Source organism: Clostridium cavendishii DSM 21758, assembly GCF_900141845.1.
Taxonomy (GTDB): Bacteria; Bacillota; Clostridia; order Clostridiales; family Clostridiaceae; genus Clostridium_AG; species Clostridium_AG cavendishii.
Window position 1 is genome coordinate 115,344 of sequence record NZ_FQZB01000014.1, and the last position, 57,671, is coordinate 173,014.

The 57,671-nt window shown below is 27.1% G+C and carries 56 protein-coding genes (2 of these 56 cut by a window edge); 2 read left to right on the forward strand and 54 right to left on the reverse strand.

From position 1 onward, the window contains the following. From rfbB to BUB01_RS16570, 16 genes are all read right to left on the reverse strand, one after another. A protein-coding gene (rfbB, locus tag BUB01_RS16495; protein ID WP_072990509.1) for a dTDP-glucose 4,6-dehydratase crosses the window boundary here: on the reverse strand, positions 1 to 723 show its 5' portion. Its footprint begins 327 nt before the window's first position; the window shows 723 of its 1,050 coding nt (coding positions 1-723); the start codon lies at positions 721 to 723; the stop codon falls past the left edge of the window. Between the two features lie 14 nt (positions 724 to 737). After that, positions 738 to 1,634 carry a dTDP-4-dehydrorhamnose reductase gene (gene rfbD, locus BUB01_RS16500; RefSeq protein WP_072990513.1) on the reverse strand — a complete coding sequence of 299 codons (897 nt, stop codon included), beginning with the start codon at positions 1,632 to 1,634 and terminating at the stop codon, positions 738 to 740. 81 nt (positions 1,635 to 1,715) lie between these two features. Then, the gene (gene rfbC, locus BUB01_RS16505; RefSeq protein ID WP_072990516.1) at positions 1,716 to 2,279 is read right to left on the reverse strand and encodes a dTDP-4-dehydrorhamnose 3,5-epimerase; all 564 of its coding nucleotides are present in this window, start codon (positions 2,277 to 2,279) and stop codon (positions 1,716 to 1,718) included. Positions 2,280 to 2,292: 13 nt separating this feature from the next. Then, on the reverse strand, positions 2,293 to 3,159 hold the full coding sequence (rfbA, locus tag BUB01_RS16510; protein WP_072990519.1) for a glucose-1-phosphate thymidylyltransferase RfbA: 867 nt from the start codon (positions 3,157 to 3,159) through the stop codon (positions 2,293 to 2,295). A 332-nt stretch (positions 3,160 to 3,491) separates the two neighbouring features. Continuing rightward, positions 3,492 to 4,499, reverse strand: coding sequence for an LCP family protein (locus BUB01_RS16515; protein ID WP_072990522.1), 1,008 nt, complete (start codon positions 4,497 to 4,499; stop codon positions 3,492 to 3,494). Between the two features lie 290 nt (positions 4,500 to 4,789). Then, entirely contained in the window at positions 4,790 to 5,215 is a 426-nt protein-coding gene (locus BUB01_RS16520) for an FAD synthase family protein (RefSeq protein ID WP_072990525.1), read from the reverse strand. Between the two features lie 50 nt (positions 5,216 to 5,265). Beyond that, positions 5,266 to 7,086 (reverse strand): asparagine synthase (glutamine-hydrolyzing), encoded by a 1,821-nt coding sequence (gene asnB / locus BUB01_RS16525; RefSeq protein ID WP_072990528.1) that lies wholly within the window; start codon positions 7,084 to 7,086, stop codon positions 5,266 to 5,268. Between the two features lie 236 nt (positions 7,087 to 7,322). After that, entirely contained in the window at positions 7,323 to 8,540 is a 1,218-nt protein-coding gene (locus tag BUB01_RS16530) for a CDP-glycerol glycerophosphotransferase family protein (RefSeq protein ID WP_072990531.1), read from the reverse strand. After that, positions 8,512 to 9,792 carry an oligosaccharide flippase family protein gene (locus BUB01_RS16535; protein WP_072990534.1) on the reverse strand — a complete coding sequence of 427 codons (1,281 nt, stop codon included), beginning with the start codon at positions 9,790 to 9,792 and terminating at the stop codon, positions 8,512 to 8,514. The genes BUB01_RS16530 and BUB01_RS16535 overlap by 29 nt, the downstream gene beginning before the upstream one ends. A gap of 41 nt (positions 9,793 to 9,833) precedes the next feature. Further along, positions 9,834 to 11,033, reverse strand: coding sequence for an O-antigen ligase family protein (locus tag BUB01_RS16540; protein WP_072990537.1), 1,200 nt, complete (start codon positions 11,031 to 11,033; stop codon positions 9,834 to 9,836). Positions 11,034 to 11,751: 718 nt separating this feature from the next. Further along, a complete protein-coding gene (locus BUB01_RS16545) occupies positions 11,752 to 12,732 on the reverse strand; it encodes a glycosyltransferase family 2 protein (RefSeq protein WP_072990541.1) in 981 nt (326 codons plus the stop codon). A gap of 46 nt (positions 12,733 to 12,778) precedes the next feature. Further along, positions 12,779 to 13,717 carry a glycosyltransferase gene (locus BUB01_RS16550; RefSeq protein ID WP_072990544.1) on the reverse strand — a complete coding sequence of 313 codons (939 nt, stop codon included), beginning with the start codon at positions 13,715 to 13,717 and terminating at the stop codon, positions 12,779 to 12,781. A 26-nt stretch (positions 13,718 to 13,743) separates the two neighbouring features. Next, the gene (locus BUB01_RS16555; protein WP_072990547.1) at positions 13,744 to 14,277 is read right to left on the reverse strand and encodes an acyltransferase; all 534 of its coding nucleotides are present in this window, start codon (positions 14,275 to 14,277) and stop codon (positions 13,744 to 13,746) included. A gap of 27 nt (positions 14,278 to 14,304) precedes the next feature. Then, positions 14,305 to 15,354, reverse strand: coding sequence for a glycosyltransferase family 2 protein (locus BUB01_RS16560; RefSeq protein WP_072990550.1), 1,050 nt, complete (start codon positions 15,352 to 15,354; stop codon positions 14,305 to 14,307). A 459-nt stretch (positions 15,355 to 15,813) separates the two neighbouring features. Then, positions 15,814 to 17,007: a DegT/DnrJ/EryC1/StrS family aminotransferase gene (locus tag BUB01_RS16565; protein WP_072990554.1), complete on the reverse strand. Its 1,194-nt coding sequence runs from the start codon at positions 17,005 to 17,007 to the stop codon at positions 15,814 to 15,816. 47 nt (positions 17,008 to 17,054) lie between these two features. Then, positions 17,055 to 18,911: a polysaccharide biosynthesis protein gene (locus BUB01_RS16570; protein ID WP_072990558.1), complete on the reverse strand. Its 1,857-nt coding sequence runs from the start codon at positions 18,909 to 18,911 to the stop codon at positions 17,055 to 17,057. Positions 18,912 to 19,628: 717 nt separating this feature from the next. Between BUB01_RS16570 and BUB01_RS16575 the strand changes: the two genes are divergently transcribed. Then, entirely contained in the window at positions 19,629 to 20,225 is a 597-nt protein-coding gene (locus BUB01_RS16575; RefSeq protein WP_072990562.1) for an AAA family ATPase, read from the forward strand. 43 nt (positions 20,226 to 20,268) lie between these two features. On the opposite strand, the gene BUB01_RS16580 is transcribed toward BUB01_RS16575, so the two are convergent. The 7 genes from BUB01_RS16580 to BUB01_RS16610 all read right to left on the reverse strand — a co-directional run bounded on the left by BUB01_RS16580 (position 20,269) and on the right by BUB01_RS16610 (position 30,460). Then, positions 20,269 to 20,586 (reverse strand): PTS lactose/cellobiose transporter subunit IIA, encoded by a 318-nt coding sequence (locus BUB01_RS16580; protein WP_072990565.1) that lies wholly within the window; start codon positions 20,584 to 20,586, stop codon positions 20,269 to 20,271. 24 nt (positions 20,587 to 20,610) lie between these two features. Continuing rightward, entirely contained in the window at positions 20,611 to 21,900 is a 1,290-nt protein-coding gene (locus BUB01_RS16585) for a PTS sugar transporter subunit IIC (RefSeq protein WP_072990569.1), read from the reverse strand. 85 nt (positions 21,901 to 21,985) lie between these two features. Then, the gene (locus BUB01_RS16590) at positions 21,986 to 22,312 is read right to left on the reverse strand and encodes a PTS sugar transporter subunit IIB (protein WP_072990572.1); all 327 of its coding nucleotides are present in this window, start codon (positions 22,310 to 22,312) and stop codon (positions 21,986 to 21,988) included. An 84-nt stretch (positions 22,313 to 22,396) separates the two neighbouring features. Continuing rightward, complete coding sequence (locus BUB01_RS16595; protein WP_072990575.1) at positions 22,397 to 23,026, reverse strand: hypothetical protein; 630 nt, start codon at positions 23,024 to 23,026, stop codon at positions 22,397 to 22,399. A 247-nt stretch (positions 23,027 to 23,273) separates the two neighbouring features. Beyond that, complete coding sequence (locus BUB01_RS16600) at positions 23,274 to 25,853, reverse strand: sigma 54-interacting transcriptional regulator (protein ID WP_242958424.1); 2,580 nt, start codon at positions 25,851 to 25,853, stop codon at positions 23,274 to 23,276. A gap of 190 nt (positions 25,854 to 26,043) precedes the next feature. Beyond that, on the reverse strand, positions 26,044 to 26,853 hold the full coding sequence (gene yidA / locus BUB01_RS16605) for a sugar-phosphatase (RefSeq protein ID WP_072990581.1): 810 nt from the start codon (positions 26,851 to 26,853) through the stop codon (positions 26,044 to 26,046). A 298-nt stretch (positions 26,854 to 27,151) separates the two neighbouring features. Continuing rightward, the gene (locus BUB01_RS16610; RefSeq protein WP_072990584.1) at positions 27,152 to 30,460 is read right to left on the reverse strand and encodes a collagenase; all 3,309 of its coding nucleotides are present in this window, start codon (positions 30,458 to 30,460) and stop codon (positions 27,152 to 27,154) included. A 472-nt stretch (positions 30,461 to 30,932) separates the two neighbouring features. Between BUB01_RS16610 and BUB01_RS16615 the strand changes: the two genes are divergently transcribed. Next, positions 30,933 to 32,531: a peptide chain release factor 3 gene (locus BUB01_RS16615; protein WP_072990587.1), complete on the forward strand. Its 1,599-nt coding sequence runs from the start codon at positions 30,933 to 30,935 to the stop codon at positions 32,529 to 32,531. 53 nt (positions 32,532 to 32,584) lie between these two features. On the opposite strand, the gene BUB01_RS23290 is transcribed toward BUB01_RS16615, so the two are convergent. The 31 genes from BUB01_RS23290 to BUB01_RS16760 all read right to left on the reverse strand — a co-directional run. Beyond that, entirely contained in the window at positions 32,585 to 32,728 is a 144-nt protein-coding gene (locus BUB01_RS23290) for a hypothetical protein (RefSeq protein WP_159433270.1), read from the reverse strand. 106 nt (positions 32,729 to 32,834) lie between these two features. Then, a complete protein-coding gene (locus BUB01_RS16620) occupies positions 32,835 to 33,266 on the reverse strand; it encodes an Imm70 family immunity protein (protein WP_072990591.1) in 432 nt (143 codons plus the stop codon). Between the two features lie 330 nt (positions 33,267 to 33,596). Beyond that, positions 33,597 to 33,980, reverse strand: a complete 384-nt coding sequence (locus BUB01_RS16625; protein ID WP_072990594.1) for a DUF6960 family protein — start codon at positions 33,978 to 33,980, stop codon at positions 33,597 to 33,599. 307 nt (positions 33,981 to 34,287) lie between these two features. Next, complete coding sequence (locus BUB01_RS16630) at positions 34,288 to 34,893, reverse strand: hypothetical protein (protein WP_072990596.1); 606 nt, start codon at positions 34,891 to 34,893, stop codon at positions 34,288 to 34,290. Positions 34,894 to 35,053: 160 nt separating this feature from the next. Beyond that, positions 35,054 to 35,212, reverse strand: a complete 159-nt coding sequence (locus BUB01_RS23510; RefSeq protein ID WP_200802898.1) for a TNT domain-containing protein — start codon at positions 35,210 to 35,212, stop codon at positions 35,054 to 35,056. 264 nt (positions 35,213 to 35,476) lie between these two features. After that, complete coding sequence (locus tag BUB01_RS16640; protein ID WP_072990599.1) at positions 35,477 to 35,725, reverse strand: hypothetical protein; 249 nt, start codon at positions 35,723 to 35,725, stop codon at positions 35,477 to 35,479. After that, positions 35,718 to 35,852, reverse strand: coding sequence for a hypothetical protein (locus BUB01_RS23850; RefSeq protein ID WP_278337149.1), 135 nt, complete (start codon positions 35,850 to 35,852; stop codon positions 35,718 to 35,720). Before BUB01_RS23850 ends, BUB01_RS16640 begins: the two co-directional genes overlap by 8 nt. A 171-nt stretch (positions 35,853 to 36,023) precedes the next feature. Then, positions 36,024 to 36,395 carry a hypothetical protein gene (locus BUB01_RS16645; RefSeq protein WP_084108905.1) on the reverse strand — a complete coding sequence of 124 codons (372 nt, stop codon included), beginning with the start codon at positions 36,393 to 36,395 and terminating at the stop codon, positions 36,024 to 36,026. Between the two features lie 13 nt (positions 36,396 to 36,408). Further along, on the reverse strand, positions 36,409 to 37,116 hold the full coding sequence (locus tag BUB01_RS16650) for a hypothetical protein (protein WP_072990602.1): 708 nt from the start codon (positions 37,114 to 37,116) through the stop codon (positions 36,409 to 36,411). Positions 37,117 to 37,257: 141 nt separating this feature from the next. Then, positions 37,258 to 37,767, reverse strand: a complete 510-nt coding sequence (locus BUB01_RS16655; protein ID WP_072990605.1) for an A24 family peptidase — start codon at positions 37,765 to 37,767, stop codon at positions 37,258 to 37,260. 15 nt (positions 37,768 to 37,782) lie between these two features. Further along, positions 37,783 to 38,388, reverse strand: a complete 606-nt coding sequence (locus BUB01_RS16660) for a prepilin peptidase (protein ID WP_072990608.1) — start codon at positions 38,386 to 38,388, stop codon at positions 37,783 to 37,785. Positions 38,389 to 38,863: 475 nt separating this feature from the next. Beyond that, the gene (locus BUB01_RS16665; protein WP_072990611.1) at positions 38,864 to 39,172 is read right to left on the reverse strand and encodes a hypothetical protein; all 309 of its coding nucleotides are present in this window, start codon (positions 39,170 to 39,172) and stop codon (positions 38,864 to 38,866) included. 13 nt (positions 39,173 to 39,185) lie between these two features. Beyond that, complete coding sequence (locus tag BUB01_RS16670) at positions 39,186 to 40,538, reverse strand: TadE/TadG family type IV pilus assembly protein (protein ID WP_072990614.1); 1,353 nt, start codon at positions 40,536 to 40,538, stop codon at positions 39,186 to 39,188. 545 nt (positions 40,539 to 41,083) lie between these two features. After that, entirely contained in the window at positions 41,084 to 41,791 is a 708-nt protein-coding gene (locus BUB01_RS16675; protein WP_072990617.1) for a hypothetical protein, read from the reverse strand. A 9-nt stretch (positions 41,792 to 41,800) separates the two neighbouring features. Next, a complete protein-coding gene (locus tag BUB01_RS16680; RefSeq protein WP_072990764.1) occupies positions 41,801 to 42,076 on the reverse strand; it encodes a DUF5702 domain-containing protein in 276 nt (91 codons plus the stop codon). Positions 42,077 to 42,212: 136 nt separating this feature from the next. Further along, positions 42,213 to 42,914, reverse strand: a complete 702-nt coding sequence (locus BUB01_RS16685; RefSeq protein ID WP_072990619.1) for a hypothetical protein — start codon at positions 42,912 to 42,914, stop codon at positions 42,213 to 42,215. A 9-nt stretch (positions 42,915 to 42,923) separates the two neighbouring features. Beyond that, entirely contained in the window at positions 42,924 to 45,116 is a 2,193-nt protein-coding gene (locus BUB01_RS16690) for a DUF5702 domain-containing protein (protein WP_072990622.1), read from the reverse strand. A gap of 28 nt (positions 45,117 to 45,144) precedes the next feature. Next, positions 45,145 to 45,774 (reverse strand): TadE family protein, encoded by a 630-nt coding sequence (locus BUB01_RS16695; RefSeq protein WP_072990625.1) that lies wholly within the window; start codon positions 45,772 to 45,774, stop codon positions 45,145 to 45,147. 9 nt (positions 45,775 to 45,783) lie between these two features. Further along, entirely contained in the window at positions 45,784 to 45,951 is a 168-nt protein-coding gene (locus BUB01_RS16700; protein WP_072990628.1) for a Flp1 family type IVb pilin, read from the reverse strand. A gap of 23 nt (positions 45,952 to 45,974) precedes the next feature. Further along, entirely contained in the window at positions 45,975 to 46,844 is an 870-nt protein-coding gene (locus BUB01_RS16705) for a type II secretion system F family protein (RefSeq protein ID WP_072990631.1), read from the reverse strand. 2 nt (positions 46,845 to 46,846) lie between these two features. Continuing rightward, complete coding sequence (locus BUB01_RS16710) at positions 46,847 to 47,809, reverse strand: type II secretion system F family protein (RefSeq protein WP_242958425.1); 963 nt, start codon at positions 47,807 to 47,809, stop codon at positions 46,847 to 46,849. A gap of 12 nt (positions 47,810 to 47,821) precedes the next feature. Continuing rightward, on the reverse strand, positions 47,822 to 49,060 hold the full coding sequence (locus BUB01_RS16715) for a TadA family conjugal transfer-associated ATPase (RefSeq protein WP_072990634.1): 1,239 nt from the start codon (positions 49,058 to 49,060) through the stop codon (positions 47,822 to 47,824). Between the two features lie 9 nt (positions 49,061 to 49,069). Continuing rightward, on the reverse strand, positions 49,070 to 50,155 hold the full coding sequence (locus BUB01_RS16720; RefSeq protein WP_072990637.1) for an AAA family ATPase: 1,086 nt from the start codon (positions 50,153 to 50,155) through the stop codon (positions 49,070 to 49,072). Next, positions 50,155 to 50,982 (reverse strand): PP2C family protein-serine/threonine phosphatase, encoded by an 828-nt coding sequence (locus tag BUB01_RS16725; protein WP_072990640.1) that lies wholly within the window; start codon positions 50,980 to 50,982, stop codon positions 50,155 to 50,157. Before BUB01_RS16725 ends, BUB01_RS16720 begins: the two co-directional genes overlap by 1 nt. A gap of 12 nt (positions 50,983 to 50,994) precedes the next feature. Next, the gene (locus BUB01_RS16730; RefSeq protein WP_072990644.1) at positions 50,995 to 52,569 is read right to left on the reverse strand and encodes a DUF6382 domain-containing protein; all 1,575 of its coding nucleotides are present in this window, start codon (positions 52,567 to 52,569) and stop codon (positions 50,995 to 50,997) included. 206 nt (positions 52,570 to 52,775) lie between these two features. Continuing rightward, entirely contained in the window at positions 52,776 to 53,537 is a 762-nt protein-coding gene (locus BUB01_RS16735) for a hypothetical protein (protein ID WP_072990649.1), read from the reverse strand. Between the two features lie 3 nt (positions 53,538 to 53,540). Continuing rightward, the gene (locus tag BUB01_RS16740; protein ID WP_084108914.1) at positions 53,541 to 55,991 is read right to left on the reverse strand and encodes a glutathionylspermidine synthase family protein; all 2,451 of its coding nucleotides are present in this window, start codon (positions 55,989 to 55,991) and stop codon (positions 53,541 to 53,543) included. Positions 55,992 to 56,126: 135 nt separating this feature from the next. Next, a complete protein-coding gene (locus tag BUB01_RS16745; RefSeq protein ID WP_143152522.1) occupies positions 56,127 to 56,477 on the reverse strand; it encodes a hypothetical protein in 351 nt (116 codons plus the stop codon). 15 nt (positions 56,478 to 56,492) lie between these two features. Then, positions 56,493 to 57,134 carry a hypothetical protein gene (locus BUB01_RS16750; protein ID WP_072990657.1) on the reverse strand — a complete coding sequence of 214 codons (642 nt, stop codon included), beginning with the start codon at positions 57,132 to 57,134 and terminating at the stop codon, positions 56,493 to 56,495. A 9-nt stretch (positions 57,135 to 57,143) separates the two neighbouring features. Next, on the reverse strand, positions 57,144 to 57,326 hold the full coding sequence (locus BUB01_RS16755) for a hypothetical protein (RefSeq protein WP_072990661.1): 183 nt from the start codon (positions 57,324 to 57,326) through the stop codon (positions 57,144 to 57,146). 161 nt (positions 57,327 to 57,487) lie between these two features. Then, positions 57,488 to 57,671 carry the 3' end of a Cof-type HAD-IIB family hydrolase gene (locus BUB01_RS16760; RefSeq protein WP_072990663.1) on the reverse strand. The gene runs 665 nt beyond the window's last position, so the window shows 184 of its 849 coding nt (coding positions 666-849); the start codon falls outside the window, past its right edge; it ends in the stop codon at positions 57,488 to 57,490.

Here is a 57,671-nt window from a genome sequence, read left to right on the forward strand (position 1 = left end):
ACTATTTATAACCATCTCTATAGCTTTAGCATGATCTTCAACATATAACCAATCTCTTATATTAAGTCCATCTCCATATACTGGCAAATCCTTATGACTTAAACAGTTATTTATTAAAAGTGGTATAAGTTTTTCCGGAAATTGATATGGACCATAATTATTGGAACATCTTGTTATGTTAATAGGCATTTTATAAGTATCAGAATAAGCTTTAACCATTAAATCTGATCCTGCTTTACTTGATGAGTATGGGCTATGTGGATCTAGTGGTGTAGTTTCCATAAAATATCCTGTTTCCCCTAGTGACCCATAAACCTCATCTGTTGATATGTGAAGGAACTTAACTTCTTCTTTCCATCCATCTCCTGTTTCCCATGCATTCTTTGCACAATTTAAAAGATTAACTGTTCCAAGTACATTTGTCTTAACAAATACTTCTGGTTCTCTTATACTTCTATCAACATGTGATTCTGCTGCAAAATGTACTACATAATCTATTGCATATTTTTCAAAAAGACTTGTTACTAATTCATTATTACAAATATCCCCTTGAATAAAAATATATCTTTCATCGCTTTCTATTGATTTTAAATTCTCTAAATTTCCTGCATAAGTTAACTTATCTAAATTTATTATCTTTATATCTTCATATTTATTAAGCATATACAAAATAAAATTTGAACCTATAAATCCAGCCCCACCTGTTACTAAATAAGTTTTCATTTATCTCCCCCTAGCTATTTTATAACATTATTTATAAAATTCTCCAACGCCAACTCCCATCGTCTCATTTCATCACCAATAGTACATCTTAGCATCATATTATCAAGAGACGAATACTCTGGTCTTCTAGCTGTTTTTTTAGAAGCTAACCTTGAAAATTCTTCAGATGTACATGGCAACACTTCACAATCTATATTTGAAAGTTTCATTATCTTATTAGCAAAATCATACCATGTACATTCTCCCTTGCCTGTACAATGATAAGTTCCATATTCTTCTGTTAATATTACCTTTAATATCTCATAGGATAAATCATTTGCTGATGTAGGATTCCCTAGCTGATCGTTAACTACCTTTAATTCATCTCTAGTTTTGCCTAACTTCATCATAGTATAAACAAAGTTATTTCCTATATATCCATAAAGCCAAGCAGTTCTAACTATAAAATATTTATTAGAAAATTCTTTAACAAAATTCTCTCCTTGTAGTTTAGACTTACCATATACACTACAAGGTACTGTAGCATCGTACTCTTTTAATAATCTTTTATCCTCCCCACTAAATACATAATCAGTAGATATTTGTACAAGTTTTGCACCTATAGCTTCACAACCTATAGCCAAATTTCTAGGTCCTATAGCATTTACCTTAAAAGCTATATCTTCATTTTCTTCACAAACATCTACCTTTGTATAAGCTGCACAATTTATAACAACATCTGCTTTTATCTCATCTAGAGTTTCCTTAACCTGTTTAAAATTTGTTATATCTAATTCTTCTCTATCTAATGGAATAACTTCTGATTCTTTATATACTTCACTTATAGTTCCTATTTCAGCGAACCCAGCTTTAATAACTCTTCTTATTTCATTACCAAGTTGTCCTTTGGAACCTGTTATTACTATTTTCAAACTACACACCTACCTTAGTTCGAAAATTGACAATTAAGAATTAGTAATTTACAATTGTTAATTTTCATATTTGCTCCAAGTTTAATATATAAATGAAATATCTAACTCTTTAAGTGTCTTTTGTTTTTTATCCTTTTCTGATAGTAAAACTTCTTCCACTTTTCCCAAAGGCCACTTTATTCCTAAATCTGAATCATTCCATAAAATCCCCTGCTCATACTCTGGCGCATAAAAATTTGTACATTTATAATTAAACACAACTTCATCCGATAAAACTAAAAATCCATGAGCAAAACCTTCTGGTATATAAAACTGTTTCCCATTTTCTCCTGTAAGTATTATTCCTTCCCATTCACCAAATGTTGGTGAGTGTTTTCTTAAATCAACAGCTACATCAAAAACCTCTCCATTTATAACTCTAACAAGCTTTCCTTGGGTATGTTTTATCTGAAAATGAAGTCCTCTTAACACACCTTTCTTAGATTTTGATTCATTGTCCTGTACAAATTTCATAATAAGACCAGCTTCAAAAAACTGCTTTTTATTATAACATTCCATGAAATACCCTCTATTATCTACAAACACCTTAGTCTCTATTATATATAATCCTTTTATCCTGGTTTCTATAAACTTAAAATTACTCATATCTCCATTTTCACTACCCCTGTATTATTTCCATTAAATATCTTCCATATTTTGTTTTCTTTAATGGTTTTGCTAATTCTTTAACCTGCTCTTTAGATATTAATCCTTGCTTATAAGCTATTTCTTCTAAACAAGCAATATATGTTCCCTGTGTATTTTGTATAGCCTCAACAAAATTAGATGCTTGAAGCATTGAAGCATGTGTACCTGTATCAAGCCAAGCCATACCTCGCCCTAATAATGTAACCTTTAAAGCCCCCTCTTTCATATAAAGCTTATTTAAATCAGTTATTTCAAGTTCACCTCTTGCTGAAAACTCTAATCCTTTAGCCTTTTCTACAACTGTATTATCATAAAAATAAAGTCCTGGCACTGCATACTTTGACTTTGGCTTCTTAGGTTTTTCTTCTAAAGATAAAACCTTTCCCTCCTCATCAAACTCTACTACTCCAAAAGCCTTTGGCTTTTGTACATAATATCCAAATATCATTGCTCCACTATCTAAGGAAGCTGCTTTTTTTAAATATGAGGTGAAATTTTGACCATAAAAAATATTATCACCTAAAACCATCGCCACATTATCAGTTTCTATAAACTTTTCTCCTATTATAAAAGCTTCCGCTAATCCATTTGGTACTTCTTGAACTTCATATTCTATTCTTAAACCTAAATTTGAACCATCTCTAAACAATTCCTTAAAACTCGGTAAATCTCTTTTTGTAGATATTATAAGTATTTCATTTATCCCTGCTAACATTAAAACAGACATCGGATAATATATCATCGGCTTATCATATATTGGAACCATTTGCTTTGACATAGCTTTTGTTACTGGATATAACCTTGTTCCTGAACCACCTGCTAATATTATTCCTTTCATATTTTTATACCTCAATAATCTAATTCTGATTTCAAATAAAAAAAGTTTATACATATAATAATTTTTTATATGTATAAACCTAGTTTAAATATATGCTCTAAATTAAATTTTATGTTTTAAAACAAAAAATAAAAAAAGTACCCTATAAAATAGACGATTAGAAAAGTCTATTTTATAAGGTATATTTTAAATCTCTATTTAATTTATTTTTATATTTATTAATCTATTTTAAATTTTATTTATTAATTATTAAGAACATTCGATGATTTTTACTTTTATAATTTTTACTACATTATCAACTTATTAATTCTTAATAAAAACTCAACTTAAAATTATCGCTTATCATTATAGATGTACTCTTGTACTTCTTTCTTTAGCTTTTCCTTATCAACAACCATATGATACTCATTAGTTACAACATGCTGAGCTTCTTCAGACTTAGGAAAATAATTGCTCTCAAAAGTATGTATCTTATTTAAAACCACCCATTGTCCTATATCAGAAATTTCGCCAATACTTAAAGTTGTTGTAACATCTGGTAATATATCATTAGCATACTTTAGTCCATCAACATAGCCAGCTTTTGATATTTTATCTAAAACCGCTTGTAAAACAATTCTTTGCCTATTAGTTCTATCAAAGTCATTACCTGTTGTTCTATTTCTACTATATCCTAATGCTTGCATACCGTTTAATGTATTAACACCAGCTTTTTTAATAAATATAGGTTCTATTTTAAGTTCCCCTTTACACAAATTATCAATAATAGTATTAGTAGATTGTAACTCATCTTGTTTTATATCTATATCTACTCCTCCAAGCTTGTCTATAATCTTGATAAAACTCCCAAAATCCACCTTAACATAATCTGTTATATCGAGACCAAAATTGTAATTCATAGTTTTGACAAGAAGTTCTGATCCACCAAAAGCATAGGCATTATTCAAATTCTTTTCACCAATTCCTGGTAATGTAAGTAGCATATCCCTCATAAAAGAAGTAGTTTTTATTTTTTTATTTTTTCTATCTACAGAAATAACTATCATACTATCTGATCTCCCATGATCATCAACAGTTCCTTCATCTGATCCTATAAGCAAAATGTTCTTAACTTTATTTTCTTTAGCTAGTTTTTCTGCCTCATCACTAATTTGAAGATTCTTCTTATCATCATTAATGCTAACTCTATTCGCTCTACTATAGAGCTTATAGATTGAAGTAGCACCAGCTACTAAAATAATTAATAATACTACTATTATACTAATAATTATTTTAAATTTTTTTGACTTCCTCTTTTTTGTAGTTTTATTTTTTTCTTGCATTTGTGTATGAATACTCATAAATAAACCTTCCTTTTTAGTTATTATATATTTTTCTACATTTAAAGTTACTTCAATATATAGACTTATTTGAAAAAATTAGAATATCAAATATTTTATATTAAAATGCCTCCATTCTGCAAATCTAACATTTTCTGAAATATTTGCTTATGGAGGTAATTTATAAACTATAATAACTAACTATTACTTTTCATTTATTTTATATTATTGATCAATACTTTATTAATTTTAATAAAGCTTTCTTAAACTAAACTTATATTATAAAACTAAGTCATTTTACTGCTGTTAACTTATGCTTGTCTATTTTCTCTTAAATTTAATAAAGTTTCATTTATTAAAGTTGATGATGTACCCTTATAATAAGGAAAATATATTATTTTAACCCCTACTTCTTTAAATTGTTCTTCATATTTATTCCATTTATCCGAGTTATACCAATCATCTCCTACAAATACTATATCAAATTTCAACTTTTCCCAAGCCTCAAATTTATTCATGCTTTCTTGTGGAATAACAGCATCAACAAATTTAATATTTCTTACTATCTCTAATCTTTCTTCAAAAGGAATAACAGCTTTTTTATTTTTATATGCTACTAATTCATCTGTTGTTACACCAACAATTAATTTATCACACATACTTTTTGCATTCTTTAACATATTTAAATGTCCAATATGAAATAAATCAAAAACCCCAGTTGTATATCCAATTACCATTATAATTTCTCTCCTTTTAATTGCACTTAATTTTATTTAAAAATAAACTTTTAATATATCCATTCTTTAAGAAAATATTTTTTCCTAAAAAGTTCTATATTGATGAACATCCAAATTATTTGTCCAGCTCTAGAATTATTTTTACTTTCTTCAATTAACTCATTAATTTTTTCAAACTTTAACCAATATGCATCTGTTAATATTTCTTTTGCTTCTAACTCTAACAATTCCATCCACTCATTTAATGGTACTGGAAACCCTACTTTTTTTCTTTCAATAATTTCTTTTGGCAAATACTTATATCCAATTTTTTTAAGTAAATACTTTGGAATATCATTTACTTCACTATATATATTAGAAGAAACTTTTCTTGATTCTTTTTTTAATTTTTCATCCTTCCATTTAAGTTTAAGTTCGTAAGGAATATTTTTATATGAGTATTCAATAAGTTCATAATCTAAAAATGGTACACGCGCTTCAACACCAGCTAACATAGTTGTTATGTCTACTCTATGTAATAATCCCTTTACATGATATTTATGAAAAAATCTAAATACATTTTCCTCATTTAATTTATTTTTAAATTCTTCACCTAACTTTTCATCAAATTGGTTACGTAATTTTGTTGAAGTTCTAAGATACTTATCTCGTAAGTTTCTAGGAACATACTCATATTTATTAATAAAATAATCATAAAAACTTTTATCTTCATTGTCTAAATTTTGATAATCAAAAGGAGATCTGAATATTTTCCCATACCCTCCCATTAACTCATCTGCACCTTCTCCAGATAAAACAACAGTAATTTTTTCTTTTAATATTTTTGACATTACAGCAAGTGGTATCTCATTTGGAACACCTAGTGGTGCATCTTTATATGAAATTACTTCATTCATTGTATTAAAATAATTATCTGTATTTATCTGTATTTCATGATGTATAGTGTTATATTTTTCTGAAACTAATTTGGCATAGCCAAACTCATTCATTTCTGGGAATCCTATTGTATATGTATTTATTTGTGTTTTCAATGTTTCCGTTGTTATAGCCGTAATTAAACTGGAATCAACTCCTCCACTTAAATATGTTCCCAATGGCACATCTGAGATTAATCTTCGCTTAATTGCATCAATAATTTTGTTGTTAAACTCTTCTGTAATTTTATCTTCATCATAATTACAATCCATATTAAATTCATCAGGTAAATTCCAAAATCTCTTTTTACAAAAATTCAATTCACTATCAATAGAGACAAAAGTTCCTGATTCTAATTGATAAATTTCCTTAAAAAAGGTATACGGCTCTCTAACATACCTATATCCTAAATATTCATCAATTGCATCTTCATTAAATTTTGCTTCAACAAGACCACTATTTAATATTCCTTTAATTTCTGAAGAAAACACAATCCTATCATTATCCATGAAAAAAAATAATGGTTTTACTCCCATACGATCCCTAGCCAAGAATATTTTATCATTTTTCAAATCATAAAGAGCTATTGCAAACATTCCATTAGCATTTTTTAAGAATTCTTCAAATCCAAACTTTTCAACATATGCTAGTATTACTTCTGTATCTGAAGATGTTTTAAAATCATATCTTACTCTCTTTTTAAGCTCTAAATAATTATATATCTCACCATTAAAAACAATTATCCATCTACCTGAATTAGAAATCATAGGTTGATTAGCTCGTGAATTTGTATCAATAATTGATAATCTTCTATGTCCCAAAGCAATTCTTTTATCAAACAGCCTATAATTTCCATCATCTGGTCCTCTATGAGCAATACTATTATTCATTTTTTCTATTCTATAACCAATATCATTAATTATACTTTTGGAAAATATTCCATTTATTCCGCACATGTTCACCACTCCTCAAATCCTAAAAATTTCACTTTCTTAAATGCATTTTTTGTTTTATATATGTTGTAATATGCTTTTTAGAATCTAATTCGCAAATTACCTTTAAATTGCCTGTAAATTATCTTTAACAATTATTTCATTTATTACTTTTTACAAACTGAATCTTTTTATAGCTTGATAATCTCTAATCATGGACTTGCATCTTTTTATCTAAAATTAATTTTTCATTCGAATAATTATCCATTGCAGATAACCTTATTTATCCAATTAATAACCTCCAATGTTGCTACTCCCCGTTCCTTGTTACCTAAATACTCAAGAAATTTTTCACTTCTTTTTATCATCTCTTCTTCATTCATACTTTTTATTCCCTCTAATAATTCACTAGATGATTTTACAATATATAATGGAATGTCATTAATATCTAAATAAACACCTCGTTCTTCTTTATATTCATCATAGTCTTGCATAAACAAAAATATAGGCCTCTTTAATAATGAAAAATCGAAAAATGCAGATGAATAATCAGTAATTAGTACATCCGATATACTTAACAGTTCTTGCATATCAGGATATTCAGATACATTTAAAATTTTATTTCCGTACCTACATTCCAATTCTTGCAAATTTATTTTATTTGCTACATTAGGATGAAATCTTACTAATAAAATACAGTCATTAAGATAATATTTCTCAAATTCAATTAAAAGTGATTTTATATTAAGTTCTTCAAGTTGATTTAATCCATTTTTTTCAATATCATTCCTAAATGTAGGTGCAAAAAATATAATTTTTTCATTTTTTAATCCTAATATATTTTTAACTTTTTTATTAATAATATTATAGTCATCATAAAATATATCATTTCTAGGCATACCTGATTCTAATATTTTTCCATCATACCAAAAACAATTCTTTAATATTCTTGTTGAATATTCATTTCCTGATAATAACAAATTAATATTTTTAGAATCATATATTGAATTTTTGTGATAATTATCTGTTAATTTTTTTCCTGCATCCTTCTCTATTTTTTTCAATGGTGTACCATGCCATGTTTGAATATAATATTGTTTCGCTCTCTTCCTTACATAATATTCCTTCCTCGCATTATCAATCCAGATACCTGCTGTAACCATTTCGTAAATTGCTCTTAAAGATCCATATTTAACTATTCGTATTTCTTTTGGAATATCATTATCATTAATTAATTCTTTTCTCAATAACCAAACCATATCATATTTCAATTTTTGATTTATAATTTCTTGAGCTATGTATTTGGCATTATCAGAATATCCATTTCCATAATAACTACAAAATACAATTTTCTCAGATTTTATTCTGAAAATTCTTAATAAATAATATAAAAAGGTTATAAATTTATGATAAATATTTGATAACATTGTATATAATAAATTATTGTTATTAAATACTTTTTTCAGATAATTCTTCATATATATTAACTATCTCCCTATTGTTTTTAGCTTTTATTATATAGAATACTCTTAAAATTAATACTATTGTTTCAGTTATACATGTCAATATAGATATTATTATAAAAGTTAATTTATTAATAAACATTAAAAAAACTAATCCTATAATATGAAAAATTGAAGCATATACAACTGACATATTAGCTTCTTTTACTTTTCCCATTGCTCCAAGAACAGGAAAGCCTAAAATATATGATGGTAAAGCAATAACAACCATTGGTAACATTACTCTAAAAATAGGAACAGCTTGGACATATTCTTTCCCACATAATAAAAGCACTATTGGTTTGGCAAATATATACAATATTAAAACTCCTATACATATTAGAGGTGTTAATATTATTATTATTTTTTTTATAAACTTATAATTTTTTTGTTTTATCATATATGGATATAAACTATCTGCAATAGGACTAATTAAACTTTTAACACTTCCTATAAGCGAATTTGCTGATCCAAATTGTGCAAGTGCACTATTATTATAATTAAATCCTAATATAAAAGTATTACTAGCCCCATATATAGTAGATGCTATACGTGATAAAAAAAATATTGATGATTCTTTTAAAACTATTATACATTCATTAATAGTTGATAAATTCACTTTGATTTTTAACTTTTTAAATATAATTATCCACATTATTATTATCACTGCTATATTAGAAACAGCTGTTAATATAGGAATATAAATATATTGTTCTGAATTTTTTACAAAAATAAATATTGATACAGTATATAAAGCTCTAGAAATAATAGTTGTCATTGTTATTTTTTCCATCTCTTCAAGTCCTCTGAACAAAAAATCTGGAATAAATATACTTAACGCAATAGGTATATATGATAATAATAAAAATAACTCTTTATCCTTAAATATTTTTATATTCGATATTAGAAGCATAATTATTATTAATCCAAATAACCATAATATTAATTTAGACTGTATCACAGAAGTTAATATTTTACCCAATTTTTTCTTATTATTTCTATATAAAGAACATTCTTTTGTAGCTGATAATAAAAATCCAAAATCAACACTCATTTGAAAATAAACCATAGTTGCATTAACAAAAACCACTATTCCATATTTTTCAGGACCTAATACTCTTGTCAAATATGGAAAAGTTAGTAATGGAAATATATATCCTGATATTTGCATAATATATAACATTATTGTATTAGAAAATAATGTTTTGATTTCTTTATTTTTTTTCATTTAAGTCTCCTCAAATATGTATTTTTCATCCTTTTTGAATCTTATAATATTTCTGTTAATAATACATTATTATTATTTTTTTTGAAATTTAAAATAATATACATAAATATAAATGGAAAAAACAATACTATAGAACTTTGTGCTTCTATCATTATTATAAGAAACATTAATCCAATTAAAGAAATAAGCATAATACTTAAACTTTTATTTAAAAATTCTTTGAATAAATTTACAAAAAGTATTATTATTGGTATAAACCCAATTATTCCAAATTGCATCATAAAGCCAATAATAGTATTATGTACTGTATAATCAACCATAATACGACTACTGATAGCATCTATTGTCCATATCATTCCAGTACCCCAAAAAGGACTAGTTTTAAATGTCTCCCACCCATAATTCCAATCTAAAAGTCTTTTTTGATTACTTCCATCATTATAACTTTCCATAAAAAACCTTTGAATTAATTCTTCAGGAATTAATTCATATATAATAAAAATTATTATTCCTATTATAATTATTTTTATTATAAATTTCTTATTATCTTTACAAAGAAGCATAATTATTCCTAAAAATAACGCAACAACTCCAGCTCTTGAACCTGTTAATAATATTGCAAGAGATATTATAGCTGCAATTATATAATATAATAATTGTTTTGTTTTTTTCTTAGAAATAATACCCTTGTTAAAAGCTAATAAAGAAGGTAAAAACATGTATGCAGCTAAAAAATTACTATCATAAAAATTTATTTCTGAATAAAAAACAGAATATCTAGTAACACCTGGGTATGGAGCTTGCATTTGTTTTAACAAAATTATTGCAAATATCAAACCTGAAAAAATATATGATATATTAATAATTTTTATTTCTTTGGGTTTAAATTCAACTATTGACATAACAAATAATAATAAAAATAACATGTAATAACTCATTACAGTATCAAATTTTGAAGGTAATTGAAGAATATATGTAATAAAAGTGATATATAATAGTATGAATATTATACAATAATGTTCAATTCTTAATTTTATTTTTCCTTTTACCAACATAAATATCATCTGAAAACAACCTACTATTATAGTAGCTATAGGAAGAATATAATATTTACCTAAATTAAAAAACTGATCATTACATTTAAAAACAAATAATATAGTTAAGCATAAAAAACAAGTAGTAATACTTATCGGAATACTTTTCTTATTAATATGATTATCGTTTAATTGATTATTTAACATTTTCACTCCTAATTATTAAAAAATTTTATTATATTTTTTATTTGAAATTATTTATCAATTGAAATATCAAAATCTGGCATATTTATTTTTGGTATAAAAGCAGAAGTAAAACTAGATAATCTTATTCTATTTCTTATATCATAATTTTTTTATTAAACTTCAACTAAATTATTTTCTTTATAAAATTTATAAAAATAATATTAACAATTAAATAAAACTATTATTTTAAGTTTAAATATTGTTATTAAATATAACTTATGGCTACTAAATAATCTTTCAACTTAAATTATATTATTTAACATAATTTTTTTATTATATTGCCTTAAAATCTGATAAATATTATAGCTAATATACACTTATCTATACTTTAAATAGTTTCTGCTTTTTGATATATTAATTATATATTTAGAACTTTTATTTTGTTTATATCTTAAATTCATAAAATAATACTTATCATTAAAAAGCTTAAATACTTATTTAAATATTTTTTAACACTTCTTAATTATTATGTTCTATATAATTTTCACTCAACTCATAAACTATATTACTAAAATTTATTCAGTTAAAATAATTTATTATTTAAATTTTGATTTAAATTGCAAGATTTTTTCATAGAAAAATATGTATTATTAAATATATATATTTATTTATCCTATTTCTTTTATTGAATTTATTTAATTTATAACATAATTTTAAAATTAATAATTTATAAATTATATTAAGCAATTTTAATATTAAATAATATACTTCTAATATAATTTAATATTTTTAGATTTAAATAGCTTTCATTTTTAACAAAAAACAAAAATATTTGTTTAGACTTAGGAAGAGTCTTAATATATTCATTTTTATACCAATTAGGATAAATTCTTGTAAACTCTTTGATAATTAAATCTAATTCATTTTCTTTGAAATCACTTTGTATCCCATTTAATATAGCTCCATACATAACTATTTTTATACCTATAAATTCTATTTCTTTCTTAAAATCTTTATTTATATTTTGATTAATATATTCATATGCATCTAAAATAGAATTCACAATACAATTATTTTTTGGTTTGTTATTTGAAAGTGAATTAATTCTATAATAATAATTATATAAATTTTTAGAAATAATTCCATTTTTTTTAGACTTAGATAACAAAACTGGAATTATAGCAACATCTTCTGCATTAAATTTAGCAGGTATAAGAAGATTATCAAATAATTTTTTATTAATTAACATGCAACATAAAGAATCAAAGGAATATGCTAAAAACTCTTTTTTACTAAGGCTATTTTTCAAATTTCTTGTTGGACTCATAGCCTTCTTTTTTCCATTGTCATAAACTCTAAAATAATCACACATAACAATATCTAAATCTTCATTAATAGCATCGTTATACATGTTTTCCAAATAATCCAATTCATACCAATCATCACTATCCATAAATGAAATATAATCCCCATTGGCAATTTTTATTCCTTTATTACGAGATACACCTGGACCACTATTTTTATCATTTTTTATTAATTGATATATTAATGAGGATTTTTCTAAATATTTTAATAATAAATTATATGTTTGATCCGTTGAACAATCATCTATAAATATAACTTCAAATTCCTTAAAAGTTTGATTTTCTAACGACTTCAAACAATTTTTCATTAAATGATATGAGTTATAACATGGAACTATAACTGTAACTTGGGGCATTTTCTTTATTCCTTTCCATTTCTTGATAACTTTTTTATTATCATATCTATATTTTTATTGTAATATTTTTCAACTTAAAATTTAAAAATTTTATTATACATTTCTTTATTTTACACTTATTGGTTAGTTTATTATTCAATCTTATTTTATCATATAATTCGGTATTTTTCACTTTATATTTTCTTACTGCACCAAAATAAAGTGCAAATATTATACTATCCCAACTATACAAATTAATATTATTTTTTTCTTTAAATTCTTGAAGTTGTCCTGCTATATACATTTTATGTATACAATTTTTATAATTTAATGCACTCATTATAGATCCTTCTCTTATTCTATAAAAATAAAAATCTATTGGAAAGTATTTAACTTTTTTAGCATAAAATATAGTCATAAACATAAACAGGGTATCTTCATGTAATAACCCTTCCTTAAAAAATAATTTATTATTCTGCAGCATCTCTCTTTTATAAAAATTCGTAACAACTTCAACTCTAATAGAATCATTATTTTTTTCAAAACTCTTTTCCCAAAAATCAATCCCTGTACATATATTTAATTTTGATAACTTTTTTCTCCTTCTTTCCATATCTTTTGTAATATAAGCACCATCATCTCCAAGATATTTCAATTCTCCAAATATTATGTCTAAATCTTCTTCTTTACCATTTTCAAATAATTCATAATATTTTTTCCAGTCTATGTAATCATCACTATCTATAAAAGATATATACTTTCCTTTAGCCAAATCTAATCCTGCATTTCTTGCACCGGAAAGTCCCTTATTTTGTTGTATTATTACCTTTGTTTCTTCAGGATACCTATTTTTATATGTATCTATAATTTTTTGACTTCCATCAGTTGATCCATCATTTACAATAATAATTTCCTTATTAATTCCCTCAATAGAATAAATCGAATTTAAACAATTTTCCAAATATTCTTCCACATTAAAAACAGGAATAATAATACTTAGATCCATCACATTTCTCCTTGTATAACATATTATTATTTTTTTATAAGTTTGCTTTTATTACTATCTATCATATATTTTTTTTCAGAATAAGACATTCCTTCTATATTAACTCCATATCCTTTATTTTTATCAAGATACTCTTCAATTGTGCCTATTTTTTTAGCAGGATTTCCGCCAATAATAATTCCTTTTTCATTAAAGCTTTTAGTTACAACACTCCCTGAACCAACAATAATATCATCTGCTAATGAAATTCCCGGAAGAATAGTGACCCTAGCACCTATAAAGCAGTTTTTACCTATTATAATTTCGCCAAATATATCAGTATATTTAGAGCATACCTTACAAATACTATTATCATGAGTAATTAATTGAACATCATTAGAAATAGTAACATTGTCATTGATTGTAATTAAATATGATTCCGATGTTATTATATTAGAATAAATATTACAATTTTGTCCTATAAACATTCCACTTTTTCTAAAAAATCTTATCATATAATTCATATTTCTACCTGTTAATATGTAAATAAACTTTGCAATCCAATACTTTAAAAATGTCATAATTCCTCCATAATTTAATATTATATTTTATAACGTTATATTGCTTTCACTTTCAATTGTGTTTGTAGTTACCGTTTTTATTTTATTATGGAGTAACCAAATTGGTGTCTTAATTAATCCTATAAATGTTCCAAAGCCATAATACAAATGAATTAAAAAAAACAAAATTGGTAAGCTAATAAAATAAACACAAAATTTCTCTTTTATTGTAGATAAAATACTCATACCTATAGCTGCAAAACAGTACATTGACCATAAAATAATAGCAGGTGTTTTTATACCATTCAATAACATAATGGTAGTAATAATTATAAATATAAAAAATACAAGTGGCACAAGGTGATAAATAGAAAAGCACTTCGGACATACACCCATTGTTAAACCAATCCAATATCCATTTGAATATTTCTGTTTTAATAATTTCGAAAATGTATTTCGTGAATATCTAAATGAATATATTTTAGGATCCAAAAGAAATTTATATCCTGCCTTTTTCATTCTATAATGCATCTCATTGTCCTCAGTTCTGACAAGTCGTTCGTCATACAATCCAACTTTTTCAAAGACTTCTTTTTTATATGCCGCAAAAGCTATTGTTTTCACATACCTTTTTTCGCAACTCCTTCTAAATTGAGCTACACCTCCACCAAATGCAGAATTTTCAGCCAATAATAATGTTCTTCCCCAATTACTTTTAGTTTCTACAATACTCTGTACTCTCCCACCACATATTTTTTCATTTTCCTCAATACACTTCACATTATTTTTTATAAAATCTTTAGGTATAGAAGTATGCGCATCTACCCTTAATATAATATCTCCCCTGCTTTCTTTTAACGCAATATTCCATCCACAAGGTAATGTCCTTTTATAATTATCTAAAACACATATACGTGAAAAATCATTTGATGCTCCTTTAAATTTTTCCATTACTTTTCTCGTATTATCTTCTGAAATTCCATCAACTAATATAATTTCAATATTTTCATGATTATAATCCTGTTTTTTTATATCCTCTAAAAGTTCATTAAGTTTTTCTCCAGCATTATAAGCTATTATAATAAATGAAACTAACATGAAACCCTCCCTAAAAATTATTATTTTTCAATATGAATACAATGTTTTTAAAATTAAATTTCTATCATAACCAATACTCAAACTTTTCTATATATTTTATGTTAAGTTCAACTTTCCTTGCCATAGTCTCTTCTATATGAACTTGTTATAGATTTTCACATTATGTAAGAATTATATTCTAATTTCTATATTTTATAGATGCAAAATATATAATTCCATATCTTATATTAAGCACAATTTATTGGCATCCACCGTATAATTAATTCTATATACTTAGAAATTACTTGCTTCAAACCCATAAAACCCATATCTACTAGAAAATTATTAATAAATTATGATAATTTATACATATTTTAAAAAAACACCTTCTTCATTTTCTAAACTTCTTAAAGCTCTATTTTTCTCTAACTGTAATACTAAAAACTCCCCTATATACTTCACAAACTAATTTAATTAATATTAAAGAAATTCTTTCAAACACTTTATAACATATTCTACATTTTCATTATTAAGCAAAGTATTAAGAGGCAAAGTAATTTCATTCTTATACATAGCCACAGCATTAGGATAATCATTAATATCAAAACCTAATCTTTTATAAGCTGTTAACATTGGTAATGGTTTATAATGAACGTTCGTTGCCACTCCCTTATTAGCCATAAGTTCTATAATATTATTTCTATCTTCTTCATTCTTATCAATTAATCTAACCAAATACAAATGTCCGCTTGATTCATATTCATTTGTAAAATGTTTCAATGTGCTAATATTTTCATTTTCATAAAAACACTCATCATATTTTAAAATTATTTCTTTCCTTTTATTAAGTATACTTTGATATCTTTGTAATTGCACAATACCTATAGCTGCCATTATGTCAGTCATATTACATTTATAAGCTGGTTCTAATATATCATATTCCCATGCACCTAATTTAGTTTTTGAAAGTGCATCCTTAGTTTGTCCATGTAGTGATAAAATCATATAACTTTTATATATATCTTCATTATCAATACCCTTAATATTTCTCCAAACAACTGCTCCACCTTCTGCTGTTGTAAGATTTTTTACTGCATGAAATGAAAAACTTGTAAAATCTGCTACTTCTCCACTCATTTTTCCTTTATAACTTGCTCCAAATGAATGTGCCGCATCTGCTATAATAGCTATTCTACCAATTGCCTTTTGAATATCATTCTTAGGAATAAACAAATCTTTTTTATTATTTACCACTTCAAAAATCTTATCATAATCGCACATTACCCCTGCAATATCAACTGGAATAATAGCCTTAGTTCTCTCTGTAATTGCATCTGCAATTGCATCATAATCAATATGAAAAGAATTTTCTCCCGAATCCACCAATACAATCTTTGCTCCTACATGATGAATAACACTTGCTGAAGCTGTATATGTATAAGCCGATGTAATAACTTCATCGCCTTCACCAATCCCAAGTAATCTTAAAGTCATCTCCAAACATGCTGTAGCTGAATTCATTGTAACCGCCCTATCTGTGTTACAATATTTTGCAATTTTTTCTTCAAATAATTTTGCCTTTCTCCCAGTAGTAATCCATCCTGATTTTAAAACTTCTATTACTTCATTAATTTCATCTTGTGTTATATCTGGTGGCGAAAAAGGTATTCTCATATATTCATTCTCCATTCATTTTAACTATATATTAATTTTCATTTTATCTATTTCGTTGCTGCAATCTCTTCTAATTCATTTTTCTTATAAGTAGGCACTATCTCTTCAACCTTTTCAACAATACCTTTTGCATCTTCTTTTTCAACAAATTCTTGTAACTGTTCAAAGTTTTCTTTAAGCTCTTTAAAATTAATAACCATAGGTCTTCCAATAAATATTTTCTCATGAACAGTGTTTTGTAAGCCTTCTTCAGCCATTAATAATTCTTCATAAAGCTTTTCTCCAGGTCTTAATCCAGTTACTTCTATTTTCATATCCACATTAGGTTCATATCCTGAAAGCCTTATTAAGTCTTTTGCTAAGTCATATATTTTAACTGGCTTGCCCATATCCAACACAAATATTTCTCCACCTTTAGCATAAGCACCCGCTTGAAGTACAAGTTGTGCAGCCTCTGGTATAAGCATAAAGTATCTTGTTATGTTCTTATGTGTTAATGTCACAGGGCCACCTTCTGCTATTTGCTTTTTGAACAACGGTATTACTGAACCGTTACTTCCAAGTACATTTCCAAAACGAACTGCTACATATTCTGTTTTACTTATTTTATCTATAGCTTGTATTATCATTTCACAAATTCTCTTAGTAGCCCCCATTATATTAGTAGGATTTACTGCTTTATCTGTTGATATTAATACAAATCTATTAACTCCAAAACTATTAGCACATTCTGCTACATTTAAAGTACCAAAAACATTATTTTTAATAGCTTCTGTAGGATTAAATTCCATTAAAGGCACATGTTTGTGTGCTGCAGCATGAAATACTACCTCGGGCTTATAATCTTTAAATATTTGTTCTAGCCTTCTTCTGTCTCTTACTGAAGCTATAAATACCTTTTGATTTAATTCTGGGTACTTTCTTAAAAGCTCATTTTGAATATCATATGCGTTATTTTCATAGATATCTAAAATCAAGAGTTCCTTGGGATTAAATCTCGCTATTTGCCTACATAGCTCTGACCCAATCGATCCCCCACCTCCAGTTACTAAAACAACTTTATTAGTTAGGTATTCCGATATACCATTATGCTCTAGCTTTACTTCTTCTCTTCCTAATAAATCCTTAAGATCAACATCTCTCATCTTATTTAAATTAACCTTATTATCCATTAGCTCGTACACACCTGGCATAAGTTTAACCTTAACCTTCGTATTGTTACACAATTTTATTAATTCTTTTTTAGATTCACCTTCTAGAGTGGGTATAGCTATAATTATAATCTCTATACCTAAACCCTTAACAATTTCTTCAATATTATATCTATTACCAAGCACCCTAATTCCTGAAAATGTGCTTCCAATTTTATATGTACTATCATCTATAAACCCTACAGGATTATAATTTAATTCTGGATGTCTCTTTATTTCTCTAAGTACCATATCACCGCCCCATCCAGCTCCTACTATAAGCACTTTTTTACCATCTTTAGAATTCTTCATAGACAAATTAATATTTAGTCTTCCATAAATTCTAAAAGACATTCTATACCCTACTATAAATAATATATTGAGCATACCGGCTATTATAGTAACTTGTATTGGTATTCTAATTGGTAAAAGCAAACTGAATATTAAACTCACAATTGTTCCTGATATACACCCTGCCACCCCTAATAATACTTCTTCTATACTTGCAAACGTCCATAAACTTTCATATAGTCTAAATAAATAAAATGAAATTAAATAAATTAAAATTACAATAGGCAACTGTTCCTTAACTAATCCAAAATATTGTTGTATAACATTGCTTTCAAACCTTAAACTAAAAGCTATTAAATATGAAAATAATATAATTCCAATATCTATAATAACATGCAAAACCTTAAAATATTTTCTATTCATCCATATCTCACCTCCAAATTAATAACCGATATTGGTTTTAAATATGTATATATTACTTAAGCAAATAAATTTTATGTTAAAATATTAACATCTTCGTAATTAAAATAATTATTGTTTATCTTTTTATTTTACAATATTAGTTAAATATTTTTAAATTTATTCATTTTATATTAACACTCATACATTATATCTTAATTTTTTCACTTAATCAAAGTTACTTCCATATTAACCAATCTATATTTTTACTATTTTATATGTTTTTTTCGAATATAATTATAAAAACTTTAGAAATATAGGTTTTATTTAGTCATCAAATATATAAGATTTTATTTCGTAAAATTTTATATATTTATATTTTATAAATACAATATTTTTTTGAATTTTTTACCTATTTAACATTAAAAATTGTCGAATTTTTTATATAAATTTAATATAAAATTATTACCTTAACTGTCAATATAATTAAATATATTGCTTTTTTCGCCAATATAATTATATTCAAAAATGCATTTATGATATTTAATAAAATTAAGTTTAAATTATATAACTTTATTTAGCAAACTATTATATCTCAAATAATTGAATTATAAACTCTAAGTTGTTATAATAAATATGCTTATTTAGTTTTTACTTAAGCATATTTATACATAAAAAAGTCACATATTCGAATACAAACTTAACTTTAAAACTATTTTATTTAACGCGGGGGTTTAACTTATGCCAGTTAGAGTTGCAATACTTGGTGGACCAAGATGTGGAAAAACTACTTTAATTCAACAACTTTATGTTGATTTAAAAATAAGAGGATTAAGTGTTGGTGCTGCGACAGAATATAGCACAGAGTACTTAAAGGAAAAGGGCATGATTGAAAGTATTGCTGAGCAATACGGTATATATTTAGGACAACTTCGTCTTGAAGAGAGCTTAAATGAATTTGATTACGCTATAACTGACTATGCTACTTTTGTACCTTACATATATGGACGCTTTATGCTTGGAAAAAGACATAGAACTCAAAAGGAAATTGAAATACTTAAAGATCTGTATCATTTAGCACTTAAGGATCTTCAAAAATACGATCATATCTTTTTTGTGCCTAGAGAATTTGGTTATGAAAAAGATGGCGTTAGATGGCAAGATGAAGATATAGCTAAAGCAGTAGACCAAGCTATATTACAATTCCTTGAAAGTGAACATGTAAACTATACTACTATAACTGGTGCTACTAAGGAAAGATCTGATAAGATTATTTCTATTATGGGACTAGCTAAAGAAAAAATCATACCAACTGTAAAAAAGTCTAATAAGCAATAAACAATCAAACAAGCTATCATAACAGATAGCTTGTTTGACTATTTTATTTATTTCTTGGATCAATAATCTCGAATATATCTATCAATTCACTAACTAATGATTGTGCAAATACCGCATTAGAATAATGATCTTCTGAATGCACAACTAAAAAATTTGTATTTTCATCCTTACTATTCATTGCCTCTGATAATAATTCAATATGAATTTTAGATGCACTTTCTAATTTTTTAGATGATTGACTTATTAGCGTCCTCGCCTCATTGTAATTTCCTTCTTTAATTTTTTTTAATGAATACATAATATCACTTTTTGCATCTCCTGCTTCTGCTATTATTCCAAATACTTTTTCTTCTAATTTCATATCTACAATTAATACCTCTTCTCTCTAAAAATCAAAATTGTCATCTTCTAAATCTTTTTTTAATTCTTTTTCTTTCTTTAATTCTTCTCTTTCCATTACTTTAAAAAATGGATAATATACAAACGTCATTAATATTATACTTGAAAATACTACTACTATTGCCTTCCAATCTAAAGTCATTATAAAAGCTCCAACCCCTGGTGGTAAAAAACCTGGCGGTTCAGCTACTGGTATTCCTATAATTCTACTAGAGAACATTAAATAATTTATTCCTCCTAAAATAACAGGTCCAAAAACAAAAGGTATAAACATATATGGATTCATAACTATTGGTGTTCCAAAAATAACTGGTTCATTAATACCAAATATTGATGGTATAAATGCCACTTTTCCCATATTACTAAAACTTTTAGCTTTGCTCCTCATCATTAATATTACTAAACCTATAGTAATTCCTGATCCCGTTACTTGTAATACACTATAATAAAATCCTATTGTAAATATATGAGTTGGTTGACCGCCACTAGCTATAGCTGTAGCATTTTGTGCCATATAACTTGTTGCTATTGGCATCCATATACTTGATGTTATTGCAGCTCCATGTAATCCAAAAAACCATAATAACTGTGTTATTAATAGTATAATCATAACTGCTGCAAGGCTATCTAAACTATTTATGGCTGGTGCCAAAAAATTCATTATAAGCTTAGGTATAGGCTGCCCCGTTAAATTTTTAGTTACTACAGCTAAAGTATTAAATACTATTACACAAATTATCATTGGAATTAAATTATTAAAACTTTTGCTTACTATACTTGGTACTTCTTTAGGAAATTTTAAAACCATATTTTTTCTGTTTAATAATCTAATAATCTCTACAACTATAAATGCTACCAATATACTTACAAATAAACCTTGAGCATCCAAATATCCACTTTTTATAGCTCCTTCTGAAATATCACCACAAACTATAAATTGTGATATTATAGCAGTTATTCCCGCTTCTACTGCACTTAATCCGTATTTTTTAGCTAAGGAATATGCAATAAAAAACGCCGAATATATGGATATTATCCCCATAGTAAAATTATTTGGAAATAGGAACACCCCCATATTATTATTCAAAAAACTTTTAAATACACAACTTGGTAGTAAGTTACTTAATGCTATAAATAAAAGACTTATTGAGCCAACTATTATGATTGGAGTTATACAAATCATACCTTCTTTCATGGCTTGTATATGCACTTGACCTTCTATTTTATTAGCTATTGGAACCAACCATTTTTTAAGTTTTTCCTGTATACTATTCATTTGAAGTTCCCCCTTTTAGACATATGATACAAAATAGACGAGTAGATTAGTCTAGTATTTTTTTGAATATGCCCTAAATAAAATTTTATCTGTTTCTGTATAATTTTATAGCAGTTTTCATAACTGCTACAGCATCCATTCTTCCATAATCTTGAGTATTTATAACTTGAACTAATTCAGTGTAAGGTTTAGATATATTCTTTATTTCATCTTCTTTAAATCTTATTTGAGGACCTATTAAAACTACATCTACTTTATTACTCTCAAAATAAACTCTTAAATTATCTACTGAAGTAGCTTCTATTTTTATTTCTTTTGTTCTTAACTTTTCATGCTCCTTACAAAACGTTTTCATTTTTTCCACTAATACACCTGTTGATGCTCCATTTGCACATACTAAAAGAATATTCATTTCAAAACTCCCTACCTTTTTTAAAATTTATTTATATTATTATGCTGAAGCTTATTTTAAGCTCCAGCATAATCTATTTTTTAATTACTCCTGCCATGCATTGAACTTAAAAGCTGTCTTTATTGATTTTTCTGGACTGTATACTTTTAAAATTTCTTCATAACGTTTTTTGTAGTTATTATCTACTTTTAATTGTGGTATCACTTTACTAGCTTCATGTAAGAAATGAAAAGAATCTCTTCCCATTTCAATTCCTCTTGCAGTATGTTTATCTAAAGCGACATCCATTATTTCAGGTACTTTTCCCATCGCAAATCCCTTTATTATTATATTTTTTAATAAATCACTAGATCTATCCTTTTCACAAGCACAAAGGTACCTTATAGCATGTATAAAATATATGGGTCTATCTCCATCTGCATATTCAAATTGTTTACGCATTTGACTTAAATTATTTATTAAAATAGGCGCATTTACATCTCCCATTCCTATATCTTCAACTGTTATAGTTATCAATCTTCTCCATAATTTTTCTTCTAGTTGAGGTGATGATATATATAATTCATAAGCATATTCACAAGCCTCCTCAACCATTCCCCTTCTTATAGATTTTTGTAGTGATGATATTACTTCATCCGCATTTAATCCATTTCTTGTTTTAACCCTTGCCCAAGGATCTGTAGCCAATTTAATTTTTACTGCTTCATCATTCATTATTTATACCTCCATAAATTTTATATTTTAGTTTATACTCTATTTATTAGCAATATTAATGCCAAAATCTCTTTATCCCTAAAAAAACAAGTAATAAACTACTTTTTCATAGTAATTAATTGAAATGTGTTTAAATAAAAAGAAGTGTTTAAATATTTACCTCAAATATTTAAACACTTCTTTTATAAATTAAACAGAAACCTTCAATACTAAACTAACTTAAATTTATTCTTGTTTCTTATAAAATTTAATTCTCCCCCACTATCATCTCATAAATTTTAGAACATTCAATGTTACTAACTTTTATATTATAGTTTTCTTCTAATAAGTTAATATTTTTCTTTACTATCATAATTTTATCATCAACAATAATCCTATCTTCAGATTCAAATTCTCTTATTTTTCCTACTAACTCGTCAACCATAAATGCTATATGCATAGCGAGTCCTATTATTTTATCATAAGTCTTTTTTACCTTTAACTTTTTAAAAGTATCATTTATTATAAATTTTATATCATTAAACACCCTTACATAATTAACATATTTCAATGATACTTTTAAGCTTTCAGCTATATCATAATAACCATTACTTATCTTAATTAGATTCTTTAATGTTTCTATAGTCTCTTCTTTACTTATATCCCCTTTTTGTATATAATCGACATCTTTAAGACAGACATCAAATTCATTTATTAATGCTATTACATTATTATTATCCATTATCTTTTTAATACTTAATATTAAATCCCTTCTATCTTTATATGGTAAATACATTATTTCTATATCTTCTATATAACTCAATAGCTTTTTCTTTAAAATATCTCTTATTTTAAAATCTATATCTTCATCATTTTTATAACCTAATATAATTATATTATTTGTAATGTCTTTAAATAATCCTTCTTTATATGACCTACTATAATTTTGAATATATAATATAGAATTATATATCTCTAATGATGTAAGTCCTATATTAGCTTTCTGTACAGCTTCTATAACAAGTAATGTAGTAACCATAGGTATAGTCCTTACATCTGCTCTTGTAAATTTTGTTATCATTTTATCAAATGAGTTAAGCGAACCCATATCTGTAAAAAATACTATATCCTTTTCCTTTTCTAAACAATTTATTAAATTCTCAAAGTCTTCAACTATTTCATTGTAGCTTTTATCTAAATTCATATCAAAAGCATATAAATTATCATTATTACCTAATATTTTATTAACAGTTCTCACCATACTAGTAGCAGTATTATCACCGTGCATAGCAACTATAATATTAACATTCAAATCAATATTATTATCTTCATTCTCTTTATCATCAATTATAAATAAAGTAATATATGCTACCTCTTCTAATGACACACATATATTATATTCACTTTCTATTATGTTAATTATCCTCAAAGCTGTCTTAAACTTATTTTTATTTTCCTGCCTTATTTTATTTACATCTAAATTTATTGCTTTCTCTTTTCCATCTATTATATTTTTTACATATATACTTAAGGAAATAAATTGTGATTCATTAAAGTTTATATTAAGATCATCCATTATTATATTTTTTATTTCATTACAAACCCTTATAAATTTTTCATCTATAAATAATTTTTCTATAAAAAATTCTTCTTTTATTTGTTTCTCTACAATATTTATTTTAGAAAAATTATTCTTACTTTCTTTTATTGTAAAAGCTTTTTCTTGTGATGAGGGATAAAAAATATAATAATCCAAATTTTTTACAGTTAAAGATTTAAGTTCATTATATTTTTCTCTATAATTATCTTTTAAATCATTCATATTACTATTAAAATGACCTAAAACAATATCTAAATATTTTTCTTTATTTGTTACATAATTTAAATATGCATTTGCTACTGCCAATTTTATATCGCTTTGTAGCTGCCCCACATTATTTTTACATTCATAAAGTAAAAATGAATTTATAATTTGACTATGTACTTTTATAGGTACATTTATTCTTGTTGCTTCTGCTCTAAAAAAGTTTTTTATAAGCTCTATTCTTTCTACAAAGCTTCTTTTTCTAAGAGGAGGTATTTCTATTTTCATAGGTATTCTTCTATTGAATGTATCTAGTAAACTTGATTGAAAATTTTCTGTTGTTGCTGCTATTATTAGAACTTGAGACTTTATTTCTCTTGTTGTATTCCCCATCTTTCTAAAAACACCTTTATCTATAAAAGTAAATAGCATTTCTTGCCCTTCTGGAGGTAATCTATGTATTTCATCTAAAAATAATATCCCACCATTTGCAGCTTCCAACAAACCTATTCTAGAACTTTCCGCTCCAGTATATGCACCTTTCTCCACCCCAAATATATTAGCCATTAAAAGTTGAGGATTGTTAGCATAATCTGCACAATTAAAAGTTATAAATGGAGAATTATCCTTTCTAATACATTTGCTTACAGAATAATCATACATATACTTAGCTAACATACTTTTTCCAACTCCAGTTTCACCATATATTATAGTATGTAGCCCATATGGCGGGTACAACATTGCTGCTTTAGCTTTTTCCACAACTTCCTTTAAACTATGAGTTTTTCCTATAAGTGTTGTAAATATATCTTTGTTTTTTTCATTGTTTTTATTGATATCATTATCCTCTTCTGAAGGAATAAAATATACTGGCCTTGATTTTATTTTTCTTAGCCTACCATCAGCATTTAATTTATTCAAGTAAGAACTAATATTAGATCTATTTATACCTATAATTTCTGCTATTTCTTCAGCTGTCACACCTTGCTTTTTTTCTATATATAACTTTTTTAACAAATCATATATCTTTTCTTTTTGTCCCACTACAATTCATTCCTTTATTTATGTATTTTCCCCATTATTATTTTTATCATTCAATTCAAAACAACTTTATATTTTAAAATATAATAATCATACATAAAATGAATAGTATAATGCATTGATAAGTAAAAAATTTAAATTTCAATGCATTATACTTAAGTTCTATCCTAGTATATCTATTTTTCTAAATCCATTAACTTGCTATTACAAACTTTTCTATAACATAAGCTACGCCATCTTCTTCATTTGTTTTTGTTATATAATCAGCTATTTCTTTTATTTCTTCAAAAGCATTTCCCATAGCTACTCCAAGACCTGCAAATTGTATCATATGAAGATCATTTCCAGCATCCCCTATACATATTACTTGTTCATTTGTAAGTCCTAAGTGATTTGCTAAAGCTCTTACTCCTTCTCCCTTGTTTGCTCTTTTATCTAAAAACTCTAGGAAATATGGAGCACTTTTTACCACTGTATACTTTTCATATACTTCTTTAGGTAATTTAGCTATTGCTGCTTCTAATATTTCTGGTTCATCTATAATCATTATTTTTATCATTTCTGCTTCATTATCTATACTTTCAAATTCTCTTTCTAAAACAGAAACTCCATTTATTGTAGATTCTACCCCTGTATATTTGTTCATTTTTGGAGTTATAAGTCCTTGTTCAGTTGAAAAAGCATGAATATTAACCCCTAACTCTTTACTTAAATTATGAAGATAATGTAAATCGCTACCTTTTAATACCGTTCTTGATATTATTTCTTTCGTAGCTGTATTTTGAACTACTGCTCCATTGTAACTCAATACGTAATCTTCTTCACTTATTAAATCTAATTCATTTAAATATCTATTTAAACCTTCTATTGGTCTTCCTGATGCTAAAACAACTTTTACGCCTTTTGCTCTTGCTTTATTTATAGCTTTTACAGTTGCTTCTGATATTGTTTTATCTTCCTTTAAAAGAGTACCATCCATATCTACGGCTATTAACTTATACATATTTATCCCCCACTTTTAAATTTTAAATATTAGGCTTGAAATCTCTTCTAAAGACATAACTATAACAGTTTCAAATTTCAATCCTTACTTATTATTATATCATTACTTGTCCATAGAAACTTTTGGTAAAATGCACCTTTAAAATCACTACCTTCGTAAATATATACTCTTCATCGTTTTCAACTTTTATATTCTTATACTTTTGAAAAATTTGGTTAATGAGGATAATCTTATTTCTTCACTTTTTTATCTTATAGAAAATTCAAAAAATTGTTTTATTATGTTTTTTAATAAGTTCTTAATTGAATTTACTTTGTACAGTATAGTTTCCAGTACCTTCATAGCTATATACTACTAAATAGTATTTTCCTGGTTTTAAATGTACCTTGTTAGTTATCTTATTTCCATCTCTATGCCCATAAGACATATATTTTGTTAAATCATTTTCTGAATATAAGTTCCAAGCTACACCTAAATCATTACTTCCCTTTGTTAAATCAATATCTAAGTTACCTTCTTTTGTTATCTCAAATTCATAACTATCTCTTCTATCTGTTTGGCTTAAGCTTCCCTTTACTAAACTATTGTTAACAGTTATACTATTTGCATTTTCAAAACTATCATTATATTCTTTTTCGTTATATTCTTTTATTTTAGGTGTTTCTGGACTTCCATTCCACTTTACTTCTAAAGAATAATTTGAAGCTCCTCTTCCATATCCATATGCTACTACATAGTATCTTCCCTTAGTTAACTTTGCAGTACCTTTAATACTATTATTTGCTCTCTCTGAAGGATAAGCTATATAATTGCTATTATCTGATGAATTATATAGTAGCCATGCTATTCCATTATTGCCCTTATTAATTAAATTAATGTCTACTGCTCCATCTGCTGGTAAATCAAAGTAGAACATATCTGACTCTGAATCTTTTATAGTTCCATTAATTGCAGTTTTATTTTTTAAAGGTCCATTTGCAGTTTCAAATGTATCATTTGGCTCAACTTCTGAATCTAATACTGGATCAGTAGGTTTTATTATATCTTCTGCTGTTATATAAACAGAGTTGCTTCCTGAAAGTCCAGCATCATCTTTAACAGTTAATGTTACTTTATAATTTCCAATCTTTGAATAGCTATGCTGTGGATTTTTCTCATTACTTGACAATCCATCGCCAAAGTCCCAATTATACTCTACTACTTTTTTACCTGTATCTAAAGTTACTTCACTATTAAAAGAAGTCTTTTCATTTACCTTAACCTTTTGCTCTGACTTTATATTTACTATAGGACTTACAGTATCATTATTTTGTATATTTTCATTTGATATCCCATTAAATACAAGTTCCCAAGTAACATTGTTATTTGAATCAACATTATAATTTACCATATACGCAGTAACGGTTTTATAGCCTGACCACTCATAATCATTTAGAGTATTCAAGGTTTCATTTAACTTCTTATCTATGTTTCTAATATCATTAAATTTACCTTGGCTCTTTCCCCCATTATATGTGCCTCTTACTGAAAATAGGTTAAAGAATGGTGATTTATTAATTTCTGTTTTTACATTTTGTATTTGTGCTACTCGTGTGATATCATCAAATATTTCTTGATTAGCCTTAGTTTTATGAACCTTTATATAATCATCTGAAACTAATGGTGTTGTTAAACTATCATATTTATTTACTAAACTATCCATATAACTTCTATAATTATTTTCTAAAGCTGCATCATTACTATATTTACTTATTAAACTATCATATTTATCAACGTTGTTATTTTTTATTGATTCATATAATTCATTTAATTTAGCTATATCTTTTTCATACATATAGTCCTGTACCATGAATCCATAATGATAAAACTCAAAGCTTCCATACTTAGAATGCATAGTTTTATCAACAGAATATCTTTGATCAGCTTCAGTATTTACTATATTGCTTACAACTGATTTTCTTGGCAGTACATCATTAGTTCTTGTTGAACCTGCAAAAAGTTCTGCTCCACCTTCTTCTAGCCAAGTTAATCTGTCATTTTGGTAAAGCTTACTTGAACCCCATAAACCTGGTACTAAATATCTACCTTGTAGATAATGTGTAAATTCATGTCTAAATAATTCTTCTAAGGTATATATACTTTCTTCTGGTTTTCTTTCATATGTATAGAAAGTTCCATCTCCTTCTATATAAATACCTCCATTTTTTACATCTAATCCTTTAAGTAATCTATTCATCTCATATTCTTTAGGACTATTATAAATTACTATTGTAAGTATATCATCTTTATTGCCTTGTTCTAACGGCTTATCAGTTCCGATTGCTCTAAAAAATTGAGCTTGTACTTCTTTAGATGCCCAGTATAATCTTTTTACTTTTTCTTCTGTTACTTTATCTCCAGTTTTAACTACTACTTTTCCATCATCAAATTTATATTGCTTAGGTAAATATTTATTTAAACCTTCTTCTTTTATTTGAGTAACATTTATACTTTTTCCATAATAATCTTTCGATCCATAACTATATCCTATTGAAGATGCACATTGTAAATATTGTTCTCCTAAATAAGGATATCTCTTCATACCTTCTGTTAGAACTCTTAATCCTTCTTGTGGTTTGCTATAAACTTTACCACATGTATCAATATAATATAAACAACCATTTATTATCCATTCATTTTCAGAATCCACATCACCTTTTAATGCAAAATCTGATATAAAATCTATAAACTTGTCTATTTTTCCAGACCAAATCGAATTGCTATAATCTCCTTGCTTTTCGAATGCATATTTTTCTATATCATACTTAACTCCATCTATTATATTGTAAATGGCTTTTTGCTTTCCTCTATCTTTATTTAAAGCTACAAAGTTATTTTTAAAGTCTGTTAAAACTGGCATGAAATTATTTACTACTTCAGCATTTGAACTAGCATTACTTACAAGTATTCCTACAGCTGCAACAATTTCATCTTGAGCACTAGTTCCTAAAGCAAAGTTTGGGTTTTTTTGAATTTCTAAAATAGCTGGTATACATTTATCTTGATATGCTCTTTTATTTAATTCTTTTAACCCGTCATTATAAAATCCTAAATAGAAACCTGATCTTAGTACTTCTATTATCGTTGGAATACCAGCAGTATCATCTTTAGTAAACTTATGTCCTCTTTCCTTTAATAAGTTTATTATATAATCCATACGCTTTTCATCACTGTAAAAAGCTCTAGCCCCTTCACTGTATTGAAATAAATCTGTTATATCATTCCATTTTATTTCTAATAAGATATTACCTAACTCTCTATAAGACATTTTTTGTAGATCATCCATCGTATACTTTTGGTCTGCTTTTCTTATAGATACTGGTTTACTTTTTAATTGTCTATCTATATTAGGTTTTGTATCATTAATCTCATTTTTATTTCTTACATGCTTAACACTATCTGTATTCTCATTGATTTTACCATTCTTAATATGCTTCTGAGATATCTTGGTATCCTTTGTGTTTACACTTTCACGTTGATTATTATCTAATGAAAAAGCATATTCATTAATTGTCAACGTTGTAAACAAAGTTATTAACAATATCTTAGCTATTTTCTTGTTTTTCATTACTAAATCCCCCTATACTCTTTACTAAATATAAAATTGGTTACTTATTATTAATTTTTTATTTATCTTTAGTTTACTCTTGTTTTCAAAGCCCTCCTGAAACTTTTACTTGTCAAAAATTTAATTCTAATATCCTCCCCCTAATCTTAAATTTCAAAACCTAAATAGCAACATATTCATATTAAAGATTATATTACCATTTAGAATATAATTTTACATCTAATATTTAATCTTGTATAGTTTTTCCCACATTTCAAGTGATTTTTTTAATTATTTTAAACTTATTATACAATACGGATTTGATTATATCTCGTGTATTAACTTTATATACCTTTTTTTAAACTTTGCCTCATTTTATTTTATTGTTATAGCTTATTTTTGTGATATAATATGTAATGTTGTAAACAATACTAGGATAACTTTTAAATTGATAAATATGACCATTGTGGTCTTTAATAAGGAGGAATATGCTTTGTCAGATTTAATAAGACAAGAGATTGAAAAAAGAAGAACTTTTGCTATTATATCTCACCCTGATGCTGGTAAGACCACATTAACTGAGAAGCTACTTTTATACGGAGGTGCTATTAGACTTGCTGGTTCTGTTAAGGCTAGAAAAGCATCTAAACATGCCGTTTCTGACTGGATGGAAATAGAAAAGCAAAGAGGTATTTCTGTTACATCTTCTGTTATGCAGTTTAATTATGATGGTTATTGTATTAATATATTAGATACTCCAGGTCACCAAGATTTCTCTGAGGATACATATAGAACTCTTATGGCTGCCGATTCAGCTGTAATGGTTATTGATGCTGCTAAGGGTATCGAGGAGCAAACTAGAAAACTGTTCCATGTTTGTTCTTTAAGAGGAATTCCTATATTTACTTTTGTTAATAAGATGGATAGAGAAGCTCAAGATCCATTTAAAATATTAGAAGATATTGAAAACGAACTTGGAATTAAGTCTTATCCTATGAACTGGCCAATAGGTTCTGGTAAAGACTTCAAAGGTGTTTATGAAAGACATAATAACACAATCCAGGCTTTTGATGGTGGTAATCACGGTCAAACTGAAGTTTCTTCAGTAGAAGGTGATGTATCTGATCCTATATTTAAAGATCTTTTAGGTTCTGATCTTCATGAAAAGCTTATGGAGGATATAGAACTTTTAGATGTTGCTGGTGATGATTTTGATCTTGAAAAAGTTAGAGCTGGTGAGTTAACTCCAGTATTTTTTGGTTCTGCTTTAACTAACTTTGGTGTTGAACCATTTTTAGTTGAGTTCTTAAAGCTTACTTCTTCACCACTTCCTAGAAATTCAAATATAGGTGAAATAGATACTTTTGAAGAACCATTTTCTGCTTTTGTATTTAAAATTCAAGCTAATATGAATAAAGCTCATAGAGACAGAATTGCCTTTATGAGAATTTGTTCAGGTAAATTTGATAAAGGTTTAGATGTTAACCATGTTCAAGGTGGAAAGAAAATAAAACTAGCTCAACCTCAACAATTCTTAGCTCAAGATAGAGAAATTGTTGAAGAAGCTTATGCTGGAGATATAATTGGAGTATTTGATCCAGGCATATTTGCAATAGGTGATACTTTATGTGTAAATCCTAAAAAATTTAAATTTGAAGGTATTCCTACATTTGCTCCTGAACATTTTGCAAGGGTTAGACCTGTTGACACTATGAAAAGAAAACAATTCGTAAAAGGTGTTACTCAAATAGCTCAAGAAGGTGCTATCCAAGTATTTAAAGAAACTCATATAGGTATGGAAGAAATAATAGTTGGAGTTGTTGGTGTACTTCAATTTGAAGTTCTTGAATATAGACTTAAAAATGAATATAACGTAGATATTAAGATGGATAGACTTGCTTATAGATATGTTCGTTGGATAGAAAACCAAGACATAGATATGGATAAATTAAACCTTACTTCTGATACTAAAAAGGTTCGTGACCTTAGAGATAGAAACCTTCTTATCTTCCAAAACGATTGGGGTATAAGCTGGGCACTAGATCATAATAAAGGTCTTGTTCTTTCTGATATAGGTAAATCAGACGATTAACAACAAAAAGGTTCTATATTAAAAAATTATTTTGATATAGAACCTTTTTTATTTTAAAACCAAAAATCATATTTTATTATAAGTTGAGCTATAGTACCTATAAATACCCCTAATGCAAAAGGTATTTTACTCTTTTCTTTATCATATTCATTTACAGGCTTAATTAAAATATTATTAAGTGTAAATGTATATTTCATAAATTTTGCCTCTTCCAATATTTCTTCCATACTTAATTTAATTTCATTATGAATAAAACTATATTTTTCATAAATTCATTATCTCACCATTACACAAAATACTATTCTACCTGTAAATATCATCTTCTCTCCTTATTTCAAGTGTAAAGTTCTTTTTTGTGCACCATTCTAACGTTTCAATTAACTTTTCAATAATATTTTTTTCTCCAACCGAAATAAAACATTCAGCTAAATTTTGGGCTTTTAAATGGTAATTGTAATTTAGAGGAACTTTCTTTGTTGTTTCTTCAATATCCCATATCATATTCTGTGCACTTAGTGATAAAAACTTTTCTTTTATATCCATAATCTCATTTAAAGCCATTTCTGTTTCACCACGTTCGATTTTAGAATTGTATAATTTTTTTAATAGGTATGGATATTTGCTACCCCAACCATTTTGCTCAAGATTATAACTAATTGTAGAGAATAAAGAATGTAGTAAATCTGGGCTTCCTATTTCCCACCATATTTCACTATAAAACAATCCAACATTCATAAAATTTGCCCTCCTCGTAGTATTTATTTTAATTTTAACCTTATTTCAATTCCAGTTTCGGTTTCATTGTATATTTTGTTTTTTAATTCATTAATCTAACATAAAAGTTTGTTTTGTACCAGCCCCAAAGAATTTCTTTCTTTGAGAATATTGCACTATATCATTGTGATTTTGAAAAATCTTTAACTGCATTTTTCAAGTAGGACAAATTACTTAAAATAAGAAAAACAAATAAAAAATAATAATAAAAATGTCCTAAGAAAATTTCTTTTATGTGATTAATTACAATACTATAACAATTATACATATAAACTATTACCAATACCCTAACTATATTTTAATTAATTCGTCATTAATATATCTTTTAGATTTACGTTTGCCACCAACTGAAATATAGTACAATAGACTACTATTCTTTATATGCCAATTAATATCCACTATTATTCCAGTGACTTCTGGCTTCTTTGCTAATCTCACCTCAGTACCAATTGAAAATATTGATGCATTGACTTGCTTATATAATCTGGACTTAACTTGATATATTTCTTCTCCATACTTCAAAGTAATATATTCACCATCTTCATTTATACACTTGAATACTTTTCCATATGGTGATAGGTTCTTAAACCTCTCCAAGTCAGATGGTGCTATAAGTTCTTCACCATCTTCAATAAACCATGGATACACTCCCCAACTATTTACATTACCACTCAAATTTACTCATCCTTTCTCTTTATTTTTTACAACTTTACTTATATGGCACATATCCTTGAAAATCCTTTGAGAACACATTTGAAGGTAAATTACTAAATGCTTCATTTTTATTTCTTATATCGCCTATAAATAAGTGAATAATATGTATTTAGAATACTCAGTAAAAGAAAAACGTTGAAAAAAATTTTTCAACGTTTTTTATATTGTGATTTTATTAGTAAAAATCCGTAAGATTTATATTGTAATTTTAATTATTTGCACCTTAAAATAGAACCCGTTGATATTTAATAAATTTTCTTCTTTTACACTAAACTGACAACAAATCATATTTTTCTTGATTTGTTAATATATCCGCAAATATTATTTCATAGCTATCAATTCTTTCAGTCATAACTTTATAAAATAAAGCCTCACTATAGAATCTAAAGAATATAAATGGAGGCTCTTCATTTTGTTCTTTGTATATTTTATCTCCATTTTGGTGTAATAGATAAATACTATATCTATTGTTGTTATTAAATTCTAAGTTTATTTTCATTTTTTCGGGATTCATAATAGAATAGTATTCTTTTCCTATATGCAACCTCATTAACCTTTCAACTTCTATTATATTTTGTGCATTTTCAAAATCGTCTCCATTTTTATAACTAATTTTTTTACCAATTAAACCCCTTATAGCAATTGCAAACTTTCTTTTCATCTCTAACTCTGATGAATATTGTGCAATTTTTATTCTTTTACCTCTTTCTATATAGAAAAGACTATAGCTATTATCTATTTTATTTTCTAACCTATACTGTAATTCGTTATCATGTATTATTTTTATATTATTTTTACCCTGTATTATCTTTAACTCTCCACCTACATATCTTTTTAAATTACTTATATATAAACTATCTAAATTTAAACTCATTCTATTCTCCTTATAAATGTTTTAAATATCCTAACCTGATTAATCCATCAATAAGACTTTCACCTGGCATTAATTTAGCTCTTATTTTCTTAACAAATTCTGGATTGATTTGATATTGTATTCCACCTCCAACCTCATCAAACTATAGAGCTATTTCTCCTTATCGCATTGGAATTTCTCTTTTTATTTCATAAGCATTATATGTTGAAAAATCCGAGTTTGGGCTCATTGCTCTCTGTGCAGTAGTTATTCCTTCATCTGCAAAAAATGTCCCATTATTTCCACCATATCTATCAATTTTACTGCCTGGTTTTAACATTACATCTTCGTACACCCCATTTAAAAAACCATCTATATTAGCGTCTCCGTATTGTCCAGACCACCTTATATCTCCTGTAGCTTGGTAAAAATATTTAGGATTATCAAATACTTTTTTATACTTTAAATATAGTTCTTCATCTGGGGCGTATTTCCAAGAACTTAATTTTAATTTATCAGCTTTACTAACACCCTCAAATAAACGAAAAATAATTTCAAAAATTTAAGGTGTCAACCATTCGTTACCACCATTATATCAACTTGCTTATCTCTTTGAAAGATATTCCATTTGATACTCTCTTTTATTCTTCATCATTCCATATATTATATTTACAAGCCTTCTCATTACACACATTAATGCATGAGTTTTACTCTTGTTTTCTGCTAATTTTCTTTTATAATACTCATATAAAATATAATTTCTTGGTGTTTTACTACATTTTGATAACTGTATTTGCTGTAATGCCAACATATAAAACACTCCATTTAATTCTCTTCTACCTTGTTCACTCATTTGCTCTTTCCATTTTCTTTATTTCTTCTTTAGAAAATTTTATTTCATCTACCATACTTTGAATAAGAACATCTCTAAATCTTTGATAATCTCTTGTTGTATCTCCATCAGATTTAATAAGACTCAATATTTGCTCTCCTTTTCGTGTTGAACATGAGTTGTGTTGCTACTATCTAATAGAAATTCCTTCAATTTTTCATTTGCAGAGCATTTTATTTTATTAAATAAAATGCTCCTTATAGTTTCAATTAAAAACGAAACTATAAGGAGACACTTTTCTCGTTAGTTTAGTAATAACCTATTCATATGAAATATATATTTTTTCTCCATTATCAATAGCTTTTTTAAACATACATATAATTTTCACAAGAACCTTTTTATCTTCATCATTCTCAAAACTTTCTATATCAATTTCTTTTAATTGTTCATATGATTCTATAAGATTTTCAACCATCCATGGACTTTCATCATACCAACCAATATATAAATGATAATAATATGCTAGTCCTGTCCAACCATTTTCTTTTGGTTTAACTTTTTTTATAATTGTACTAAAATAACCATCCCATATTCCAAACTCTTCTTTTTGTCCATTACTTTTCACCAATGTAAAAATCATTTCAGGTTCACCTTCAAAACCATCATAATATTCTTCATTAATTTCATTCATATTTTCTCTCCTCCTACTTTGCTAACCAATGACCTGCTTCTAACAAATCCATTTGCTCTTGTGTTGCTTTTCCTGCCATATTTGCTCTTTCTGCTGCATTCCAAATATCTTCATTAATCCAATTATCCCCTACTAAATACTCTGTAACACGCATTCGACCTTGTGCATTACCTGGTATTGTTCTTGTTACTACCCAAGTAGTACCTCTATCATATTTTACTGCTCCTGGTGTTTCAGTATGCCATCTTGATTCATATTTATACGTACCATCACTCCAGTTATATTTTATCTGCTGATATCCTTTGTTCATAGTTTTAGCATTTATTGTTGCATTTTCAGGTATATCAAACGGAGGCCCTCCATTTTCACGAATATCTTTAATAATATTATCTAATTCTACTGGGTTACTTTCTTTTAAATTGTTGATGTCTATATTATCATATTTGGTTTTACCTCCCCCCTTAGCATTATCTTTTTTAGTATCCGTTGTTCCATTTACAATACCTACAGTATCTGTTTTAGATCCTTTATTTTCTTGTGGTTTGGTTGTATTACTATTAGGTTTTGTATTACTATTAGCTGATGAAGATATTCCTTCTCCCTTTCCTATAAAGTTTTTTACATAAACTTGATTTTTAAGTACAAATTCTCTTGGAAGCATCTTAGGTAATGGCAGCTTAACTTTGTAAGACACAACTAATAGACTAGCTTCACCATTCATTAACGTACTTCCTTTAAAGTTTAAAGCATTTATTGCATTTCCACTTGGAGAATTTCCACTAGAATCTACTATATCAAAATAAAAAATAATAATAAAAATGTCCTAAGAAAATTTCTTAGGATATTTTTATTGTATTTATTTTCAAAACCAAAAATCATATTTTATTATAAGTTGAGCTATAGTACCTATAAATACCCCTAATGCAAATGGTATTTTGCTCTTTTCCTTATCATATTCATTTACAGACTTAGTTAAAACACTATTAAATATAAAGGAAAAAAAATATTTTAATCTCTCTAGTAGATTTCTATTTTTGACTATATAAAAAATACATACTATACCAGCACCAAAAAATGAATAAACCATATTACTTGCTAGAAATTTATATCCCATTAAGGCTCCAATTGTAGCAAATAACTTTATATCTCCAGCACCTATCATTTTAAACATATGTAGTGGAAAAAATATTACTATGGGAATGATAAACCCAATTAAAGAATTTTTAGCACCATCTAAGCCATAAAATATAATGTTTAAAATAGGACCTAAAATAATAAATGGTAATATAACTTTATTGTATACCTTGTGTCCTTTTATATCAGTTATCATACATATGGTTATTAGTATTATTAATAATATTTGTATTATCATAAGTATATCCTTTCCCTAAAAGGTACTATTGAATATTATCATAGCTATTAGTATAAAAGGTATGAATGGTATTTCTTTGTTTTTATTCGAAAAGCTCTTAATAAGAAAGAATATACCTATTATTGCAACTAGAAAACTCGCTAAAAACACTATAATCATCGAACCTTCAAAACCTAAGTATAAAGTTAATGCAGAAATTACCTTCACATCCCCCATACCTAATGCACCTTTAGTTAATTTACTTATCCCAAATAACACCAAAGATATAACCAAAAATCCTATAAGCACTTTTAACACTATATCTCTATTTATAAAATATATGGAAGGTATAGCCACTATAAACATTGCTATTACAGCCTTGTTACTTACTTCTTTAGTTTTTATATCCTCTACAGATATATAAAATAATATTATAGTCATTAAATAAGCGAATATAAAGCTATTAAATTCGCTTATATAATAAGCATTTACTAATTCTAATATTAATAGGATTCCTCCTCCTATATATTGCTTAGGATCTTTTAATTTACTTAAGTTAAGCTTTTTTTCTTCAAAACTTTGAATTATTATGTTTAAAGCTACCCATATTAATAATGATATTACCCCTAATGTGTATTTCATAATCCTTACCTCTTATAATATTTATTCCATATTTAATTTAATTCCATTATGAATCAAACTATATTTTTTTATTTTAGATTGAGTATTTTCAACCACTACCACTATTTTATCACGCCATCTTACAAATTTCCATAACTGGTAAAATATATTTAATTTTATTTTCCATCATCACATAAATGATATCATTAAGCCTTCTCACTTCACACACTAATGCTTACATCTTAGTTTTACCTTCTGAAATTTTTCTCTTGTTTATTCTCTTAACCTTTATGATTAATGGCTAATCTTTTCAATTAGAAGCGTATCGCACTATTATTTATATTATGCAGTAATATGAACTGTAACTATTTTGTTAATAAGTGATAGAACTAATTTTTTTATTGATTAATTCATTATTTGTATTATTTTGCAAACAGTTTACTTTGAATTATGTAGTAAGAAAAAAGGAATGGATATACCCATCCCTTAAACTTACTTATTTTAATGCATTATTTAGTTGATTTATAAATTTCTGAAGTATATTCAACCTTTGCTTATCTAAATTTATTGGTTCAATCCTTACATTATACTTATAGAAAAACCTGTCTCCTACTTCAACTTCTAAAGAACGTAATTCCTCTTTATCAGTATGATTTTCAAGAAAATCCAACCAATCATTCACTTCTTCTTTATGCCAAGTCAATATTTGTTCTGAAGAAACCTTTCTCATTTCATCAATTGTACTCTTAAGTTCATTTAAAGTACATATTAATTCTTTGTGGCTTTGTTGTGTTATTAAACTCATTTTAAAATCACCTTTATTTCTTAAAATTTGTTGGAGATGTTTTTATCCAGCTTTCTGGAACTGCATTATAATCAATATAGATTTGATGTGCTCCTCCATAAAGTCCATTTCCTTGTGGTCCAACGATACCATCAAGTCCTGAAATACTAGACCCTTTAGGAATAGTCATTTTATATAACGTGCTTGCATCATTACAAAATTCCTGCTTAATAGCAAAATCTACTCTCCATTGGTACTCTGTTGCAGGTGGTGGGTCTAAGCTCCAAAATCCTCCATTCTTACCACCTACTCTGTACAATGTAGTCCCTTCGCCATAAGTCTTTTCAACTGCATTTCCACCTTTGAAAGAATTTAGAACATTTCTTTCCCACTGACTACCTTTAGGTAATTTGACTGGTTTTATATGGACAACTTCTCCTCCCCCCTTAGTATTATCTTTTTTAGTATCAGTTGTTCCATTTACAATACCTACATTATCTGTTTTAGGTCCTTTATTTTCTTGTGGTTTAGTTGTATTACTATTAGGTTTTGTATTGTTATTAGGTTTTGTATTACTATTAGTTGTTGCATCACTATTAGCTGATGAAGATATTCCTTCTCCCTTTCCTATAAAGTTTTTTACATAAACTTGATTTTTAAGTACAAATTCTCTTGGAAGCATCTTAGGTAATGGTAGCTTAACTTTGTAAGTCACAACTAATAGACTAGCTTCACCATTCATTAACGTACTTCCTTTAAAGTTTAAAGCATCTATTGCATTTCCACTTGGAGAATTTCCACTAGAATCTACTATATCAAAACTTCTCAGCTTAGCATCACATGACATTCCTTTTTGGGTAAACTCCATTTTAAAAAGCTGTTTAGTAAGTAATTCATACATATAGTCTCTAGCCTCTGCTAGTTCGCCTGAAAAACAATTTCCTACAACAGAAACCAATACTAGACCTTCCATTTTGGGGTCGCCCTTTACTTTCTCGAATAACCCCTTTATATCAGTGCCAGCACTCTTAACTTCTTGCATAGCTTTATCTGCATCATCTTCACTAAAAGTACCTGTTTTTACTTGAGATTCTATACCATTTATAGTTGAAATGCCTTTAAATACAACCTGTTTTTGTCTATCAAACTCGTCTACAGCATCTTTACTAGCAGCCTGTGCTCTATTTGTATAATCTCTAAGTCCAGACTTATCATATATATAAGAATACTGACTTATATTATTTGCCACATGGCTTAAAGATGTTTGTACAGTTTCATGTACATAAACAAGCTTCATTATAAACGCCAAAGTAAGCATCGCTATTGCAAATATAGGTACAACCAAAGCAGCCTCAACAGTTATTGACCCTTTATTTTTCCTTCTCATCCTCTCACCCCAATCAAATTTCTATACATTATTAATTTATATGTTACTTCTATGATAAATCTTCTAATACAAACTTTCCCCATCAATTTTAAGCTGGTATTAAAGGACTTTTTTTTTATAGAGGGAGTTTTTACTCACTCTATAAACTTATATTTTCTAATTTAAAGTTACTGTGTACATTAAAAATAATTCTTTTTTACCATTATCTCTATCATGAACTTTTGCTTTTATATTTTCATGATACGCTCCATGACCTCGTCCATCACTTACTGCTTTATCTGCTTTAACATCATCTAAAAATTTATTTACCCATGTATCAAAATCATTAAAAATGTTTCATCTAGCTTTTGCAATAGTAAAAATACTCTTAAATAGTCACTGTATATAATTCTTAATAGAATATCCACCAAGAAATCTGATTATCATGTTTCTTTTTACGTCGTATAAATCCTCTAATACAAACTTCCCCCATCAACTTTAAGCTGGTATTAAAGGACTTTTCTTATTTAGAGGGAGTTTTAACTCCCTCTATAAGCTTTTATTTTCTAGTTTAATGTCACTGTGTACATCAAAAATAATTCTTTCTTTCCAGCCTCGTCATTTATCTCAGCCTTTATATTTTCATGGAATGCTCCGTGATCTCTTCCATCACTTACAGCAGTATCTGCTTTAACTTTTTCTAAAAATCCATTTACCCACTTATCAAAATCCCCAAAGTCATAATCCTTATCAATTACTTGGATAAGTTCTTTAAGCATTTTTGCATTTTCTAATTTAAATGTTCCATCCCCTAAACTTCTTAAACTAATTTGATATTGATAATTACCATCATTTTTCCCATTTTCCACTATTGAATTATATTCAATCATATATTTATTTTCAGCACCATCACTTATTTTAGGAGTATTATAAGAAGTAATCGTATATCCCTTTGTATCTTTCATATTTGAATCATTTTCATCTTTTGAAAAAATCACATCTCCATTATCACCTTTATAATTGGCCGCATAGTTAGTTTTTACTCCATATTTTTCAACTATAGTTTTTATCTGCTCAGTTTGTTTTTTTCCTAGTTCAAATAAACTATTCTTTTCCTTTTTTATCTTGCCTACTTTTTTCTCATCTTTATTAGCTGAAGTTTCTTGCGCAGTATTATCCTTACTTGTTGTATCCTTTTTTTCACCTCCACAAGCTACTAATGATAAAGCTAAAATTCCACTTAATATTGTTGCTATTATTTTATTTGTCTTCATAATTTCCTCCTAAAACGCTATACTTTGTTTTATTGGTATAGTATACCGACCTGTTTTTCTTACCTTTGGATCCATAAACTCTAAATTAAAAAACAAATATTTTATACTTGCATTTCCTGTTACATTTATTAATGTATACTGATTTTCTAATTCAAATTTTGAATCCTCTTTCTTCATATTTAATTGAATTATATCTTTTATCTTTCCTAATGTTTCATCCTTAGATTGTAATAATAAGAATACTCTTAAATAGTCGATATATACAGTATTTAACGAACTATTCACCAAAGATTCTGATTAACATTTTTTTATGCCGTATAAATCCTCTAATACAAACTTCCCCCATCAATTTTAAGTTGGTATTAAAGGACTTTTTTTATATTAGAGGGAGCCTTCTACTCCCTCTATAAACTTCTAATTTCTAGTTTAAGGTTACTGTGTACATAAGGAATAATTCCTTCTTTCCACCCTCATCATTTATCTCTCCCTTAATATTTTCATGGAATGCTCCGTGATCTCTTCCATCGCTTACAGCAGTATCTGCTTTAACTTTTTCTAAAAAGCCATTTACCCACTTATCAAAATCCCCAAAATCATAATTTTTGTCTACAGCTTGTATAAGTTCCTTAAGCATCTTTGCATTTTCTAATTTAAATGTTCCATCTCCTAAACTTGTTAAACTGATTTGATATCTGTACTCTGCCTCATTATTTGCATTCTTAACTGTAGAATAATAGTCTATGCTGTATTTGTTTTCTACTCCATCATTCAAAGTTGGACTTTTTAATGTTGTTATTGTATATCCTTTTCTATCTGGTAATGATGCTTCATTCTCATCTTTTGAAATTACTATTTGAGCATCTGTACTTTTATCTTTTCCATCCCTTGTTTTTATTCCATGCTTTTCTACTACTTCCTTTATAGCTTGAGTTTGTTTCTTACCTAGCTCAAATATATTGTCTTTTTCCTTCTTTATTGTATCCGTTTTTTTATCCTCATTTTTAGTTTCTTCTTTATTAATTTCCTCCTTTTTCGGTGCATCCTTTTTCTCTGCGCCACAAGCCACTAATGATAAAACTAAAACCCCGCTTAATACTATTGATATTATTTTCTTTATTTTCATAACTTCCTCCTAAAACGCTATACTTTGTTTTATTGGTATATTGTACCTACCTGTTTTTCTTACCTTTGGATCCATAAACTCTAAATTAAAAAATAAATATTTTATACTTGCATTACCTGTTGCATTTATTACTGTATATTGATTTTCTAAATCAAAGCTTGAATTTTCTTTCTTCATATTCAATTGAATTATATCCTTTATTTTTCCTAATGTTTCATCTTTTGATTGTAACAATAAGAATACTCTTAAATAGTCACTATAAATTGTGCTTAACAAAGCTTCTTTCCCTGTTAAATTATCAAAACTATCAAGAGTTTGTTGATCTTTATCAAGAACCTTTTTGGAAACCCACAGATCATGAGATTTTATAAGAGGTACCTTATGTCCCTTTAATAACCAATCCATATCCAATTTACTTTCATACGCAACCCAAGCTGCTGTATATAATGCTTTTAACCACGTTGGATTTACTGGTATCCCAAAGAATGCTAATGCAGTTGTTGTAGCTATTGCCATTTCTTCTATTAACCTTCTACATTCGCTTATATTTCTTATTGATATTGAATTTACTAATACCCTTGTTGCATATATCTTCCACCAATTTATTTTGCCGTTACTTTCGTCAGAATCTCTTCCTGATATTATATATTCTATTTCATAATCTAATCCTGAGTTTTCATTTGTTACCATCATTGGTATCCTAAACTTCTTAGTGATATCATCTCCTACTACCCTATCTTTAAACTTTGTCATTACATATTCATTTATATATAAGGTATTTCTAAGATTCATAAGATCTTGTTCTAGACTACTGAAATCCCCCATATAACCCAATGATTGCTTCATCCCTGAATTATCACTTCCTGAAAAGTTTTCTAATTCTTTTATAAAGTCTTGAGTATTTTTATTTTGAGATGGTAACTTAAATGATTTATCTATACTCTTCTTAGATTTACTATCTTCTTCCTTAGTATTATCCTTTGCATTATCGTCATCTTTCTTAAGCTGTTCTCCCATAGCTTTTTTATCCGCTTCTTTTTGAGAACGGTTTTCTTCATAATCTAATTGTTTCAATGAATTATATTTATTTTTTATTCCTTCTTTTTCTTTAGCTAAATTCGCTTTTTCTTTTTCGTAATTCTCTCTCTCTCTCTCATAACTTTTCATCGCATTATCATATGCTTCTTCTCTTTTATTATAGTCCTCATCACTTTCATCCTTGCCCTTACTAGGACTTTCAGGTGGCTTTACCTTACTCCACTCTTCATCTAACTTTGCTTCTCTTTCTTTTACACTCTTTATTGCTTGCTCTATTTCATTAATGACTTTTTCATTTTCTTCCATTATCTTTAAGTTTTTCTTTATTCCTTCATCAGCCTTTGATTCAAATATTTTCTCATACTCTTTAAATTCTTTATCAAAACCACTTTTTATTTTATCCTTACTTACACCTGTCTTCCCATCTGTAGCTCCTCCAGGTATATCTTTTACACTATTTTTATAAGCTTCATACTGTGGCCTTGCATCCTTTAATTTCTTTTCAAAGTTTTCTATCTTTGTTTTTAATTTTTTCATCTTATCTTTTGAATCATCTAAATTTTGAGTGTTATCAATATTTTTATCTGCTTTAACTGATTTAATCAAATCGTCAACTTCTTTTCCGTCATTAGCTATCTTATCTAGTTCCTTGTCTATACTTTTCATTTCTTTATCAAGTTCTTCTTTTTCTTCTAAAGTCTTTTTATATTTACCCATGCCTTTAAATATATCTAACTTCTCTATAATTCCTTCTAATATATTTATAGGGGCCCTATATTTCATTGCTTGTAATATTTGATCTTCCAAAACCTTGTTTTGCTGCAATGGACCTGAAAAACCTAAGTTCAATGAATCTATGTTGTAATTGTACAAATCTGTATAATCTCCTGAACTTTTATCAGGAACTAAATTCATCATTGCTATGTTTTTTACTTCTTCTCCAAGATTTCCATCACCTTTATCATAAGCAAATAGTTCGTACCTTTGCTTTAAAGGTTTATTGTATGAAGCTAGGGCAGATTCCAAGCCATTTTGTACTGCTCTATTGACTTGGGCATCTGCCGTTCTCATTCTTGCTCCATCAACAAGTCCACCTATTAAGCTTACTACTATAACTATTATTAAACTTAAAAATACTGTTATGGACCCATTTTTTTTATACACTTTTCCCCCTCTTTCTTATTCATTTACCCTACTTTACAAACTGCTCAAAATCATTCAATAATTTGTTCATTTTATTTGTAAAAGCGGTAAAATTATCTCCTAGTTTTATATCATTCCTAAACTTAACATCTTCCCAAACATCTACCATTACATCAATATTTCTTGTAAATTCCACCGGATTGTTTATAACTGACTCTACATATACTTCATCTTTTATAGGCTTAGTTATTCCTATTATCTTAAATAATCCTCCAAAAGGAACCCCATAATCTATAGTAACCTTTGCCTTTAATTTCCTATATATAATATAATTTGAAGTATCTAATTCAGGTGTTATTTTTACCCCATTTGCTAATAAACAATTACCTATATCACTTTTAATATAGCCTCCAACTGTTGCTTTTTTCTTGTTTGATTCAAAATCATATAAGGCATTTCCTCCTGAAGTATATGCTCCTGTCTTAAAATCAATATTAGTCTTAGACCAATATATAGTTGCTTTATCTAGGTTTTTATTAACTAATGCTACACCCACAGTTCTGTTGTATAGCATTGCTGCAATAAAACAAATAAATATTATGAATACTAAAACTATAGGAAATATAAATGCCATTTCTACTGTCATACTACCTTTTTTGCTTTTTGTAACATCTCTCATATTATTCTTTTAGATACCATCGCCATTTGTTTTTATTTTACCAAGTATTGATGTAACAAACTCTACTATCTTAGTTTTAAATAATAATACAAGTGCTACTAATACTACTATTATAAGTACCAATTCTACAGTTCCCATACCTTCTTCTTCTTTTACTAATCTCTTTAAATAATTCATTTTAACCCCTCCATTTTTTTATTTTAAAATGCTGATAATTGTAATAACGCCGGTGTAAGTATTACAATAAATACTGCTATAAGCATCAATATCATAGGAAAAAGTAATTTAGTAGATGCTTCTTCCCCCTTTTGTTTAGCCATGTTTTTTCTTCCTTCCCAACACTCAAAAGAAAGTTTATTAAGCATAACAACTATATCAGCAGAACCCCTATTCATATTCTGCATTATTATAGTTGAAAATTTTGTTATCTCTTGTACCTTAGTTCTTCTTGATAAGTCTCTTAATGATATCTCTAAGCCTTTGTTTCCCTTCATATCTAAATAAGTTTTTTTCATCTCATGATATAAAACTGATTCTTTGTTATTCCTATTTACTATTCTTCCCCAAGCGTTATCTATAGTTAATCCAGCATTTATAAGAAGCGAAAGTTTACTTAAAAATTCTGGAAACTCATACCTTATATTTCTAGATCTTTTTTCAAAGTTTTTGCTTAAGTTACTATCCATCAAAAAATAGGCTCCTCCACATGCTACTGGTCCTAATGCTAACATTAATGGACTAAACTCTCCATTTGTTAACATTAATAAATATACAGCTGCCCAAGCTAATAACATACATAAACTTTTATTTGCCTCATATATTCTTAGATTTGCATTTCCTTCCATTCCATAAATAGAAATCATTTTTGCATAAACTTCTTTATTTATCTTCTTAAAATTAGCTATACCTATAATATCTACTATTACAAATCCAATAGGTAAGAATTCTCTTAATGCATATTGTGATTTATCAATATCTTTAATATTTTCTTTATAGCCTTTTTTACTTCCCATAGAATAAAGTACCACTATAACAATCATAACTATAACAAATGGTATACCAGCTATCATATTTACACCTCTATATTCATAATTTTCTTAGCTATAAAGTTAGCTATAAGTATTACTATAAGAGCAGCAGTACAAGCTATTCTTCCAGATATCGAACTTAATGGTGCCATAAAGTCTGGTGCTGATACTCTTAGAAAAAGAACTAATGCTATTGGTATTATTGATAAAACCTTTGCTTCAAACTTCTTACCTGCTATTAAGGTTTCTATTTCTTGCTTTATTTCTATTTTGTCACCTATTATTTGAGAAGAGTTTCTTATAACTTCTTTTAAGTTACCGCCTGTTCTTGTACAAGAGGTAAAAATATCTGCAAATGTTTCTACATCCTCTAGCCCACTTCTAACAGCTAAATCTTCTAAAGATTCTTCTATTGTTTCATTTCTATCAATTCTTCTTATGATATATTGAAGTTCTTCTAATATAAAACATTCTTTATCCTCTTCGTATATTATTTTCAAGTCATTATAACTATCTTTAAAAGCCATAGGTACAGCTTTACCTGCTGTCAAAGATGACGATATTGCATATAATGCTTCTTTGAATTGTACTAATAACTTGCTTTTTCTTTGTCGTATTATATTCTTTTTTTTGAATTTTGGGTAAATAAAACCAATCAAACTTATAGCTATAGCCCATGGTATACTATAATAGAATATATATCCTACCCCAAAACAAACAGCCATAGCTAGAAGGGACCACATTATATATTCTTGAAATTTCATATCATAAAAAGAATAATTTGGTAATAACCCGTTCCATTCAGGCTTCTTACTTTTCTTTTTTTCTTTTTTAGGTTTCTTTTTCTCCTTTTTGTCATCATTGTTATTTTCTATTAGTTCTTCAGTTTCTTCTTCTATTACCTCATATTCATATTGATTTTTTCTCTTTACAACCAATATTACTATAACGAAAATAGTAGCTATCACAAGTAAAGTAGCTATTAATATAATGATGGTACTGCTCATTTTCTCCCCCTTTTATATTTCTGTACTTAACCCTGCCATCTGGAATTTTTCAACATTTATCATCTTATTCTGTGTTCTCTTAAGACCACCTATGATTTTTCCATTTTCAGTTTCACCCTCTTCTTTAAAAGCATATAATGGATTTAAATGTATTCTTCCACCTTCATACCCAAGTACTTCTGTAATCTCTAATACCTTTCTACTCCTATCTCTTAATCTTCCTAAGTGAACTATAATATCTATAGCTGAAGCTATCTGCTGTCTTATTGCATCTATAGGAAAACTTGCCCCACATAAAACCATTGTTTCTAATCTACTAAGCATATCACCAGTTGAGTTGGCATGTCCTGTTGATAATGAACCATCATGACCTGTATTCATGGCTTGAAGCATGTCTAATGCTTCTGCACCTCTGACTTCTCCTACAACTATTCTATCTGGTCTCATTCTTAAGGATGACTTTATTAAATCTCTCATTGAGATTTGTCCTTTACCCTCAGTATTTGCATTTCTAGTCTCTAACCTTACTAAGTTATCAACATTTCTTATTTGAAGTTCTGCAGAGTCTTCTATAGTTATAACCCTTTCATCTCTTGGAATAAAGTTTGATAAAGCATTTAAAAAGGTTGTTTTACCTGACCCAGTTCCCCCACTTATAAATATATTAAATTTGGCTTTTACCATTCGTTCTAATACAACAGCTATATCTTCCGTTATAGATTTGAATTCTATAAGCCTTTCTATTGTTACTGGTTTATCAGGGAATTTTCTTATTGTTATTATAGGCCCATTTAAAGCTATTGGTGGAAGAACTATGTTAACTCTGGAGCCATCTTTAAGCCTAGCATCTACTATAGGTGATGATTCATTTACTACTCTATTTACATCTGAAACTATTTTTTGTATAAGATTCTCTAGCTTTTTTTTATCTTCAAATACTGTATTTAATTTTGTTATCTCACCATTTTTTTCTACAAATATATTTTCTGGTCCATTTATCATTATTTCTGTAACTGTCTTATCATCAACTAATGGTTGTAATACATCTAACTTTCTTATAGAGTTATATACTACATTTACTAGTTCCATTTTTTCAGAAACACTTATTCCTAAACCCTTTGTTCTTTTAAAAACTTCTTTTGATATAATTTCTCTAGCTTCATCATCAGATATATCTCTTTGTATAAAGCTATCTTCCCTTGTTATTGCATTTACCTCATCAATTATTTTTTGTCTTATTTCTTCATCCATAAAGCTCACCTACACTAATCTTAATTTTAATATAATATCTTGAATGGCTCTTGTAATATTTATATTTTCTTCTATTCCTTGTTCACCTGTTATACTTAATTTAATATCATAAGGAATAGCTTGTTCTATAGCTTTATGTTCTCTTTCTATAACACTAGGTATAGTATATTCAACATCTGTTCGTGCCTTATTTATTAATATATAATAGTTATCCATATTGTTTATATTATTCAAAAATATGTTAGTCTTAATAGTAGATGAACTGTCTTTTCCTATAGGAAATACTATATGATTTGATGAATTTAATATCATCTTATATTGTGAGTTAAATTTTGAACTTGTATCTACTATTATATAGTTAAACATTTTTAAATCTAACAAACTCTCAAGCATAAATTTTATATCATCTTTATCTAAATCTTCTATATCTAAAATACTTTCAGTTGGTGAAAAATATCTTATTGATGATGATTCATCCTTTAAGGAAAAGTCTACAAATTTCTTTCTTATATTATTATTTCTTTCTTTTATAGCAAAGATAAAGTCTGATAGGCCTGTTTCTTCCTCACAATTAAAATACAGTTCTGTTGATTGTACATCTTCAAGATTTAAATATAATACATCTAATCCTCTACTTGCTAACTCTTTACATAAACTTACTGCTAAAGTAGTTTTGCCAATTCCTCCGATTGGTGAATATACTGTTAATATTTTTGTACTTGTATGGTTTGAAACTACCCTTTCCAAGTTTTCTGGGCTTTGTTCTGCATATGCCTTAATTATGATTTCATATAACATAGAACCAGGTGTATATTTATTTATTAATGGATAATTCTCGAATACTCCTGCTTCTTTTGCTTCACCTAAAATAACCTTAGACTTTATATTATATTTTTTTATTTCATCAAAATATAAATCTTTATTTATAAGAACAATATCTATCCTTTTACCTGACTTTAGGTAATCCATAGCATATTCTTTGTTTGAAAACCCTGTTATATAGAATTTATCTCCATAATTATTATTAAAGTAAGTACTAACCCCTTTTATATATCTTTCATCATAATCAACTATTACCAAATTTATTTTTGCCATTATTCACGCCTCCTTATAAGCCTACTAAAAATATTTTCTTTTTCTCTTCTTCCTTCTATTATTACTAGGATTAAGGAAATATTATCTCTTTCTTTTCTATTTTTAACAGTTTGAACCATATTAATAGCTAAATCTTGTACTTCAGTATCATAATCTTCACTCTTTAATAATTTATCCAGCTCTATTTTCATCTCTTTTTCATTAAATTTGTTATAAAATCCATCACTACATAATAAAAAAGCCGCACTTTGTCCTATTTCTCCTATTTTCTTATAAACTACTATATTCTCTTTTGCGCCTACACACTGTAAAAGTATGTTTTTCATTTTGCTATTTTTTGCTTCTTCTATTGTCATCTCTTTATTTTTCACTTTCATTGCAACATAAGAATCGTCTTCTGTTTCTTGTATTACACGCTTGTCTACTCTATATATCCTTGAATCTCCAACATTAACTATGTAATATTTATTTCCAGATATAAATAGAGCTGTTACAGTGGTTCCTATTTTACTATTTATCTCTTTTGAATATTTATATATTCTTCTATTTGCCCTTAACAATGTTTCTTCTAAGGATTCTATTATGTCTTTATCTTCTTTTTTTATTAGATCTCCTACTTCATTTTCCCACCATTCTTTAAAGCATTTCACAGCACTTAGGCTAGCTATCTCCCCTTGAGATAACCCACCTAATCCATCACAAACTAAGAAAAGTCCAAATTCTTTCCCTTTATAATCACCAATTTCAACTAACACACTATCTTGATTTGTAGTCTTTGTATTTCCTATGTCACTTGCTACTCCTACATGAAACTTTAGGTTATCCATAAATAAAACTCCTTAATAGAACTTAAAAATATATTTTTCATTTGCGAAAGCTACTACATCATTCTCCCTAAGTGGATATTCACTATTACTACTTAATCTTTCGCCATTTATGAAAGTTCCATTTTTAGAATTTAAATCTACTAATACATAAGTGTCTCCAACTTTGATTATTTCGGCATGTACCTTTCCTACTGCTTTATTTAATATTGTATAATCAACCTGTGAGCTTAATCTTCCTAATCTAAACCTATCTTTTGATATATAGATTCTTTCAATTGCACCACCTTTATCTGCTAATAAAAATGGATAATTAGTACTTAATAACTCTGTCTCAAAAGCTGCCTCTGTTGATATTTCTCTTTTAGATAAATTTACTGATGGCGGATTGTTATTAACATTATTATTTGTATTATTATCTACATTGCTATTAATTTTTGCTTTCTTATCCTTTTTGTCTTTCTTATCTTTTTTATTATTTTGTATATCTTTTTCTTGTACACCCTTTACTTTTTTGCTTACCTTTACCTTTACTTTTTTCTTTTTATCTAAAGCTGATTTAGTAACTAGAAAGTCCAACGCTCCAACTAATAATACAGCTCCACCTTTTTCTGTTATTTCAAAATCAGTAATAAAAAGGAAGACGCTAACGCTTATTCCTATAAATAAAAGTTGCATTATTGCTGCAATTATTATATTTACTGTTTTATATACTTCTTTTACCTCTTCTACTACTTCTGTTTTAGTATTCCCTTTAGCACCCTTCCCAACTTTAGAGGCTAATTTATTACTTGAGTTATTCTGTGGAGATGATGTACCTATATTTGAAGAATTATTTCCATTTTGTCTTTGTCTATCTACTTGAGATATGCTGTTTGAACTATAATTTGAATTATTTAAACTATTCGAATTATAATTTAGATTTCCAGAATTTATGGCTTGTCTTGATTCAATAGGAGTACTTATAGTTTCCTTAGGTCTATATGTTACTTGTTGACTTGAACTACTAAGCTCATCAGTCAAAAAACTGTGAAATTCTCTAATAGTTACCCCTTGTTTCTTTATATAGTTTAATATTTTTTGTATATAATTATCTGATGTTTCTTCTTCTATATTAGCATAGTCTACTATAATTGATTTTATTAAATTTTTAAAATCTAGATTAACATCGTCTATATAGTTTTTTTCTATTGGTAAATATACATACTTTATTGAATACTTTTCTTCATCAATAAATATCTTGTCTCCATCTAAAATATAATTGTTACTTACTAAGTAGTGTTCCTCAGCTTCCAAAGCTCCTGTACATAAGTTATTTAAAACTTTTATAATTTTACTTTTGTTTAGTTTATTGTTAGAAAAAAATGTTTCTAGACTTACTAAACTTGTAGTATCATAAAACAATTGAATATCTAAATTAAATTGTCTTTTTTCTATACTTAATAAGCCTCCATCTTCTAGACTATTTATCATTTCTAATTGGAAGTCTATAATAGGCTCATTAGAAATAGTTGCAACTAGATAGCTTTTACTACTATTACTGTTACTTGAAAAATTAATTAAGCTATTTACCATAAAAAATCCCTCCATAATACTCTCTCCATTAAATTTTACCATTTATATTTTATTTTTACAATATATTAAAATTATGTATATGATATCTTAATAATCTTCATTTTTCTATTTATTGAAAAACATTATAATTTTTTAACTTTAAAAGATTACTTATTCTTATATAATTAACTATATAGACAAAAAAAGATGAAGAATATTCCTTCACCTTCTTATCTATATAATTAATTCAATTTTTTTATTTTATTACTTGGGACTTTCAGCTTATAGTAAAAGATACTTACCTTTGAACCATTCGATTTTGTATATACTCTTTTATAAACATCTACCATTGGCCTACTACCATCTAACGAAGTTTCTATTTCCCCTTGATAATTCGTTATCTCACTATCATAGGCAGATTTTCCATTGTGTCTAGCCTGAAATCTATAATATGTTTCTCCGTCATAGTCATATTTACCAACTGCAATATTATCAACTTCTTGAAGTTCATCTGTCTCATACAAACTTTCTTCAAATTGATCTGTTTTAGATATACCTAAATAAGAAAAATATTCTTTCCCTTTGAATACTTTTGCCTTTCTTTCGTTTTCTTCAACAGTATCTTCTATACAACTTACTATAAATTTAGCTCCTATAAATACTGAGAATATTAATACTATTATACCAATAGCTTTCCTACGATTTTCTTTTGAATTATTCTCTTCCTTGAAAGCTCCTTGCATATTTATTCTTTCAGAATGCTCATCATCAATATTATTTTTTTCCTTATATTTCTCATACTTTTCAGCAAAGGCTTCTTTTCTATATACCTCTCCCTTTGTTAATGACTCATTATGAAGAGGTCTTGGCTTTTTTCTAATGGATGCTATTTTAACTTTTGTATCCATTTTTCTTACTGATATATTAGAAAATTTCGGTTTTTTTACTTTAGATTTATTATAAGGTCCTTTTGTAATCTTTTTTATAGAAGGTTTGTCCCCCAAGTCCTATTCATCTCCCTTTTCACCAAATAACGGTGCATACATACAAATATTCTTTGTTATTTTTCCTCCAAGCCTTGTAAATACCCCTGCAAATTCTTCGTTAACAACAAATGCTCCTATAACAGGATATAAATTTTCTCTCCATTTATTATTACATACTTTAACCTTTGCTTTAACAGTTTCAGAGTAAATAAGCTCTTGAAAGACTACATCACTGTCAACAAAATTATTTATTTCACTAGATATTTTTACTCCTTCGCCCTCTCTACCGAGCATAGGCTTTACTACAAAATTTGCTGTATTCAAATCTCTATAATCATAACTTGTCAGTGGTATATATTTTTGTATTATTTCTGCTTCCTCTTTAGAATAAAAATTATATTTTAAAAGTTCATATATGGCTGAAAAAAAACCTTTTGATTGTGATATTATAGATTGCAATGGATTTAAAGATATAACCTTTTTATTAAACATAGGTAAAACTTTTTTCATTTCATCATCTTGATTAAACCAATCTAAAGGGAAGTATCTATACATTGCATCTATTTTTCTTCCATAAACATAAACTTCTTCTCCTCTTACCTCTAAATCATATATGTTTCCAATTATAAGCTCACATTCAGGGAACTCTTCTTTTAACACTTCAAATATACCTTTCATAGTATAAAAATCTTCATAATAAGTTGTCCCCAATATAGCTATAGTTTCTACTTTGATTTCATTTTTATATTTATTTATTATATTTCGAGCATTAACCTTTAACTTCTCTTTTAAAACTTTGTTTGGATCTATAAGCTCATTATTTGCTTTTATCTCATTAAAGTATTCACCTTGTATATTTATAGCTTCTATTATCCCTGCTGGTGTCTCCGAATTTATTTCTAACACCTTTAAATTTCCGCATTTATCAATGATAAAGTCCATTCTTCCTATAAAACAAAGCTCTCTAAACTTTTCTTGATTTAAAAATTCTTTTAAGTCCTCAATAGCTAAAATTTCTGAAAAGACTTCTAGATTTGCTTTTATTGCATTTTGAGTCTTTAAAAATATCTTTGCTAGACTATCTGTTGCATAACTTAACTCTCTAAGCTTTTTTTCACTTATAGTAACTACATTTACACTTAAATAGTCATAATTTTTAACATACGCTCCTGAGAAACCATATTCTATCAATGCCTTTGATTTTATTCTTTCTAAAGCTTCTACTGATATTTCTGAAAGTCTAATTTCTCTATCTTTTAAACCTATAGGTGTTATGAATGTAGTATCTTCATCAGTTAAGTAATCTGCATTCCACCTTATTAAATTTCCTATCACCTTGTCACAGCCTAAAAATATTCCATAATTTCCAAAACTCTGTATTTGATGTTTAAATCCACCATTATCACAAATTACAACTTCATCTTCTATTTTTTCAAAACTTTGCAATATAAAGGGTTTCTCATTCATTATTTTTTCAACATAATTCAGACTTTCTTCCCATTCCTTTTCATTATGAAGCATACCTATAAATACATCTATTGAATATCTACCAAAAACAGGCTTGATAACAAAACTATTTTTATTTTTTCTAGCCTTTTCTAGACAATATTTATCAAGTATTTCAGTATAAGGCAAATATTTTAACACACTCTCTCTTTCTTCCATACTAAGTCTATCATCCTTAGTAAGCACAAGTTTCCAAAGATATGCATAAAGACTTTTACTTTGAGCAAGTATTGCTCTTGGATCATTAAGTATCAATATTTTGCCTAATTCATGTAATTTAATCATTTCCTTAAAACAAGTACATTCATACATAAATTCTGTTGGATAAAGCCTAATTACAACATCTATATTTTTATTAAAAGCTTTTAAAGTATCTTCTTCAATATATAGATTAGTAGGACCAGTTAGGATTATATCTAAATCAACCTGTTTATTTTCGCTTTGAAACATCTCTTTTAAAAATATACCTAAATGCGTTTCCTCATACTTGGATGGTGCTGTCAAAAAAGCTATATTAAACCTTTGCTTATCTTGAAATCTTCCTTTAAGAATTCTAATTAAAGCTTCACTTAAATTTTTTCTAAAATTTAAAGTTAATTGCTCACCATAACCCTGTTCTTCCATAAGTGCGCATTCTCTTTGTGCACAAGGTTTATCATAATTAAACTCACTATAAAATATTCCATCTTCTTTAAAAAATCCATCATATCTAGTCCATAAGAACTCTGGTAATTCTGATTGCATATTTAGTATTTCATTTCTAAAAGGGAATTCTGGTATGTATTTTTTATAATCATTAAATTCTGTATTTATTCCCCTTACAACCTTCATAACTAACTTATGAAGCTTCTCTGAACTTTGTATAAATTCTTCACCTTGTTTTTTATCTATAAAATGTGGCTCTAACGTATAAACCTGTTTAGTTCTTGTTGTACTAACCACATTATAATCTAATAATAAGTTCATAATTTGCTCCTACATTAATATATCCCAAATCACTTTGGTACTAATAAAAATCATTTTAATAATAATTAATAAGTTTGATAGCTCAACCCATAAAAAAATTGAAATTAAACTATAATACTCAGTTTCCAACCTTATCTAACTTGAGGAGCTATCCATATGTGATGAAGAATAACTATATACACCTTTGTCACCAGTTGTCCAAGATCTCCAACTATCCCCTGAAAAACTTCTTCCAGTATATACATAAGAGCCACCTGAGCTTTCATTTGGAAATAAAAAAGGTACTTGTCCTGTTCCGTGATAAGCATCTCCCTTTTCAAATTTCTTAGCTACTTCCTCATAAAATTTCTCTTGTTTAGCCTGGTCAGTTTCATCTGCAATTGCAACTCTTTGTACTAGCGTTCCTTCTTGATAAAGTGGACTTGCAGTAACAACTGCAGCTGCTACCGATAAGGCTAATGCCCTCTTTTTAAATTTTTCATCCAAACCTTCCACATCCCTTTATTCCTTAGAACCTATTGGTTCATTTATTATCTCTACAAATATATTTTCCTTTTTAAGATATTCTACATAGTCCGTCAAATCTTCCTTTAATTTATCCACTGAGATTACAACAACTCTATTTATACCTAAATCATTTAAAATCTCTACTGGTGGTAATTCCTCTTCTGTAAGTTCATATTGATTATTGTAATAAATTCTTTTGTCAAATTCAGTTTCTAAATATCTATCTTTATCTAGCATAAAAGCATAAGTTGAATCCTTAAGTTCTTTTAATTCATAGCTATATTGTATAAGCTTGGATATAAAAATTTTTGAGCCTACTATCCCGAAATCATGTGATATATGATTAAATACTAAAACCGGTTTAATTCCTAAATCATTGTTTAAAATTAAGGCTGTTTCAATGCTTTCTAGTAGTGGTAAATCAAAAATATATATAGTTTTTTTATAACTTAATTTATCTTTTAAAGCTAATACACTATTTTTAATTTCATTTGAAGGATATACTTCTTCTAACTCAAAATCTTCACATTGTTTCAATGATGCTATTGGTGTAGTTTTAAAATAACATTCAAAATACCTTAAATCTTTTCTCCAATTATCATAAACTTCGTATAAATTAACTTTTGATTTCAACATAATATCTGATTACTTATATGTTACTGCAAATACTTTTGTTAAATTTATAATATGTGTATATCCGCTAGTATCATGAAGTGTTAAATAGTCACCATCTCTGTTTATCTCTTTAATTTCCACTGAAACATCTGGAGTCTCCTCATTGTATGCTCCTAAACTATTGTAAATATAACATTGCTCAAACGCTATCATAAAAATTCCTCCTAATAATATTAAATATTTCCAATTATATTATATTACAAAGCTTTTTCTTTTACTATTAAAACAACCTTAAACTATATTATATTTTTTTCTTTTTAATTTTAAAAAACTTTATAAATAGTTTTTTATTTAACTATTTATAAAGCTCTTTATTATTCTACATCTATAACTTGTTCATCTAAAACAAACTTATTTATCATTTTTGCCACACCTGAGTTTACATTTGTATCTGTTACATAATCCGCAGCTTCTTTTACTATGTCCATAGCATTTCCCATAGCTACTCCAAGTCCCGCATATTTAATCATACTTATGTCATTCTCACTATCTCCTACA

What these genes read in the sequence shown, in the direction of transcription:
- BUB01_RS16560 (WP_072990550.1), bottom strand. Translation starts at nt 15,354, where the DNA reads ATGTTAGTTTCATTTATTATAATAGCTTATAATGCTGGAGAAAAACTT.
- BUB01_RS16540 (WP_072990537.1), bottom strand. Translation starts at nt 11,033, where the DNA reads ATGTTAAATAATCAATTAAACGATAATCATATTAATAAGAAAAGTATT.
- BUB01_RS16710 (WP_242958425.1), bottom strand. Translation starts at nt 47,809, where the DNA reads ATGAGCAGTACCATCATTATATTAATAGCTACTTTACTTGTGATAGCT.
- BUB01_RS16665 (WP_072990611.1), bottom strand. Translation starts at nt 39,172, where the DNA reads ATGAGTTTAATAACACAACAAAGCCACAAAGAATTAATATGTACTTTA.
- BUB01_RS16720 (WP_072990637.1), bottom strand. Translation starts at nt 50,155, where the DNA reads ATGGCAAAAATAAATTTGGTAATAGTTGATTATGATGAAAGATATATA.
- BUB01_RS16675 (WP_072990617.1), bottom strand. Translation starts at nt 41,791, where the DNA reads ATGAAGACAAATAAAATAATAGCAACAATATTAAGTGGAATTTTAGCT.
- BUB01_RS16535 (WP_072990534.1), bottom strand. Translation starts at nt 9,792, where the DNA reads ATGAAAAAAAATAAAGAAATCAAAACATTATTTTCTAATACAATAATG.
- BUB01_RS23510 (WP_200802898.1), bottom strand. Translation starts at nt 35,212, where the DNA reads ATGTTAAAACCAGGCAGTAAAATTGATAGATATGGTGGAAATAATGGG.
- BUB01_RS16685 (WP_072990619.1), bottom strand. Translation starts at nt 42,914, where the DNA reads ATGAAAATAAAGAAAATAATATCAATAGTATTAAGCGGGGTTTTAGTT.
- BUB01_RS16590 (WP_072990572.1), bottom strand. Translation starts at nt 22,312, where the DNA reads ATGAATATTCTTTTAGTATGTGCAAATGGAGCATCAACAGGTGTATTA.
- BUB01_RS16620 (WP_072990591.1), bottom strand. Translation starts at nt 33,266, where the DNA reads ATGAATGTTGGATTGTTTTATAGTGAAATATGGTGGGAAATAGGAAGC.
- BUB01_RS16610 (WP_072990584.1), bottom strand. Translation starts at nt 30,460, where the DNA reads ATGAAAAACAAGAAAATAGCTAAGATATTGTTAATAACTTTGTTTACA.
- BUB01_RS16655 (WP_072990605.1), bottom strand. Translation starts at nt 37,767, where the DNA reads ATGATAATACAAATATTATTAATAATACTAATAACCATATGTATGATA.
- BUB01_RS16575 (WP_072990562.1), top strand. Translation starts at nt 19,629, where the DNA reads ATGCCAGTTAGAGTTGCAATACTTGGTGGACCAAGATGTGGAAAAACT.
- BUB01_RS16565 (WP_072990554.1), bottom strand. Translation starts at nt 17,007, where the DNA reads ATGAGAATACCTTTTTCGCCACCAGATATAACACAAGATGAAATTAAT.
- BUB01_RS16555 (WP_072990547.1), bottom strand. Translation starts at nt 14,277, where the DNA reads ATGACATTTTTAAAGTATTGGATTGCAAAGTTTATTTACATATTAACA.
- BUB01_RS16695 (WP_072990625.1), bottom strand. Translation starts at nt 45,774, where the DNA reads ATGAGAGATGTTACAAAAAGCAAAAAAGGTAGTATGACAGTAGAAATG.
- BUB01_RS16755 (WP_072990661.1), bottom strand. Translation starts at nt 57,326, where the DNA reads ATGATAGCGTTTGAGCAATGTTATATTTACAATAGTTTAGGAGCATAC.
- BUB01_RS16715 (WP_072990634.1), bottom strand. Translation starts at nt 49,060, where the DNA reads ATGGATGAAGAAATAAGACAAAAAATAATTGATGAGGTAAATGCAATA.
- BUB01_RS16740 (WP_084108914.1), bottom strand. Translation starts at nt 55,991, where the DNA reads ATGAACTTATTATTAGATTATAATGTGGTTAGTACAACAAGAACTAAA.
- BUB01_RS16545 (WP_072990541.1), bottom strand. Translation starts at nt 12,732, where the DNA reads ATGCCCCAAGTTACAGTTATAGTTCCATGTTATAACTCATATCATTTA.
- BUB01_RS16520 (WP_072990525.1), bottom strand. Translation starts at nt 5,215, where the DNA reads ATGGTAATTGGATATACAACTGGGGTTTTTGATTTATTTCATATTGGA.
- asnB (WP_072990528.1), bottom strand. Translation starts at nt 7,086, where the DNA reads ATGTGCGGAATAAATGGAATATTTTCCAAAAGTATAATTAATGATATT.
- BUB01_RS16515 (WP_072990522.1), bottom strand. Translation starts at nt 4,499, where the DNA reads ATGAGTATTCATACACAAATGCAAGAAAAAAATAAAACTACAAAAAAG.
- BUB01_RS16700 (WP_072990628.1), bottom strand. Translation starts at nt 45,951, where the DNA reads ATGAATTATTTAAAGAGATTAGTAAAAGAAGAAGAAGGTATGGGAACT.
- yidA (WP_072990581.1), bottom strand. Translation starts at nt 26,853, where the DNA reads ATGTATAAGTTAATAGCCGTAGATATGGATGGTACTCTTTTAAAGGAA.
- BUB01_RS16730 (WP_072990644.1), bottom strand. Translation starts at nt 52,569, where the DNA reads ATGGAGGGATTTTTTATGGTAAATAGCTTAATTAATTTTTCAAGTAAC.
- BUB01_RS16650 (WP_072990602.1), bottom strand. Translation starts at nt 37,116, where the DNA reads ATGAATGGTGAAGCTAGTCTATTAGTTGTGTCTTACAAAGTTAAGCTG.
- BUB01_RS16630 (WP_072990596.1), bottom strand. Translation starts at nt 34,893, where the DNA reads ATGAGTTTAAATTTAGATAGTTTATATATAAGTAATTTAAAAAGATAT.
- rfbC (WP_072990516.1), bottom strand. Translation starts at nt 2,279, where the DNA reads ATGAGTAATTTTAAGTTTATAGAAACCAGGATAAAAGGATTATATATA.
- rfbA (WP_072990519.1), bottom strand. Translation starts at nt 3,159, where the DNA reads ATGAAAGGAATAATATTAGCAGGTGGTTCAGGAACAAGGTTATATCCA.
- BUB01_RS16570 (WP_072990558.1), bottom strand. Translation starts at nt 18,911, where the DNA reads ATGAATAGAAAATATTTTAAGGTTTTGCATGTTATTATAGATATTGGA.
- BUB01_RS16660 (WP_072990608.1), bottom strand. Translation starts at nt 38,388, where the DNA reads ATGAAATACACATTAGGGGTAATATCATTATTAATATGGGTAGCTTTA.
- BUB01_RS16645 (WP_084108905.1), bottom strand. Translation starts at nt 36,395, where the DNA reads ATGAATGAAATTAATGAAGAATATTATGATGGTTTTGAAGGTGAACCT.
- BUB01_RS16725 (WP_072990640.1), bottom strand. Translation starts at nt 50,982, where the DNA reads ATGGATAACCTAAAGTTTCATGTAGGAGTAGCAAGTGACATAGGAAAT.
- BUB01_RS16750 (WP_072990657.1), bottom strand. Translation starts at nt 57,134, where the DNA reads ATGTTGAAATCAAAAGTTAATTTATACGAAGTTTATGATAATTGGAGA.
- BUB01_RS16595 (WP_072990575.1), bottom strand. Translation starts at nt 23,026, where the DNA reads ATGAATGATGAAGCAGTAAAAATTAAATTGGCTACAGATCCTTGGGCA.
- BUB01_RS16530 (WP_072990531.1), bottom strand. Translation starts at nt 8,540, where the DNA reads ATGAAGAATTATCTGAAAAAAGTATTTAATAACAATAATTTATTATAT.
- BUB01_RS16585 (WP_072990569.1), bottom strand. Translation starts at nt 21,900, where the DNA reads ATGAATAGTATACAGGAAAAACTTAAAAAATGGTTGGTTCCAATAGCT.
- BUB01_RS16550 (WP_072990544.1), bottom strand. Translation starts at nt 13,717, where the DNA reads ATGGATCTAAGTATTATTATTCCTGTTTTTAATGTGGAAGAATATTTG.
- BUB01_RS23290 (WP_159433270.1), bottom strand. Translation starts at nt 32,728, where the DNA reads ATGAAATATACATTTACACTTAATAATATTTTAATTAAGCCTGTAAAT.
- BUB01_RS16670 (WP_072990614.1), bottom strand. Translation starts at nt 40,538, where the DNA reads ATGAGAAGGAAAAATAAAGGGTCAATAACTGTTGAGGCTGCTTTGGTT.
- BUB01_RS16705 (WP_072990631.1), bottom strand. Translation starts at nt 46,844, where the DNA reads ATGATAGCTGGTATACCATTTGTTATAGTTATGATTGTTATAGTGGTA.
- BUB01_RS16580 (WP_072990565.1), bottom strand. Translation starts at nt 20,586, where the DNA reads ATGAAATTAGAAGAAAAAGTATTTGGAATAATAGCAGAAGCAGGAGAT.
- BUB01_RS16640 (WP_072990599.1), bottom strand. Translation starts at nt 35,725, where the DNA reads ATGAGTGAACAAGGTAGAAGAGAATTAAATGGAGTGTTTTATATGTTG.